This is a genomic window from Chryseobacterium sp. BGA-UO-ETr-SB22 (assembly GCF_059567885.1).
In genome coordinates this window covers 576,717-634,387 of the sequence record NZ_JCAQOV010000004.1, presented here as the reverse complement: position 1 = coordinate 634,387, position 57,671 = coordinate 576,717, and the positions used below count along the sequence as shown (strand labels likewise).

52 protein-coding genes (2 of these 52 cut by a window edge) are annotated in these 57,671 nt (G+C 35.2%); 15 read left to right on the top strand and 37 right to left on the bottom strand.

Going from position 1 to position 57,671, the window contains the following annotated elements; translation table 11 throughout:
- From AC57AW_RS06675 to AC57AW_RS06605, 15 genes are all read right to left on the bottom strand, one after another.
- On the bottom strand, positions 1 to 1,557 hold the 5' portion of the coding sequence (locus tag AC57AW_RS06675; RefSeq protein ID WP_496351277.1) for a carboxypeptidase-like regulatory domain-containing protein. 1,146 nt of this gene lie to the left of the window's left edge; only the first 1,557 of its 2,703 coding nucleotides appear in the window; the start codon lies at positions 1,555 to 1,557; its stop codon lies beyond the left edge, outside the window.
- A 454-nt stretch (positions 1,558 to 2,011) separates the two neighbouring features.
- Positions 2,012 to 2,800 (bottom strand): T9SS type A sorting domain-containing protein, encoded by a 789-nt coding sequence (locus tag AC57AW_RS06670; protein ID WP_496351276.1) that lies wholly within the window; start codon positions 2,798 to 2,800, stop codon positions 2,012 to 2,014.
- 99 nt (positions 2,801 to 2,899) lie between these two features.
- A complete protein-coding gene (locus AC57AW_RS06665; protein ID WP_496351275.1) occupies positions 2,900 to 4,624 on the bottom strand; it encodes a M14 family metallopeptidase in 1,725 nt (574 codons plus the stop codon).
- A 152-nt stretch (positions 4,625 to 4,776) separates the two neighbouring features.
- Positions 4,777 to 5,505 (bottom strand): metallophosphoesterase family protein, encoded by a 729-nt coding sequence (locus AC57AW_RS06660; protein WP_496351274.1) that lies wholly within the window; start codon positions 5,503 to 5,505, stop codon positions 4,777 to 4,779.
- A 1-nt stretch (position 5,506) separates the two neighbouring features.
- On the bottom strand, positions 5,507 to 6,049 hold the full coding sequence (locus AC57AW_RS06655; protein ID WP_496351273.1) for an RNA 2'-phosphotransferase: 543 nt from the start codon (positions 6,047 to 6,049) through the stop codon (positions 5,507 to 5,509).
- Positions 6,050 to 6,059: 10 nt separating this feature from the next.
- The gene (locus AC57AW_RS06650; protein ID WP_496351272.1) at positions 6,060 to 7,001 is read right to left on the bottom strand and encodes an ADP-ribosylglycohydrolase family protein; all 942 of its coding nucleotides are present in this window, start codon (positions 6,999 to 7,001) and stop codon (positions 6,060 to 6,062) included.
- On the bottom strand, positions 7,001 to 7,687 hold the full coding sequence (locus tag AC57AW_RS06645; RefSeq protein WP_496351271.1) for an SIR2 family NAD-dependent protein deacylase: 687 nt from the start codon (positions 7,685 to 7,687) through the stop codon (positions 7,001 to 7,003). The genes AC57AW_RS06650 and AC57AW_RS06645 overlap by 1 nt, the downstream gene beginning before the upstream one ends.
- A 7-nt stretch (positions 7,688 to 7,694) precedes the next feature.
- Positions 7,695 to 9,557, bottom strand: a complete 1,863-nt coding sequence (locus tag AC57AW_RS06640; protein WP_496351270.1) for a tetratricopeptide repeat protein — start codon at positions 9,555 to 9,557, stop codon at positions 7,695 to 7,697.
- An 11-nt stretch (positions 9,558 to 9,568) separates the two neighbouring features.
- Positions 9,569 to 10,039 carry a macro domain-containing protein gene (locus tag AC57AW_RS06635; RefSeq protein ID WP_496351269.1) on the bottom strand — a complete coding sequence of 157 codons (471 nt, stop codon included), beginning with the start codon at positions 10,037 to 10,039 and terminating at the stop codon, positions 9,569 to 9,571.
- Positions 10,040 to 10,112: 73 nt separating this feature from the next.
- Positions 10,113 to 11,183 carry an adenylosuccinate synthetase gene (locus AC57AW_RS06630; protein ID WP_496351268.1) on the bottom strand — a complete coding sequence of 357 codons (1,071 nt, stop codon included), beginning with the start codon at positions 11,181 to 11,183 and terminating at the stop codon, positions 10,113 to 10,115.
- 73 nt (positions 11,184 to 11,256) lie between these two features.
- The gene (locus AC57AW_RS06625; protein ID WP_496351267.1) at positions 11,257 to 12,111 is read right to left on the bottom strand and encodes a hypothetical protein; all 855 of its coding nucleotides are present in this window, start codon (positions 12,109 to 12,111) and stop codon (positions 11,257 to 11,259) included.
- A 2-nt stretch (positions 12,112 to 12,113) separates the two neighbouring features.
- The gene (locus tag AC57AW_RS06620) at positions 12,114 to 12,449 is read right to left on the bottom strand and encodes a hypothetical protein (RefSeq protein ID WP_496351266.1); all 336 of its coding nucleotides are present in this window, start codon (positions 12,447 to 12,449) and stop codon (positions 12,114 to 12,116) included.
- Positions 12,450 to 12,526: 77 nt separating this feature from the next.
- A complete protein-coding gene (locus AC57AW_RS06615) occupies positions 12,527 to 13,075 on the bottom strand; it encodes a 2OG-Fe(II) oxygenase (protein ID WP_496351265.1) in 549 nt (182 codons plus the stop codon).
- A gap of 29 nt (positions 13,076 to 13,104) precedes the next feature.
- Positions 13,105 to 13,647 carry a riboflavin biosynthesis intermediates N-glycosidase gene (gene ybiA, locus AC57AW_RS06610; protein ID WP_496351264.1) on the bottom strand — a complete coding sequence of 181 codons (543 nt, stop codon included), beginning with the start codon at positions 13,645 to 13,647 and terminating at the stop codon, positions 13,105 to 13,107.
- Between the two features lie 321 nt (positions 13,648 to 13,968).
- Entirely contained in the window at positions 13,969 to 14,664 is a 696-nt protein-coding gene (locus AC57AW_RS06605; RefSeq protein ID WP_496351263.1) for an NUDIX hydrolase, read from the bottom strand.
- Positions 14,665 to 14,787: 123 nt separating this feature from the next.
- On the opposite strand from AC57AW_RS06605, the gene AC57AW_RS06600 reads away from it, so the two are divergent.
- Positions 14,788 to 15,432 (top strand): DUF1579 domain-containing protein, encoded by a 645-nt coding sequence (locus tag AC57AW_RS06600; protein ID WP_496351262.1) that lies wholly within the window; start codon positions 14,788 to 14,790, stop codon positions 15,430 to 15,432.
- A 50-nt stretch (positions 15,433 to 15,482) separates the two neighbouring features.
- Here the strand turns inward: AC57AW_RS06600 and lepA are convergent, their stop codons facing one another.
- From lepA to AC57AW_RS06575, 5 genes are all read right to left on the bottom strand, one after another.
- Positions 15,483 to 17,279, bottom strand: coding sequence for a translation elongation factor 4 (gene lepA / locus AC57AW_RS06595; RefSeq protein ID WP_318847680.1), 1,797 nt, complete (start codon positions 17,277 to 17,279; stop codon positions 15,483 to 15,485).
- A 130-nt stretch (positions 17,280 to 17,409) separates the two neighbouring features.
- Positions 17,410 to 18,447 carry a hypothetical protein gene (locus AC57AW_RS06590; protein WP_496351261.1) on the bottom strand — a complete coding sequence of 346 codons (1,038 nt, stop codon included), beginning with the start codon at positions 18,445 to 18,447 and terminating at the stop codon, positions 17,410 to 17,412.
- Between the two features lie 94 nt (positions 18,448 to 18,541).
- Positions 18,542 to 19,051: a hypothetical protein gene (locus AC57AW_RS06585; protein ID WP_496351260.1), complete on the bottom strand. Its 510-nt coding sequence runs from the start codon at positions 19,049 to 19,051 to the stop codon at positions 18,542 to 18,544.
- 6 nt (positions 19,052 to 19,057) lie between these two features.
- On the bottom strand, positions 19,058 to 19,600 hold the full coding sequence (locus AC57AW_RS06580; RefSeq protein WP_496351259.1) for a hypothetical protein: 543 nt from the start codon (positions 19,598 to 19,600) through the stop codon (positions 19,058 to 19,060).
- A gap of 18 nt (positions 19,601 to 19,618) precedes the next feature.
- Positions 19,619 to 20,170, bottom strand: a complete 552-nt coding sequence (locus AC57AW_RS06575) for an RNA polymerase sigma factor (protein WP_318847676.1) — start codon at positions 20,168 to 20,170, stop codon at positions 19,619 to 19,621.
- A gap of 180 nt (positions 20,171 to 20,350) precedes the next feature.
- Between AC57AW_RS06575 and AC57AW_RS06570 the strand changes: the two genes are divergently transcribed.
- From AC57AW_RS06570 to porW, 4 genes are all read left to right on the top strand, one after another.
- Positions 20,351 to 21,100, top strand: a complete 750-nt coding sequence (locus AC57AW_RS06570) for a Rossmann-like and DUF2520 domain-containing protein (protein ID WP_496351347.1) — start codon at positions 20,351 to 20,353, stop codon at positions 21,098 to 21,100.
- Entirely contained in the window at positions 21,090 to 21,608 is a 519-nt protein-coding gene (locus tag AC57AW_RS06565) for a KdsC family phosphatase (RefSeq protein ID WP_318847674.1), read from the top strand. Before AC57AW_RS06570 ends, AC57AW_RS06565 begins: the two co-directional genes overlap by 11 nt.
- Positions 21,609 to 21,616: 8 nt before the next feature.
- On the top strand, positions 21,617 to 22,180 hold the full coding sequence (locus tag AC57AW_RS06560) for a Maf family nucleotide pyrophosphatase (protein ID WP_318847673.1): 564 nt from the start codon (positions 21,617 to 21,619) through the stop codon (positions 22,178 to 22,180).
- Between the two features lie 147 nt (positions 22,181 to 22,327).
- Positions 22,328 to 24,913, top strand: coding sequence for a type IX secretion system periplasmic lipoprotein PorW/SprE (gene porW, locus AC57AW_RS06555; protein ID WP_496351258.1), 2,586 nt, complete (start codon positions 22,328 to 22,330; stop codon positions 24,911 to 24,913).
- A 63-nt stretch (positions 24,914 to 24,976) separates the two neighbouring features.
- Here the strand turns inward: porW and tsaB are convergent, their stop codons facing one another.
- The 7 genes from tsaB to rpiB form a co-directional block, all read right to left on the bottom strand.
- Complete coding sequence (tsaB, locus tag AC57AW_RS06550; RefSeq protein WP_496351257.1) at positions 24,977 to 25,651, bottom strand: tRNA (adenosine(37)-N6)-threonylcarbamoyltransferase complex dimerization subunit type 1 TsaB; 675 nt, start codon at positions 25,649 to 25,651, stop codon at positions 24,977 to 24,979.
- A gap of 80 nt (positions 25,652 to 25,731) precedes the next feature.
- Complete coding sequence (locus tag AC57AW_RS06545) at positions 25,732 to 26,481, bottom strand: SDR family NAD(P)-dependent oxidoreductase (RefSeq protein ID WP_496351256.1); 750 nt, start codon at positions 26,479 to 26,481, stop codon at positions 25,732 to 25,734.
- An 81-nt stretch (positions 26,482 to 26,562) separates the two neighbouring features.
- Entirely contained in the window at positions 26,563 to 26,934 is a 372-nt protein-coding gene (locus AC57AW_RS06540) for a YraN family protein (protein WP_496351255.1), read from the bottom strand.
- A 43-nt stretch (positions 26,935 to 26,977) separates the two neighbouring features.
- Positions 26,978 to 27,907 (bottom strand): S66 peptidase family protein, encoded by a 930-nt coding sequence (locus AC57AW_RS06535; RefSeq protein ID WP_496351254.1) that lies wholly within the window; start codon positions 27,905 to 27,907, stop codon positions 26,978 to 26,980.
- Complete coding sequence (locus AC57AW_RS06530; protein ID WP_318847667.1) at positions 27,904 to 28,590, bottom strand: LysE family translocator; 687 nt, start codon at positions 28,588 to 28,590, stop codon at positions 27,904 to 27,906. The genes AC57AW_RS06535 and AC57AW_RS06530 overlap by 4 nt, the downstream gene beginning before the upstream one ends.
- 246 nt (positions 28,591 to 28,836) lie before the next feature.
- Positions 28,837 to 30,990 (bottom strand): ribonuclease R, encoded by a 2,154-nt coding sequence (rnr, locus tag AC57AW_RS06525; RefSeq protein WP_496351253.1) that lies wholly within the window; start codon positions 30,988 to 30,990, stop codon positions 28,837 to 28,839.
- A 341-nt stretch (positions 30,991 to 31,331) separates the two neighbouring features.
- Entirely contained in the window at positions 31,332 to 31,766 is a 435-nt protein-coding gene (gene rpiB, locus AC57AW_RS06520; protein WP_496351252.1) for a ribose 5-phosphate isomerase B, read from the bottom strand.
- 641 nt (positions 31,767 to 32,407) lie between these two features.
- Here rpiB and AC57AW_RS06515 point away from each other — a divergent pair.
- Positions 32,408 to 33,598 (top strand): phosphoglycerate kinase, encoded by a 1,191-nt coding sequence (locus AC57AW_RS06515; RefSeq protein ID WP_496351251.1) that lies wholly within the window; start codon positions 32,408 to 32,410, stop codon positions 33,596 to 33,598.
- 1,507 nt (positions 33,599 to 35,105) lie between these two features.
- On the opposite strand, the gene AC57AW_RS06510 is transcribed toward AC57AW_RS06515, so the two are convergent.
- The 6 genes from AC57AW_RS06510 to AC57AW_RS06485 all read right to left on the bottom strand — a co-directional run bounded on the left by AC57AW_RS06510 (position 35,106) and on the right by AC57AW_RS06485 (position 43,846).
- Positions 35,106 to 35,927 (bottom strand): class I SAM-dependent methyltransferase, encoded by an 822-nt coding sequence (locus tag AC57AW_RS06510; RefSeq protein ID WP_496351250.1) that lies wholly within the window; start codon positions 35,925 to 35,927, stop codon positions 35,106 to 35,108.
- Between the two features lie 118 nt (positions 35,928 to 36,045).
- Positions 36,046 to 37,908, bottom strand: a complete 1,863-nt coding sequence (gene mnmG / locus AC57AW_RS06505) for a tRNA uridine-5-carboxymethylaminomethyl(34) synthesis enzyme MnmG (RefSeq protein WP_496351249.1) — start codon at positions 37,906 to 37,908, stop codon at positions 36,046 to 36,048.
- 147 nt (positions 37,909 to 38,055) lie between these two features.
- Complete coding sequence (gene ybeY / locus AC57AW_RS06500) at positions 38,056 to 38,475, bottom strand: rRNA maturation RNase YbeY (protein WP_318847660.1); 420 nt, start codon at positions 38,473 to 38,475, stop codon at positions 38,056 to 38,058.
- A 4-nt stretch (positions 38,476 to 38,479) separates the two neighbouring features.
- Entirely contained in the window at positions 38,480 to 40,639 is a 2,160-nt protein-coding gene (locus AC57AW_RS06495; protein ID WP_496351248.1) for a patatin-like phospholipase family protein, read from the bottom strand.
- 2 nt (positions 40,640 to 40,641) lie between these two features.
- Positions 40,642 to 43,089 carry a bifunctional UDP-N-acetylmuramoyl-tripeptide:D-alanyl-D-alanine ligase/alanine racemase gene (locus tag AC57AW_RS06490; RefSeq protein WP_496351247.1) on the bottom strand — a complete coding sequence of 816 codons (2,448 nt, stop codon included), beginning with the start codon at positions 43,087 to 43,089 and terminating at the stop codon, positions 40,642 to 40,644.
- 169 nt (positions 43,090 to 43,258) lie between these two features.
- Positions 43,259 to 43,846, bottom strand: coding sequence for a thymidine kinase (locus AC57AW_RS06485; protein WP_318847657.1), 588 nt, complete (start codon positions 43,844 to 43,846; stop codon positions 43,259 to 43,261).
- Between the two features lie 61 nt (positions 43,847 to 43,907).
- On the opposite strand from AC57AW_RS06485, the gene AC57AW_RS06480 reads away from it, so the two are divergent.
- The 5 genes from AC57AW_RS06480 (at position 43,908) to AC57AW_RS06460 (ending at position 49,809) form a co-directional block, all read left to right on the top strand.
- Positions 43,908 to 45,395: a DUF8457 domain-containing protein gene (locus tag AC57AW_RS06480; RefSeq protein ID WP_496351246.1), complete on the top strand. Its 1,488-nt coding sequence runs from the start codon at positions 43,908 to 43,910 to the stop codon at positions 45,393 to 45,395.
- A 2-nt stretch (positions 45,396 to 45,397) separates the two neighbouring features.
- On the top strand, positions 45,398 to 46,072 hold the full coding sequence (gene rsmI / locus AC57AW_RS06475; protein ID WP_318847655.1) for a 16S rRNA (cytidine(1402)-2'-O)-methyltransferase: 675 nt from the start codon (positions 45,398 to 45,400) through the stop codon (positions 46,070 to 46,072).
- Between the two features lie 6 nt (positions 46,073 to 46,078).
- Positions 46,079 to 47,590 carry a WG repeat-containing protein gene (locus AC57AW_RS06470; protein WP_496351245.1) on the top strand — a complete coding sequence of 504 codons (1,512 nt, stop codon included), beginning with the start codon at positions 46,079 to 46,081 and terminating at the stop codon, positions 47,588 to 47,590.
- A gap of 152 nt (positions 47,591 to 47,742) precedes the next feature.
- On the top strand, positions 47,743 to 48,486 hold the full coding sequence (gene fabG, locus AC57AW_RS06465; RefSeq protein ID WP_318847653.1) for a 3-oxoacyl-[acyl-carrier-protein] reductase: 744 nt from the start codon (positions 47,743 to 47,745) through the stop codon (positions 48,484 to 48,486).
- 3 nt (positions 48,487 to 48,489) lie between these two features.
- Entirely contained in the window at positions 48,490 to 49,809 is a 1,320-nt protein-coding gene (locus AC57AW_RS06460; RefSeq protein ID WP_496351244.1) for a DUF6056 family protein, read from the top strand.
- Between the two features lie 43 nt (positions 49,810 to 49,852).
- Here AC57AW_RS06460 and AC57AW_RS06455 read toward each other — a convergent pair whose 3' ends face one another.
- The 3 genes from AC57AW_RS06455 to AC57AW_RS06445 form a co-directional block, all read right to left on the bottom strand.
- Positions 49,853 to 50,893 carry a GMP reductase gene (locus AC57AW_RS06455; protein ID WP_318847804.1) on the bottom strand — a complete coding sequence of 347 codons (1,041 nt, stop codon included), beginning with the start codon at positions 50,891 to 50,893 and terminating at the stop codon, positions 49,853 to 49,855.
- A gap of 204 nt (positions 50,894 to 51,097) precedes the next feature.
- Positions 51,098 to 51,886, bottom strand: a complete 789-nt coding sequence (gene surE, locus AC57AW_RS06450) for a 5'/3'-nucleotidase SurE (RefSeq protein WP_047422047.1) — start codon at positions 51,884 to 51,886, stop codon at positions 51,098 to 51,100.
- 382 nt (positions 51,887 to 52,268) lie between these two features.
- Positions 52,269 to 52,439 carry a lmo0937 family membrane protein gene (locus tag AC57AW_RS06445; protein ID WP_184558962.1) on the bottom strand — a complete coding sequence of 57 codons (171 nt, stop codon included), beginning with the start codon at positions 52,437 to 52,439 and terminating at the stop codon, positions 52,269 to 52,271.
- Positions 52,440 to 52,784: 345 nt separating this feature from the next.
- On the opposite strand from AC57AW_RS06445, the gene AC57AW_RS06440 reads away from it, so the two are divergent.
- On the top strand, positions 52,785 to 54,914 hold the full coding sequence (locus AC57AW_RS06440; protein ID WP_496351243.1) for a carboxy terminal-processing peptidase: 2,130 nt from the start codon (positions 52,785 to 52,787) through the stop codon (positions 54,912 to 54,914).
- 52 nt (positions 54,915 to 54,966) lie between these two features.
- Here the strand turns inward: AC57AW_RS06440 and AC57AW_RS06435 are convergent, their stop codons facing one another.
- Complete coding sequence (locus tag AC57AW_RS06435) at positions 54,967 to 55,470, bottom strand: superoxide dismutase family protein (protein WP_318847649.1); 504 nt, start codon at positions 55,468 to 55,470, stop codon at positions 54,967 to 54,969.
- A gap of 233 nt (positions 55,471 to 55,703) precedes the next feature.
- On the opposite strand from AC57AW_RS06435, the gene AC57AW_RS06430 reads away from it, so the two are divergent.
- The 3 genes from AC57AW_RS06430 to AC57AW_RS06420 all read left to right on the top strand — a co-directional run.
- Complete coding sequence (locus AC57AW_RS06430) at positions 55,704 to 56,351, top strand: 4'-phosphopantetheinyl transferase family protein (RefSeq protein WP_496351242.1); 648 nt, start codon at positions 55,704 to 55,706, stop codon at positions 56,349 to 56,351.
- Positions 56,352 to 56,438: 87 nt separating this feature from the next.
- On the top strand, positions 56,439 to 57,341 hold the full coding sequence (locus AC57AW_RS06425; RefSeq protein ID WP_496351241.1) for an AraC family transcriptional regulator: 903 nt from the start codon (positions 56,439 to 56,441) through the stop codon (positions 57,339 to 57,341).
- A 93-nt stretch (positions 57,342 to 57,434) separates the two neighbouring features.
- Positions 57,435 to 57,671, top strand: partial view of a TonB-dependent receptor gene (locus AC57AW_RS06420; protein ID WP_496351240.1) — the 5' end (the start) only. It continues 2,010 nt past the right edge of the window; the window shows 237 of its 2,247 coding nt (coding positions 1-237); it begins with the start codon at positions 57,435 to 57,437; its stop codon lies beyond the right edge, outside the window.

Genomic DNA, 57,671 nt, shown 5'->3' with positions numbered 1-57,671 from the left:
TTTGAAATTAAATCCAACTTCAGGAGTAAACGTCCATCCTTTGGTAGAAAAACCAATATTAACAGAATGATTAGCCTCAAAAGTCTTAAGTCTTAAACTTTGTGTAGCAAATTCTGTATTAGGCACTGGTTTAAATCCAGGGATATCCAAATAAGATGATGGAGAAACTTCCAAAGTCTGTCTATCTGTTTGGTAACTTACATAGGATAAAAGATTTACCATTTTTTCCTTCCAAGGAATAATAGTACTCAATGAGTTCTGGAATGATGTTGTAGGAGATTCAACTCCTTCATTGGCGTTTCTCTGTATACCGGTTTTTGCATCTGTTCTGTCAACAATTCCCCTGTCTGCATTCCAATATTGAGAGAAGCTTGTGGTGTTTTTAAAGAATCCTTTTTTGGCATTCTTTGTAAATATTAATTCTCCTTTTGCTTTATCTGTATAAAAATTATTCAGGATTTTTATAATATTAGAAGCTCCTCCAAAATAATCTGTCTGGCTATACGACTCTCTTTCTACGGCATTATTGGTGTAGTTTGCATTCGCTTTAAGCTCCCATTCCTTTTTCTTATCAATGTTGGTAAGATAGTTGGCAGATAAATAATGAACATTATTCATCAGATATCTTTTCACCGGAAGATTAGGGGTATCTGCATTCTCTACATTTAGCCAATCATTTTGAGAGGCATTGATTCTTTTTCCTTCAAATCTATTTCCAAATGCCAGAATATTTCCTTCATTTTCCACCTGCTCGCCCATGTTATTGGTTTTGTAATTGACTACCCACTGGCTTTTTTGTCCAAAGAACATAGGCGTCAGTTTTACATTCCAAAGCCACGGATCTCCGAATCCTGTTCCTACTTCTCCTCTACCTGTCATTGTTACGGAGTTTTTAAGCTTAATATTGATAGCGGCCTGATCTGAAGGGACTTTATCCTGCAGGATTTTTACCGGCTGGTGGTTTTCCAGTACTTCTACTTTCTGTACGGCGTCTTTCGGAAGGGAATTGTTGATGGTTCCATAACCTCCTTCCATCAAATCTTTCCCGTTGACATAGAATTTATTAATAGCATTTCCCTGATATAGAATCGTTCCGTCCTTGTTCACTTCAATTCCAGGAATTTTTTTCATAACATCAGCAAGGGTTCTGTCGTTTTTGTTATTGAAAGCTTTAAGATCGTAAGAGATGGTATCTCCTCTGGCGGTAATCATTTTTGTTTTCAGCTGAACTTCTTTAATTTCTGTAGCTTCAGACTGCATTTTGAAATTCAAATTCTGGTCACTGTTGCTGATCTGCTTGGTGAGAGGCTTCTGATTGAACGCTTTCACTTTAAGGTCCACATTGGATTCAGCGGAAGTGAATGTTACTTTATATTCTCCTTTAGAATTGGTAATTCCGTAAGCTAAAATAGCATCTTTACCAGGTTCTTCCACGGTAACACTGGCACTCGGTATTGCTACTCCGTCATCATCAGTAATCTTTCCTGAAACAGTCTTTTGTGCAAAAGTAAGCACAGTAAAGAACAGCATCAGAAATAAAGAAATATTTTTTTTCATACCTATTATTTGCTCAATTAGTTAATCATTGTCGTTTTTTGTTACACTTTTTATAAAGATGTCTTTTATATCTAAAAGTTAAATCTATATCACTACAAACATAGTTATAATTTTCTTTTTTACAAGTCTTAAAAAACTAATTGTAATTTCTTTTAAATTATTAACTATAATTAACAAAAAATCTTGCTTTTGTGGCTTTAAAGGAAGCTTTATAGATAAATCTTACCAAATTCTGTTTTCATTTATGTCATAATTTGTATTTAAGATTTACAATTTTATGATTTGTTAAAAAGTTAACCGATGAAATACCGGGATGGAAGTTTCTCTATTTCTTTAGGAGCTTGGGACAAATCATGGGTTGGAAAATAGCAGAAATCACTTTAAAAAAAGGTTTACTAAAAAAATAAAAAGACGTTTCAAATGAAACGTCTTTTTTTATTCTATTATAAAAATGCTACTTCTTAATAATTTTGTAGCCTTTTTCTGTCTCTTTATCTTTGATCTTCAGTATGTAGTTTCCTGCAGCCAGTTCACTTACATTTACAGTTCCATTTTCTGAACTCATCATTTCTTTTTTCACCAGTTTTCCATTAAAATCATAGATATTGATTTCAGATATCTTCGTTTTATTTTTGATGTATAAGATATCTTTTACCGGATTTGGATAGATGGATGCACGGCTGTTATCCGCTTTTGCATCAGAAACCGATAAGCTGTTTGCTGAAATCTGGAAATCATCTATCCCAATAAACCAGATATCTTCTGTAGTGGAATAGAAGGCAATATAGATCGTTTGACCTACATAAGGAGTCAGATCATATGTATACTGATTCCATGAAGTAGGAGGTTTTAACGCAGCAGCGAGCGTATTCGTAAGCCCTGCGACAGTGGGAGTTGTTGTTGATACTTTTATATCCACCGTTTCAGCAAGCCCGGCCCCTCTGTTTCTTGCCCAGAAAGTAAGTTTATCTGACACCCCTGCAGTCACCACTATTGCAGGACTAATGACATAATCATCATGGGCAGTACTGCCATATTCCAATCCTAGAAAATGCGTTCCTGAATGAGGAGCATTGAATGAAGAATCATAGGAATCCCAGGTTTCCCAGGTTCCGGGATCTCCTCCATTAATGACTGTCCAATCGGCAGGCATTGTTGCCGAATCAAAGCTTTGAGAATATTGTGCCAGCAGACCTATTGGTACAAAGCACAGTAATGTTACGAATTGATAAATTTGTTTCATAGTGTTTGTTTTGTATACTAATTTAATAAAAAAATAAACACATTGATTAACAAATCACTATAAAAACCAAAAAACAATCTGGATTTTTATGAAAGTATCCTATAATACCCTATAAACAGGATATTGTCTGAAAGTCTTTTCTTCAAAATAAGGGGAATGTCTGTACACCCAATCCAATTGTGCATCTCCGTCTTCAGACAGTTTTTTATCGGATGCTTTCGCTTTTTCAAAGGCTTCTTTCAGTTTTTTATCTTTTTTCAGCAGTTCAGCAGCCGTATCTTCAAAAATATAGGCCGAATAGTATTCTTTCTGGGCTAAAATTCCATCGAAGAAATTCCAGTTAAAAAAAGAGTCTAACGCCTCAGGTTCAAGAGTTTCTATGATATATTTTACACCAGGCTGATGGGTAGAAACCAGATAATCTCCGGCTGAAAACATTATATTTTTTTTTGAAGTATCAACTGTCGTTTCAAAATGCAGATAATGACCTTCATAAGGGTTTTTAACGGTTTTAAAATCTTTAATTTTATAGGATTCAACCGCCAAAGTACTGTCCTTCTGAATGGGTTTCATCTGGATATTATTCCTTTTGAATTCTTCGATTACCCTGTACTGTGAATGGGGAATTACATAATATTCAGGAATAGTAATATATCCTGTGGGTATTGCTGTAGTAAAGAGTTTTATATTTTTTGTGAAAGGTTTGTTCCTGTCATAATACAATCTGGGTTTTCCGGAAACTTCACTGGGTTTATATTTTCCCTCATAACCTTTAAAATCCATTGTAGAGAACTTGGTGGAGTCTATTTTCCAACGAATACCGTATTGTTTTCCTGCCTGATATTGTTTTAAATTTTCAATGCGAAGCTGTTTTATAGTACGATAATCTTTGTCTAAATTCTGCAGATTGACCAGCATATATTTGTAAGTAGCATCTACTCTTTTGTCATAAGGCTTCAGCATATGGGTTTCTGGAACGGTTCCTAAAGAATTGAAAAGGGAAGTATATCCTGTGGAATATCTCGGAGAGTCTTCAAATGAAGCAAAACCTACTTCTGGAACATCTCCGTGGATGTTTACGTAAGGTGTACTTTCATAACCCAGCTTCTTCATATCTTCAAGATTCTTAGCCTGATAATCATTATAGAAATAGGTTCCCAAAGCATTTCCAAGGCGTTCTTTAAAGGTAGAAATATAGGTGAATGTATATTGATAATCAGCACCGTTACTGACATGGTTATCAATGAAAACGTCCGGCTTTAACCATTGGTAGATCTCCTGGAAACTTCTGGCATTTTTAGAATCTGCTTTTATAAAATCTCTGTTCAGATCGTAATTCCTAGCATTTCCTCTGAAACCATATTGTTCAGGTCCGTTTTGATTGGCTCTGGAGTAAGAACCTCTATTTAGCATTCCACTCACATTATATGCGGAAATAGCAGCAATGATAAAATTCTGTGGAGTTTTAATCTTTTTGGTGGCAAGATCTCTCATCAGCATCATGGTTGCGTCTATTCCGTCCGGTTCTCCCGGGTGAATGCCATTGTTGACGAAGAGAATGGCTTTATCTTTTCTTACTATTTCAAGGTCTTTTTCAGGAAATGGGTTATAAACGACTACATACATAGGTTTTCCATTATCATCTTCTCCTTTTTTAAGGTATTGAATCGTATTGAAGTTTTTAGCCAGATCCTGATAATAGCCGTTCATTTCATCATAGGTAACGGTTTGGTTGCCATTTCCTTTTTCAAAAGGGGTCTGAAATGATTTTTGAGCAAAAAATAAGGTAGAACTCAGGGTGAATAAAAGATATTTCAGTTTCATTGAAGTCATATTTTCAGACTTTAAAATTAATCATCTTTTATGAAAGGGAGAATAAAGGAAGTGGCGAAATTATTTTTAAAATAGAAACCTCACAGGTTTTGAACATCTGTGAGGTTTATTTACTGATCCAAAATTTATTTGAATATACTTCATCAGTTTCTTCCTTTTTCATTTGGGTATAAAGATGGAAGCGGGTCGCTTTGCCAAAATTCTTTGGAATCGATATCCATGATGGACAAAGATCCGGTATAGGCAGCTCCGGTATCCATATTCCAGATATTAGCTTTGTTGGCCGGCGTAGTAATTCCAATATCAAGTGTGGGAGTATGTCCGATAAATATTTCTTTATACAAAAGCAGTCTTTTGGGATACAATGCTGAATTCTTTTCCAGCTTTTTATCCATTGCTACAGCAGTTTCCCAAAGAGTTCTGTCCCAACGGTAATTGCTGGAATAGACTTCTCTTTCAGGGCCGTGCATGGAAGCATAGCCCGCATGAATAAACAGGCGGTTCTGATCATCAATGTGATAATTTTTCATCCTTTGAAAGAATTCCAGGTGAGTATCCAGATCTTCTGGGAGATAGTCTGCATAACTTTCTACAGTACTTTTTCCGCCATTGAAAAGCCATACATCAGGATTTTGCCCGAACGCCAGCCAATCTTCACACCATGCATCATGATTTCCTTTAATGAAAATACATTCCTGGCGTTCAGAAATTTCCATTAAAAACTTAATGATTTGGGAAGATTCGCTCCAGCCGTCTACATAATCCCCGAGGAAAATCAGCTGATCATTTTGCGTGACTTCAGCTCGTTCAAGAACTTGCTGCAAAGCTTTAAATCCTCCGTGAATGTCTCCTATTACTAATGTTCTTTTCATTTTACTTAGAAATGTATTTTGCATCTACAAAATCTGTCAGCCATACCCCGTTTGCAGATTGATAGAAAGAGAGTCCATCCTGATGCATTGTTCCGGTTCTGATGGTAAGAATCACAGGTTTGCCGTGCCTCATCCCGACCTTTGTAGCAGTCTCTTTATCAGCGCTTAAGTGCACATGCTGACGGGTTCTTTTTTCAATTCCTTTTTCTAAAATTGAAGAAATATTAGCTTCTGCTGTACCGTGATAAAGAAATTCAGGTGGCTGCTTTGTTTCCAAAGCCAGATCAACATCAATAGAATGTCCCTGACTTGCCCTGATCATGGTTTTATCTTCGTTAAAGGCAAAACGTTTTTTATTATTGGTTTCTACTACCTCATCCAATTCTTCGGGAGTAAAATATATTCTCTTTTTGGCTGATTTTCCTCTCAGTTCTTCTATATCTGCCCATCCGTTTTCATCCAGCGAAAGTCCGATGCTTTCTGGCTGATGTCGTAAAATCAGGCTTAAAAATTTACTTATTTTTTTCTTTTCTATTTCGTTCATGGTTTGTGTTTTAATTCATTAATTTTTGGTGTAATTTCTCGCACAATTCTTCAATATCATCCTTTCTCACCAGCTCAGAAATCCATTCTTCAGGAATATTTTCATATCCATAATAAATTCCTGCAATTCCTCCGGTAATAGCTCCTGTTGTATCTGTATCTTCTCCGAGGTTAACCGCTTTTAAAACGGCTTCTGCATAACTTTCTGAGTTTAAAAAACACCATAAAGAGGCTTCCAGACTGTGAAGGACATAACCTCCACTTTTGATTTCATCTTCGGGATATCCGGAAATATCATTTTTTAAAATTTTATGAAAAAGTTCAATTTCATTTGGGTTAAACCATTGTTTTTCTGCATATTTCAATGCAACTTCCTGTGTATGCATATAAGCCTCTTTTTTGTTCTTTCCTTTCAACAATTGAATGGCAAAAAGTACATAGATGAAACATGCAAAAACAGACCGGAAATGACCATGTGTTATTGCTGAGACTTCTTTTACTGTAAGATAAAGCTTTTGAATGTCATTTTCATTTTCAAGATAAAAAGCAAGAGGAAGAATCCTCATCAGAGAACCATTTCCGTTGTCTTCTTCAAAAATATTTCCTGAAAACTTGGCACTCTCCCCTTTAATTAATCTCGCCAAGGCATGTCTTGTCGTACCTCCTATATCGAAAAGTCTTCCGTGAGCAGTCCAGTGACCATATTTATTCCATTTTACAAAGCTTTGTCCAATCTTTTCAAGATCGTAACCTTTTGCAAGTTCTTCGGCAAGACAAAGGGTTAGAGAACTGTCATCACTCCAGGTTCCTTTGGGTTGATTCCATGACATGTATTCCAGCATTTTTGTTACTGGATTTTTTTTAAGGTCTTCTCTTTTTTTAAATTCCACTGGAACACCAAGAGCATCACCTATGCAAACGCCCATTATTCCGGCTTTTACTTTATTTTCCATCAGGCAAGATTTACCAGTTTATCAAACAACAGTTTCATTCCCTGAGTTGCTGTTTCTTTCATGACAACCGCTCTCTGGCCGTATCCAAATCCTGTTTCATTAGGGTTGATAACAATTAAAAGGCAGTCGTCTTTGATATCATGAATCAGACCAGCAGCCGGATATACCTGCAAAGAAGTTCCGATGACCAGTAAAATATCCGATTTTTTGACAATTTCCTGTGCCGTCTGATACAAAGGTACATCTTCTCCAAACCAAACGATAAATGGCCTTAATTGCGCTCCATCTTCTGCTTTATCTCCGATATTGATGTCCTCTTTTTGATCATAAATCAGGGCTTTATTGTTGCATGAGCATGATTTGAATAATTCTCCATGAATATGAAGGATATTGTTAGATCCAGCTCTTTCGTGAAGGTCATCAATATTCTGGGTAATAATCTGAACATCGAAATGTTTTTCCAGCTCTGCCAATAAATGATGAGCTTCGTTGGGCTGTACTTCATGAAGTTGGCGCCTTCTCTGGTTGTAAAATTCCAGAACTAAGGCTCTATCTTTTCTCCACCCTTCCGGACTTGCCACGTCCGTTACATTATGATTTTCCCAAAGACCATCTCCGTCTCTGAAAGTTTTTATTCCGCTTTCGGCACTGATTCCTGCGCCGCTTAATATGGTTAGTTTTTTCATTGGTTTATTATTTATATGGCAGGTGAGAAATATGAATCTCGGGTTCATATCCATCATTTTCCATTGAATAATGAAATACAGAAGCCCATTCATCCGATTTCTCAACTTTTGGTCCTAATGTAATTTTTGTTATACATCCTTTCAAAGAAGCTAATTCAATATAAACTTTTGGTTGACCTATACTATCAATTTTTTTTTCAAAGCCTACTCCATTTACTACTAATCGAATTTCTTTCTCATAGGAATACTCCGAATTTTTAACTAAAAAGCTAATCTCGTTTAATAGTTCTTCAATTTCATTTATATCTTTAAAATCACCACCTTTATGATATTTAGCAATAACTAATTTCAATTTTTCCATGTAAGCATTTAAATCTTTTTCTTTTTTATCATCACTTTTCGTATCTGGAATAATAAATTTTCCTGTCTCATCAATATAGCAAACTCTATAAAATTTAAAGTCTTGATTATCTGTCAATGATAATTCATCAATACCCAAAATTTTATAAATGCTATCTGTATAATTATTAATACTAATTGTGATTGCACATCCTTTTGCTTCTTCTTGTTGTTCCTTCCCATACATCCTCCACATAGCTAGATCATTATGCTTTGTTTCAGAAACAAAACTACCAATAAATGGTTTTTGTGTAAAAATTTCATCAATTGTATCACTATTTTTAATAAAATTACTCTTAAACAAAAGATATTTAAATAATACTGTTCCTTCTGAAGTATCATTTAAAAATGCCCCTTCAGATAATCTTAGTCTGCTATTTTCTATTACTAATAATTTTGAAACTGATAAGCTAGTAAAATGAGTCACGCAACCTTCAGTATAACTCAATAATTCCTTAACCTTTGTAATAATTTCTCTAATCTCTTCATAATGTTTATTTCCTGAAATTCTATCAATTTCTTCTATCCTCGATAAAGCTCTTTTATAATAAAAATCATTTTTTTCATTTGCAGAATTAATATATCTTTTATAATCTAATAAAGCTGTCTTGTAATTTTCTGACAAAAAATAAGCTTCTGCTCTATTATAATATACTCCATCCCATCTATTATTTAACTTAATATATTTATTATAGTTTATTATTGCTTGTTTGTAATTGCCCAAATTTTTATATACATTTCCTAACCCGTTATATGGTGTAGGATTATCCGGATTTAATTTGATTGCTTTTTCATAATTTTCAATTGCTTTTTCATAATCATTAAGATTGCTATAAACATTCCCTAAGCCGTTATAACTATAGCTTTCTTCTGGATCTAATTGAATTGATTTATTATAGTTTTCAATTGCTTTTTCATAATCTTTAATATTTCCAAAAGTATTTCCTAATCCATTATATGGTGTTGAATTATATGGGTCTATTTGAATAGCTTTATTATAGTTTTCAATTGCTTTTTCATAATCATTAAGATTATTATAAACATTTCCCAATCCATTGAAACTATAAATATTATCTGGCTTTAACTGAACTGCCCTACTATAGTTTTCAATTGCTTTTTTATAATTTTTAGTTGCGACATATATATTTCCTAGTCCATTATAAGCATTATAATAATTAGGGTCTAATTCTATTACAATTTTGTATGCTTCAATTGCTTTTTCATTTTCTTCATTATCTAACAATAAATTTCCTAAGTAGTAGTTTGCTTTTATATTCTTTGGGTCTAAATCAATAACTTTTTGAACATATACCAAACATTCTTTATTTTTATTTAGGTTTCCTAATGCTCTTGCTTTTTCAAGATAGAGATTGATATCTCCTTCAATAAGTTCATCTTTTAAAAGCTTAATAACATCAGAATGTTTTTTTTCTTCGTTTAATCTCTCGGCTGTTTCTAGTAAATTAATCATATTATTATATTTTATTCAAAATCATACACATACACCTCTACATTCTTTGCAAGCAGTGTTCTTTCAATAATAGGTTCTATTTCTTCCCATTTTCCTCCTGCCAGTCCACATCCGATTCTCGGCATGTGAACGTTTGCATTGAGAGGCAAAGCTTCCTCAGCAAGCTTCAATAGACATTCTTCCACAGATTCATATCGGATAGGCGGAATATTTGACTTAGTAATGATTTTATGCTGAGCAATCATATTACAAATCCAGATCTCTTCTTCTGCCTGAACAATCTGAATTTCACCCAGATTAAAATTTTCATTGCTTTTAAACCATTCACGGTACTGTTGTTCCGGTTTCTTCCATCTTTTTGAAATAGCCGTTACAAATCCTTTTCCCCAACCTCCTATATCATTGCAGATATGAGCAATTATTTTATTTCCTTCAGCATGAGGACAAGTAGCATCTCCCTTTATATATTGTATTGTTTTCATGGTTATTTACTTTCATTCATTATCAATATTCTGCTTCTGATCTGTATAAAATTAATACTTGTATCTTCAGGATTTAAAAAATCTGCTTAAAATCTTTTGAATATGGAGAATAAGATCCATAGACCGCATCAAATTCTACATCGAGATTTTCTACCTTAAATTTCTCATCAATCTGATCCAGACAGGTAATCACAAGATTCTTTTTAACTGGGAATACATATGCTGCATCCAGTTTTAAGGCGTAATTCAGCAAGTTGTAATCTATTTCTCCAAATCTTAATTCCTTCTGATATTCATTAAATGTACAGGTTTCCTCTTCATTATTTTTCAGGTTCATTTCTTTTTCATTGCTCATCCAGCCGTTTCCATGGCGGGTTGAATAGCTTCTGGTGACATAGTACATCTCAATGTCTTCAACTTTTAAAAGCTTACAGATTTCGCAGGCATTTTTTGAAGTGGTATGAGCATAGGTCACATTGGGAAAAACGCCATGATCCATATCGAGTAAAATACCCTGGCTTCCTTCAAAAATAAGATGATTGAATGAATTCAGCCAGGTATAATCATTTATTTTCCAATCAATGCTGTCAATAGCTTCTAAAAAAGGTTGTAAAAGTTCATCAACATCTTTTTCATCTGCAAAACCATAGTAATAGGCGATTCCTCTTAACTTTTCCACCAGCATTTCTCGAGGTGCAATCAGATCTATGGCAAATAGTTTATAAGGACTTTCGTGTCTTTTCATGGTGGCTCCTATTCCTTTTCCACAGGTTCCGTGTTCCAGATTTCTTGCATTGGTTCTGTTCTGCCATACATCGAAAGGAGTGGTAACCTTTGCCAGTGGATGAATATGCAGCTCGATATTTCCATTCTTTGTTTTCAATTCTTCTCTCTCATTGAGTAGAAAAACCGGATGAACAGTGCAATGCTCTGTAAAATACGAAGGCAATCCGCGAAGAGATCCGCTGGCAAAGCTTGAATGTATATGCTTTCTATCATCAATCATCACTGTATGAGCGGCCTGCTGCCCTCCTGAAAACCGGATTACCACCGCCTCCGGATTTTGAGAAGCCAGAAAATCTGTAGTGATCCCTTTTCCTTCATCCCCAAAGCCAAGTCCTATTACTATTTGTGCCTTTTTCATGTCCTTTTATTTTTTTTAAGCTTTTGCCAACATCATTTGTGTTTTAATTTTCCTGATAGCAATTGCTCTGTTTTTAAAGCATTTTAAACTGATCTAACTCTTCTGTTCCTGTTGTTCCAAAGGTTTGGTTTTTAAACTTATCGCAGATGATTCCTTTAATAACATTCGGGATTTCTCTGTGATCTTCTATGGAGATACAATTTTGTCCTAATAATTCTCTCCATCCACTGTCTGCTCTCAGTGCCTGATCTGAATGTAAAACATTGATGTGGTATACTTCATACTTCTTTTTTACTTCTTCAAGCAATTCAAGATGAGTGTAGGTTTGCTGTCCTTTTCCCATAATTTCTTTGATGGCAGAAGCAGGAAGTATTTTCAAACAGGGTTCATCTCCCACGGTAAATAGTAATCCTTTTTGTTTTCTTTTTTCAAAGGCGTCTGTTCTGGTATGGAACGCTGCGAAATACCATGCTAACAGATAGCTTTCTCCAGCATTTCCTCCTCCTCCGGATTCAATATAAGTGCGGGTAAGCCACATATCCAGCTCTGCATCACCTGATTCAAACTGACTAACCTGAAGTGGATAACCGTCACATTCATGATCTCCTATTCCCAAGAATAACAAAGCCGGATCCGGAACACCTCCCTGGATAATTCCTCCCATCAGTTTAGGCAATCCGTCTCTGATCAGTTCATGAGGAATATGTCCCATACTCCCTGTGACATCCAATCCCAAAATAATAGGAACTGAGTTGGGGTGAACTTCTGAGTCTCTGGATTCTCTGAAAGAAATTCCGTGAGGATTCATTGATTCATGAGCCATTCTTTTGGCATTCTGGGTGAAAATTTCCCCTGCAGATTTTGTTTTGTACCCTGCTTTGCTTGCTCTGTCATAACGAGCGTCTAAATCGTATCTTGTACTTCCCATGATTAAAGTGTTTTTCCAAATAAATATTCAAATCTCTTTTGGGTTACTTCAAGCTGAATATTCAGGTTTCTGATTGTTAATGATAATTCCATGTCTTTCTGAACGAATGATTCGGGATTAAAATCCGCAAATGTCAGACTGTTCCTCTCTAAAGGACTGATGTCAATAAGCCCTTCCTGTTCCCGCTCGAGTCTTTTAATTTTTAATTCGATATCTTCAACTCTGCGTCTGTAAATCAATTCGGAATCTCCCCCGATGATCTTTGCACGGTCTTCTCTGATCTGATCATTATTTCTCTGTAATGATTTGATAAACCTTGGTTTTAATTCATCTTCCATGATCAAATATTTTTATTTGTGTTAATATTACGCTAATTAAACAAGACATGACAATGCCTTTCTTTTTTAAGAATAACTTATTCCTTAGAATACATAATATCAGTTCTTAAAACATACTTCAGTCCACTCATCAAAGTCTTTCCTTCATGTCTCAGAGGGTGATGAAAAATAAGGGCTGTTCCTTTCTTTGGTTCCACTTTAAACAGGTTTTCAAATTCTGTTTCACCTCCTTCAAAATCATCATTCAGGTAAATCATAAACGTGAAAAGACTTTTCTCTTTTTCATTTCTGACGTAACTTCCGTCTCTGTGCATTTTAAATTGCTGTCCAGGAGAATATTTATAAATCCTAAGCATTTCGTTGAAGTTAAGAAGCTGATATCCATCGTATTCCTGAGGTAAAAATTTGGATGCTTTTTTAAAAAGATCTTCAGCTATTGTTTCATCAAAGATCATCAGTCGGTCATTATTTCTGACTCCTTTATTCATCTGCTGTCTTCCAAAAACATTGATCTTTGCTTCTTCAAAAACTTTTTCCTGTGATAGGCTGATATAATGATCACATTCTGTTTCAGTCAGAAAATCTTCAATCAGAAATATCTGTGGGTGTAATTCTGTTTTTTCCATGATTTCTATTTTGTGTTGATGTTGTATTTTTACTTTCTTAATTGATCTCTTACTTCCATCAAAGCAAATCCTAAGAGATTTTCTCCGTTCCAGAGTAAAGGATTTTCCGCTCTGCTATCCGTTTCCAGCATTCCGATACCCCAGATTTTATCGTAAGGACTTGTTTCTACCAGAATTTTATCTCCAGTTGACAAAAGAAAGTCTTTAAATTTCTGATTTTGAGAGAATTTTAAAAGATTTCCTTGGGTTACAATTTCATACTTATGTTCATCCCAAAGTTTCGGATCAAAGTTTTTTACTTTTCTTCCCAAGGCTTTTGCCTGATTGGGAGTTGCTGCTTTTAAGATTTCCTCTTCTGTTTCGGGATCATTAAATAATCTTGCTTTTCCGGCCATCATATAGTGTTCTGCCGTTTTATATATGATCCCGTTTTCTTCAAATTTTCCAGGAAACCATTGGCTGAAGCATGATTTGGTTACAATATCCTTTGCCGTGTGCCCCCAGAAAAAGAGAAACTTTATCCTCTCTTTCTTCTGAAAACGTTCTTTAATATTTTGTATGGTGTATTTCATGATTGCGTTATTTCTACACAAATTTAAAATATTATCAGTCTTTGCACCAAATTTATTTGCGTTAATTTTACACTAATAAAGTTAATTAATTGATTTACAGTAATAAAACTTTAATTTTATAAAACACGAATAACCCAAATTCATATGACAAATGACACAAATCTTTAATAAACTTTGGCTAAAGCCATTGGAATATGATGATAAAAAAACGGGCTAAAGCCCATTCCTATTGAATATTGTCAATTGATATTTTATACTTTTACTCCGAAAACGTTTATAATATTTGTGCAAAGCATTTGTGAGCTTTGTGTTTAGATATAACTATTTAATTTCAAAATAAAAGCCCTGCTCTTCAAGCTCATTGTATTTTTCCTTATTGAAAGTAAAAAGCTTTCCTGGTCTGCCGCTACCTTCTTTTTTAACGTTGTTGGTCTCGTTAAGCAATCCGTAGCTCATGATTTTCTTGCGGAAGTTTCTTCTGTCAATTTCCTGTCCTACAATTGTTTTATAAAGATTTTCAAGGTCTGAAAAAGGGAATTCTTCATTGAGAAGATTGAAGCCGATCGGCTGATATTGTATTTTTGTACGAAGCCTTTTTAATGCAGTTTCAATAATTGTTTTATGATCAAATGCTACTAAAGGAAGTTTATTGACACTAAACCATTGTGCATCTTCAGCATCAGAATCTGCAAACAGTTCATGATAAGATGGGTTGACAAGGCCAAGATAAGCTACAGAAACCACTCTATTCCTCGGATCACGACCCAGATTACCAAATGTGTAGAGTTGTTCTAAAAAATCGGGTTTTATGCCTGCTTCTTCATAGAGTTCTCTTTTTACGGCATCATCTACACTTTCATCATCAAGAACAAGCCCTCCCGGAAGCGCCCAGCCTCCTTTAAAAGGTTCAATATTTCTTTTAATCAGAAGAATCTGAAGGTCTTTTTTGTCAAAATATCCGAAAATAACTGCATCTACAGCCACTTTGATATCCTGTAATTTTTTTGGAGACTCCATAAATTAATTTGCGTTACGAATACACAAAGTTACGATTTATGCTCAAATTAAAAAATAATTTCGGTTATAATAAAAGTTCCTATCTTTAAGTTATCATTCTAACCATCTTAAAATTAAATTATTATGAAAAATGCATTAACAATTCTTTCTGTTGCTTTTTTATTAACAGCTTGTGAGAAAGGAAAAACAACTACTGCCAATGTTTCCGGTAAAACCGACTCTACGGCAACAAATTCCGAATGGAAACCTGTAGATTCCGCAACAGCTATGAAAAACTGGACGGAATATGCCACTCCCGGGGAAATGCACAAAATGCTGGCTAAATCCGATGGAACATGGACCGGAGAAACTACCATGTGGATGGAAAACGGAGCAAAGCCTATGATGAGTAAATCCGAAGCAACCAATAAAATGATGTACGGCGGACGCTATCAAATCACAAACCACAAAGGCGACTTTATGGGAATGCCTTTTGAGGGAATGAGCATTGTAGGATATGACAATTCCAAAAAGAAATTTGTCAGTACATGGATAGACAATATGGGAACAGGAATCATGCATAGTGAAGGAGACTGGAATCCTTCCACAAAATCGGTCGAGTTTAAAGGAAAAATGACAGATGCTTCAAGACCCGGAAAAGAGTGTGATTTCAGAGAAGTTTTCACGTTTGTGGATGACAATACTCAAAAACTGGAAATGTACGGCCCAGATTCTAAAACAGGGAAAGAGTACAAAACCATGGAAATAAAATATTCACGTAAGAAATAAATCCATAAAAAAACCGCTTCGTGTGAAGCGGTTTTTGTTTTTATAATGAACTAATCATTCAGTTTTAATACAGCCATGAACGCGGATTGCGGTACTTCTACTCTACCAATCTGCTTCATTTTCTTTTTACCTTCTTTCTGCTTTTCCAATAGCTTACGCTTTCTGGAAATATCCCCACCATAACATTTTGCGGTAACGTCTTTTCTTAGGGCTTTAATGGTTTCTCTTGCGATTACTTTCGTCCCTAATGCAGCCTGAACAGCAATATCAAACTGTTGTCTAGGAATCAGCTCACGAAGTTTCTCACACATTCTTTTACCGATGTAATAAGCATTAGAATCGTGAATCAATGAAGATAAGGCATCTACCATATCACCATTGATCAGGATATCCATTTTTACAAGCTTGGAAGCTCTGAATCCGATTGGGTGGTAATCGAATGATGCATATCCTTTAGAGATTGATTTTAATCTGTCATAGAAGTCGAATACAACCTCAGCAAGAGGCATATTGAAAATTAACTCAACTCTTTCTGACGTCAGATAACTTTGGTTAACCATTTCTCCTCTTTTTTCGATACATAAAGTCATTACAGCTCCTACGAAATCGGATTTCGTAATGATAGAAGCCTTAATAAAAGGTTCTTCTACTCTATCCATCGTGGAAGGATCCATCATTTCAGACGGGTTGTTGATCAAGATCGGAACTTCAGGTTCTTTTTTAGTATATCCAAAATAAGAAACGTTGGGTACTGTTGTGATCACGTTCATATTGAACTCTCTGTCAAGACGTTCCTGAACAATTTCCATGTGAAGCATTCCTAAGAATCCACAACGGAAACCAAAACCAAGTGCTGCAGAACTTTCAGGCTCGAAAACCAGGGAAGCATCATTCAGTCTTAATTTTTCAAGAGAGAATCTTAATTCTTCAAAATCCTCAGAATCAATAGGGTAAATACCGGCAAATACCATTGGTTTTACTTCCTCAAATCCATCAATCGGTCCATCAGCTGGTTTTTCAAAAGAAGTAATAGTATCACCTACTTTTACTTCACGGGCATCTTTAATCCCGGAAACCAGATATCCTACATCACCACACTGAATGGTTTTCTTTGGAACCTGCTTCAGTTTTAGAGTACCTACTTCATCAGCACCATATTCTTTCCCTGTAGCAAAGAATTTGATCTTTTCATTTTTAGAAATACTTCCGTTTACAATTTTAAAATAAGCTTCAATTCCTCTGAACGGGTTGTATACAGAGTCGAATATCAAAGCCTGAAGCGGACCATCAGGATTTCCTACCGGTGCAGGAATTCTATCTACGATCTGCTCCAAAAGATGGTGAACACCTTCTCCTGTTTTTCCTGAAACTCTTAAAACATCTTCATATTCACATCCGATAAGATTCATAATCTCATCTGTTACTTCTTCAGGATTGGCAGACGGAAGGTCAATTTTATTTAGAATCGGAATGATCGTCAAATCATTTTCCAATGCCAGATACAGGTTACTGATGGTTTGTGCCTGAATACTTTGTGCAGCATCAACGATAAGAAGTGCTCCTTCACAGGCAGCAATAGAACGGGATACTTCATAAGAAAAGTCAACGTGTCCCGGTGTATCAATAAGGTTTAAAATATATTTTTCTCCTTTATACTCATAATCCATCTGGATAGCGTGCGACTTGATCGTAATCCCACGTTCTTTCTCCAAATCCATATCATCAAGCGTCTGAGACTGTAATTCTCTTTGGGTAACCGTATTCGTGTACTCCAATAGACGGTCTGCCAAGGTACTTTTACCGTGGTCGATATGAGCGATTATGCAAAAATTTCGTATGTTTTTCATTTAAGAATCTTGTAATTTGCAAAGATAAAAAAAAGCGAGAGATTATTGTCTTTCATTATCTTATTGTATGAATTTATTTAAATTTCCAATAGAAACCCTTGTTTTCTAATCAATCCATCCGGAAACATTTTTATTTTTCAAAAATATATCCTCCGGTTAAAGAATCCAGATAAACATTAGATTCCATCGTAGATCTGAAACCAACACCTTGAACAGCTCCTGCATTGGTACTGGATGAGGAATCTATGGCAGCACCAATTAATGCCCCTACCAAACCTCCTGCTAAGGCTCCTACAAATAATCCTCCAGTTTGATTGGCTGCAAAAAGATTGGTTCTTGAAGAATAAATGAAAAAACCTCTGGAATCTTTTTTTATTTCATCCATTCCTACTGGTGTTGTTTTATAAGCTTTTCCGTTTTCTACATAGCAATACATTTTAAAAAGAGAAGTTTCCTGACCATTATAATTTAACTGAACCACATTTCCTTTTTTATTTCTTTTGACGGAGTATTCAGGATCCGGCTCCTGATTATGAAACGCTTGAAAGCTGGTATAGACTCCCTCATTAAGAGCATCATTATTAAAAGCTTTGTATCCTTTGTTTAAAAATTCTTCATATCTGATGATTTCATTTTCAGGAATAAAATACCCTTGGGTAATATTGGGATAATAAGAAGCTTTGATAAATTGATTGAATATTTCAGAAATAGTATCTGCCAAGTCTTTCGACGAATGTGCAATTATTTTCGGATTAGAAACAATTACATTATTATATCTTCCAATGAAATAATATTTATCATTTCTTTTAATAAAACTTGAAAGTTTAATTCTGGCTTTTGCATAAGGAAATGTACGGTTACTATCCTGTTCTTCATAAACCTTCAGGTCTTCCAGCATCAGGACAATATCATTATTTCCAAACACTTTATTATCTTCTCTGAATCTGTTTTCAATAAATCCTTTAAGGTCGTCATTTGCAAATTTCAGTTGAACAATATCTTTTTTGTCCTGAATACTTCCTATATTTCTATCTGACCTAATATCAATAAAGGTAAGTGATTTTGTAAGCCCTTTTCTATCTTTAAGATTATCATTAAGCTCAATAAATTCTGTCTTTTGAGCTGGCCATAAAGATGAAAGCAAAAAGAAGAAAAATAATTTTTTCATTGTTAGTTTTCGGCAAAAATAGGAATTTAGAGCAAAATCAAACGGCTCTCACAGAAAATCTGTAAGAGCCGTCCAACATTAAAAAAATAAACTATTATGGGTTCTGCTTAGGTCCCGAAGCATTATTGTTTCCGTGAGGTTTTCTTTCATCCATTTTATCTTTCATCATTTTCTCGGATTGAAATAACTTCAGAACTTTTTGGCAGGGAATTATCTGCTGCATTTTATCAGCATATTTTTTTCTGTTATCCAGCAGCTTCTGCCCTACTTCAAAGCTTTGCTGCAATTTAGCTTTTGCTTCTTCATCGGTTAGGGTTTCCGGGTCAAAGCCTGGATCAAACTGACTTTTTATTTGCTTCTGGCTATCCAGATATTCATTATACAATTGTGTAAATTCGGCTTTATCACCCGGATCGACATTCAGATTATCCATAATCATATTGTTCCTGAATTTCTTCAGGAGATCTTTTCTCTCTTCCGGAGAAAGATTATTGATGACTTCTTTCCTTTGTTTAGGATCCATCTTTTTCCAATCATAATCTGTCCTCTGGGCATTTAAGCCAAAGCCATAAATAATCAAAAACGTCAATAATATCTTTTTCATTTTCTTTTAATTATAAATATCCAAATAAACGTCCTGAGTCGAATTACTTGCTAACTCTGCAATTTCAGAATTAGAAAACGAGTCCAGATATTCATTCATTCGTGTTTCTTCTTTTTTCTTCACGGTTTTCACCGGTTTTGGTGTCTCTATTGTTTTTTCAGCTTCGTTTACACTTTTATAAGCGTAAGCATCTTTATTTTTTTGATTTTCAACTGTTTGATCATTATTTTCAACAGTAGTTAAATCAGATTTTAAAGTTTCATAAGCGAGCTCGCCTTCTGTTTTTTGTTCTCCGGTATTGGCAGCATAGGTTGTTTCAGAATTCAATCCTTTCTGAGTAGCCTCATTATCTGAATTGAAGACATAAGTTGCTCCAAAGATCAAAGCCAGTGATGCCGCTGCAGCATACATCCAGTTCAGCTTAAAGACAGGTGCTTTTTTACTTGTCTTTATATCACTCATAACGTTCTCCTGAATATTTTCAAACATATTATCAGGAACTGTGTAAATGTTCTTACGCTCTAATTTTTCTATGTCGAACTCTTTCATCTTTGTTGGGATCAAAAATTATCTTTCGTAATTTTCTTTAATATAATCTTCTATTTTCTGTTTGGCATAATGATAATTCGTTTTCAAAGTCCCTACTGACATATCTACAATTTTTGATATTTCTTCGTAGGGCAAATCATCATAATACCGCATCATAAATACCAGTTTCTGCTTCTCGGGCAGGCTTTGTATAGCATTCTGCAGAAAAATCTGTATTTCTTCGGCATCTCCTTCCGTATTGTCAGCTACCAGATTCTGCATATGATACTCAGGATCTTCATCAGTCTTCTGCATTTTCTTCATTTTGTTCACCTGCTGTAATGCTTCATTGGTAGCAATTCTGTACAACCAGGTATACAACTGGCTATCATTTTTGAACTGATGAAAATTTTGATAAGCTTTAATAAAAGTTTCCTGCAAAGTATCCTGTGCAAGATCTCCGTCCACAATAATTCTTCTTATGTGCCAGTACAATCTGCTTTGATAGGCATCCATCAAGGCACGGACACCTTTATCCTGGGTCCGTGGATTCTGCATCAACGAAATAATTTCCGCGTCCTTAATCTTCATAAGATGCCTTACACTGTTTTGGATTACAAAAATAACTGAAAGTTAAATTAAATCTTCAATTTTCAATTAAATATTTAAAATAATATGAGACACTTACGCAATAAACGTGCCTATATTGAAGTACAGGATTTCCGAAGTCTTCTTCTTTTCCGGCTCAGCTTAAAATCTTATATTTGTTATATGCAAATTGTAATCATCGGTTCCGGAAATGTTGCCTATCATATGGCAAAAGCTTTCACTTTGAAAAGCATTCCCCTGGCCCAGATTTTTGGAAGGAACAAAAAAGAATTAAGTAAAATTTCAGAAGAATTAAATATTCCTTATTCCACAGATCAACTGGAGGAGGCAGATCTTTATATCATCTGTGTGAGTGATCATTCCGTAGAAGAAGTTTCAAAGATTATTACTGAAAAAGATTGTTTGGTTGCCCATACATCCGGATCACTTCCAAAAGAAGCTCTGTCTGGTGAGTACAGGAAGGCCAGCTTCTACCCTTTACAGACTTTTTCAAAATCGAAAGAACTGGAATATGAAAAAATTCCGTTTTTTGTAGAAGCAGAAAACGAAGAAGATCAGAAAATACTGCTTGACCTTGCTTCACAAGTTTCTGAGAAAGTAATGGAAAGCAGCCACGAAAAAAGAAAATACATTCATTTGACAGCTGTTTTCGCCTGTAATTTTGTGAATCATCTTTTTTCAAGGGCTAAAGAAATTTCGGATTCTCAGGAAATTCCGTTTGATTATTTCTTACCACTGATTGATGAAACGGTTCAGAAAATTTATGAAATTGAACCTAAAGAAGCACAGACTGGTCCTGCTGTGAGAAATGATGTAAGAATTTTACAGCTGCATGAACAGTTATTAAAAGGCGAAAGTCTTGAAATTTATAAAACAATGAATCATTCTATTCAGAAAATGTATGAGTTATAAAGAGAAATTAAAAGATATTAAAGCATTTGTATTTGATGTTGACGGAGTTTTTACAGACGGAAGTGTTTATCTGCTTCCCGGAGGAAATATGTGCAGAGTAATGAATGTCCTGGATGGCTATGCAGTAGTGAAAGCATTAAAAAATAATTATTTGATTGGAGTGATTACTGGTGGAAATGATGACATGGTAAAACATAGAATCAATTATCTTGGTATCCAGGATTACTATCCTAAATCTCATAATAAAATTGAAGATTTTGAAGATTTCAAGAAAAAACACAATCTTAAAAATGAAGAAATCCTGACGATGGGTGACGACCTTCCTGATATTCATATCATGGAAAGTTCTGCTATTGCAGCCTGTCCTGAAAATGCAGTTCCTGAGGTAAAGGGAATCTCCGATTATATTTCTCCAAAAAAAGGAGGAACCGGAGCTGTACGCGATGTGATTGAACAGGTAATGAAGGTTCAGGGAAACTGGCATGATGATAACACCCAATCTGTATAATTACCGGTATGAAATTACTTTTAGCATCCCAATCACCAAGAAGAAAAGAACTTCTTTCAAGCCTTGGTTTTGAATTTGAAGTGGTAAAAATAGACTGTGAAGAAATTCTTCCGGAACATATAAAAATAGAAGAAGCTGCGGCCTACCTGTCTGATTTAAAAGCAGATGCTTTCAGAAGTCTGGAGACGGATGAAGTTCTGCTGACCGCGGATACGGTAGTAGCTATTGATAATCAAATCCTTGGAAAGCCTAAAGATGAAGCTGATGCCTACAAGATGCTTCAAAGCCTTTCGGGAAGAACCCATCAGGTTTATACAGGGATTACCATCAAAACTGCAGATAAGTCGATTACAGAAACCGATGTAGCTGATGTTACGCTTGATGAGCTCTCCGATGAAGAAATAAACTATTACATTCAAAACTATAAGCCTTTCGATAAAGCGGGCAGCTATGGTATTCAGGAATGGCTGGGAATGGCGAAGATCACAAGTCTTACAGGAAGCTTTTATACCATTATGGGACTTCCTACCCATCTTGTCTACAAAATATTGAAAGAAACCTCCCTGATTTAAAATTAGTAAGGCACTAAATATTGATTAAAGAAGAAATAAAATGTTTCCGCAAGAAATATAAATATTATTCATTATAAAATTTTATTATTTTTACAAAATCAGCAAACCGCTGATAATAAAAAGCAGACTAGCGAGTTATATTGAATAATGAAAAAGAATATATTGTTCCTTTTAGTGATATGTCTCGTTGCTTCCTGTGCTACCAAAACAAAAAAGCCGGAGCAGCGATCAAAACTATTGAAAGGATTTTCCACATATTACAACACTCTTTTTAATGCGAAAGATGCATTGAACAGTGAGTTTACAACCAGAGATAAAGGACATAAAGACAATTTTTATGCACCTTATATTCCCATTCTTACCTATGAAGAACAGCCTTTGGGAAGTGATCTTGGACAGTCAGAAGCGTTTGCCGAAAACTCCATGAAAATGGCTGAAGTAGCCAACAGACCTTCAGGAAGAGGAAATTCTGGAGTACCCAATATACCTGGAGGTCCTCAGGGAAATGCTCCTGCAAGACCTGACGGCGAACAGAGTAAAGGAGCTACTACCCTCGAAATTGCAGAAGCAAAAGCTTTAAAAGCTATTAATAAATATTCTGTGACCAGGAACGGTGAAGAAAAAAACAAGCAGATTTTTGATGCCTATATGATCCTTGTTCAATCGAGAATTTATAGAGGCAAATCTCTGGAAGCACTGGATGCTCTTAATTATGTGTTCACCCACATGAAAGACGATAAAAGGATCGCCCTGGCAAGAATTTATCAAGGGCTTGCATACAATCAAATCAAAGATTATCACAGAGCTCATGAAACTTTTGCTAAACTGAAAGGGGAAGATATCAATAAGAGCTATAAAAAACTGCTGAGCATCTATTACTCTGAATCTCTGCTGGATGCGGGTAAAAAGGAAGAGGCAGCCAAAGAACTTGATGATGCTTTTGAACTGAACGGCAACAGAAAACTAAAGAGTAGAATTGCTTATCTGAGAGGCCAGGTTTTAGAAAATCTGAATCAGAATGACAAAGCAAGAGAAAGTTATACTGCAGCGTATAAATATGCCAATGATTTTGAATTTGAAGTAAAATCCCAGATTGCCATTGCTAAAACTTTTAATGGTAAAGGTGATTATGCAGGAGCCAAAAACTATCTGGAAGGAATCAGTAAGAAAGGAACTTACGGTTCCAGAAAAAATGAATTTTATTATGCCTTAGGTTTAATGGCCAATAAAGCAGGTAAAAAAGATGAAGCCCAGCAATTCTTCAGAAAGTCCCTGTTTGAAAAGGTTTCTGACCCACAGATCCGTGGATTGGCTTATTATGAAATAGGGAAAAATTATCTTGACAAAAATGATTACATCGGTGCGGGAAGCTATTATGATTCTGCCCTTGCAGTAATGACGTATGAGCCATCAAAAATCCTGTTAAAAGATCAGTCGGCCTACATCAAAAAGATTTCAAAGAATTATTATCTGATCAAAAAGAATGACAGTATTCTTTCTCTGGCAAAGATGGATGAAGGTCAGAAAACAGATTATTTCACGAAATATATAGCAAAATTAAAGATTAAGGAAGAGAAAGAAGAACAGGAACGAAAACGCGCAGAAAGAAGCAAAGGATTTGATACCGGAGATTACAACGCTAACTCTATTTTTGCCAATAGTTCCAATGCTTTTGAGGATTTCGGAGTGACGACCAAAGGGTTTTACTTCGGCAATACCGGAACTGTAAGTAAAGGAACATCCACGTTTAAACAAGTCTGGGGAGATCGTGCTCTTGCCGATAACTGGCGTTTTTCCAAGAAAATGGCTTCTATTGAAGATATGAAGAATGAAGCGTTGGGAGTTACTTCGGCCCCTAACCCAAGACGTTTTGAACCTTCTTACTATATTGAGCAGATCCCGACAGATCAGGGTAAATTATCTCAATTGAAAAAGGACAGAGATACTGCTTCATTAGGTCTGGGAATCATGTATCAGAACTATTTTACCAACACTCCCCTGGCGACAAAAACGCTGTATGATCTTGTAGATGTAAAACCGGAAGAAAAAGTAATGCTGCAGGCTCTGTATGAAATTTTTGCCATGAATTATGAGAAGAATCCTCAGATATCCGAAAAGGCAAAACAAATTCTATTGACGGATTATCCTTATACATCTTATGCTGAATTTGCCAGAAATCCTAAAAACAAATCGTTCGTAAAATCAACGGAAGAAGTTGAAAATGAATATAAAAAAGCATATGCTTTATTTGAATCTGAAAAGTTTGCAGAAAGTAAGGAAGTGATAGATCAGACTCTTCAAAAATTCCCTAAGGATGCACTGGTTCCTAAATTGTACCTGCTCAATGCATTTAATGCAGGAAAAGCAAACGGAAAGGAAGTAATGATTCTGCAGCTTGAACAGATTGCCCTGAATTATTCTAAAACTCCGGAAGGCATAAGGGCCAAAGAAATGCTGGTTTATCTGAAAAGTGATCTCAGCTTCCAGGCAACGGATAATAAAGGAAATGCTGTTCCACAACAACCAGGAGGAGCACCCGTGCAGCCTAATGCCCAAAACACTAACGCTCCGCAAATGAACAACGGAAAAGTACAAAAGCTGGAAAATATCAGTACACAAACCCTGAATATGGACCCTACTCCACAACAGGGAAATCCTGCTCAGCAACAGCAAAAAAATAAGAAATCAGCAGAAACCAAACCTGCATCAAAGGCACCGCCAAGACCTCAATAAAATAAAAAAGCGAAGATGTACTCTTCGCTTTTTTTATGCAGTTATTTATTTTTGATTAAAATCTTACGAGTTCTTTTTCTTTACTCCATGGAAATCTTTGAGATAGAAAGGTTCAAAATACGCTATATCTTCAAACTCTTTATTCTCTATTTTTTCCAATGTTTTTGTGATAAGATATTGTGCAGAAGGATAAACAGTCTCGTTAAAAACGGCATCAGGAAGATTCAGGATTTCTTTTGCCTTCTTGGCTCCATCTCCTACAAACAATACTTTTTTATCTCTGAATTCTTCAAAAGAAGTTTCGTCTAAAATCTTAGCTTCGGTCTCAGATAATTCTTTTCCCGTACTTCCGTCGTAAACGGCCGTATACACCTCCATTCTCCTCGCATCAATCAAAGGTACTATAAAGTCATAGTTATCGCCTAAAAAAGGCTCTATCATACTTTCGAGGGAATTTATAGCAATCAGAGGAACTTTAAGTCCATAGCAGAATCCTTTTGCAGAAGCTGCACCAATCCTTAGACCGGTATAAGATCCGGGACCTTTCCCCAAAGAAACGGCTTCGATATCTTTAAGAGCAATCCCCGCTCCTTCCAGTGCCCATTCCACATAGGTATGAAGGCTTTCAGACTGTTTATAGTTTTCGGAAACCTCTTCACACACGCACAGTAGTTTTTCATTGTCTGATACCGCTACCGAACAGTTTTTGGATGATGTTTCCAGATATAGAATTTTCATTTTCTTGTTTTAAGCTAAGCAGCAAAATTGCGAAAGCAACATCGCTTTTAATGTTCTGCAAATTTACTCCATTATTTTGACTATTTTCTATAAATAGTTCTTGGTTCTGCCTGAGCAGTCGGGTAGATTGTCATATCAGAAATGCTAACGTGTTTCGGGGCATTCACACAGTAAGCAATGGCATCCGCAATATCTTCTGCCTTCAGAGCTTCGTAGCCAGCATATACCGTTGAAGCTTTCTCGCTGTCCCCTTTGAATCTTACTAAAGAAAAATCGGTTTCTACAGCGCCCGGCTGAATGTTGGTTACTTTGATTCCAAATTCGGTAAGTTCCAGTCTCATTCCTTCAGAAATAACGTCTACTGCTTTCTTCGTTGCACAGTACACTACTCCATTTGCATAGGTCTGCCTTGCTGCCACAGAACTAATGTTCACTATATGACCTAAATTTTTAGTTTTCATAATCGGAATGATCATTTTAGAAACATAGAGTAATCCCTTTACATTCCCGTCAATCATAGAATCCCAGTCATCTGTCTTACCAGCCGAAAGAGGATCCAGCCCGTGGGCATTTCCTGCATTATTGATCAGAACATCAATCTCTTTCCAGTTTTCAGGAAGTGAATTTATCGCTGCTTCCACCTCTTCAAGATTCCTTACATCAAACAATAAACTAAATATTTCGGTATATTGAGAAAGCTCTGTTTTTACATCTTCCAATACGTCACTTCTTCTTCCGCAGATAATGACTCTGTTTCCTTGTTTCGCAAGAAGCTCTGCAGTGGCTTTACCTATGCCGGAAGTAGCTCCGGTGATTAATACTGTCTTCATAAAATTGTTTATTAACTGTATGAATGGAATACTTTACCAAGAGTATGATATTGCTATCTTCATACATTGTTATATTGATTACTAATTTGCGTCCAATGCCTGAAAAGCATCGGTTATGTGGTCAATCGTTAAGTTTCTGTTTTCATCAGGAAGAACGGAGATAATATCAAATCTGACTTCGTTCTCTTTATTAAATTCTTCAAGATAATGGTTGGCAGCAGAAACAATGGATTTTATTTTTGTTTTGGTGACTGCTTCCTGTGGAAGAATGAAAAAATCTGTAGATCTGGCTTTCACTTCCACAACGATAATCAGATTATCTTTTTCAGCAATAATATCAATTTCCGCTTTCTGAAACCGGAAGTTTCTCGCAAGGATTCTGCAGCCATTTTTTTGAAGATAATCAGCTGCAATATCTTCTGCTATTTTTCCAAAATCATTATGATCAGCCATATATTGTATTTAAGAGTTTGGAGATAGGAGAGTGGTAGTCTTTTTAAAACTCAATCTTTACTTTAGCACCAATCTTTATTTTAACATTTCCCCCAATTAAAAGCGGTCGGTTATCTTTAATATGTCCATTCGGGAAACCGAATACTACAGGGAATTTATATTTCGAGATTCTCTCTGAGATCAGCTTATAGGCAAATTCATCAAAGCTTTCTTCGTAGCTCTTATTTTCCTTTTCGTCTCCCATATTGGTCATACCTCCTATAATAAGTCCTTTGATCTTATTGAAAACACCTGCCAGCTCCAGACTCATGATCATACGGTCCAGTGCATAGAAGTTTTCTCCGATGTCTTCAATAAACAAAATTTTGTCTTTAAAATCAAAAGAATATTTAGTTCCTAAAAGGGCATAAACAAGGGCTAAATTCCCTCCGATCAATTCTCCTTCAATATTCCCTTCTTTATTGAATTGATTTGATTCAAGGCTGTATTTTGGAGTTTTCCCTTTTAAGATATCAAAGATTAAGTCATAGCTTTCATCAGTAACGCCAAAACTGGATGTCTTGATGGTCTGTCCATGAATGGAAACGAACCCTTTTTTCAACAGATAACTTTGTATCACGGTGTTATCAGAATACCCGATATACCATTTAGGATTTTCAGTAAAACCTTTCATTTTCAGGTGCTGAATCAAATGCTGACATCCATAGCCTCCTCTGGAAGCCCATACCGCTCTGATCTCTGTATCATTAAAAGCCCAATTGATATCTTTTATTCTTTCCTGTTCTGTTCCGGCATAATTATATCCGTTTGAAAATTTCGTGTAAAGATGCTCCCCGAGAACGGGTTCAAAACCTCTACTTTTAATCATTTCTATTCCCTTTTCCATTTGAGAGGCGTCTACCGCTCCTGCAGGGGAAATAACAGCTATTTTGTCTCCTTTTTTAAGAGACTTTGGAAAGATCATTTTTTTCATTTTGTTTTTTGATATTTTACTTCTTTCTTTTCTGCTTCTTCCAGCTGTTTTTCAAACTGATTGAACTTTTTGAAACTCTGCAGGAAGATAAAGAAACTGAAGACAATAAGAATACAGCCAACAACTCTTCTGATTTGATTGGCCAGTTTTTGTGTTAATTTATCGTGAAATTGCTTAGCAAGAAATATCTTGGCAAGATCTATTGAAAGGTAAGTGCCCAGTACTATGCCTATGTATAAAATAAAACTGCTGGTGTCCGGATATTGATTCCTTACAGAAATTACCGTTACCAGCCAGAAAAGGATGACTCCAACATTGAGGAGATTAAAGAAAAAACCATTGAAAAATGTTTTGAAATAATTTTGACCAATGATCCTTTCTTCACCAGGCATATGCATTTTGGTTTTGGTAACCAGCATCACAATTCCATAGACAAAAATAAGAATAGAGGTGATCCTGTAAAACCCGGGATGTTTGTCTATTAAACTTACAATATCTGTACTAGCATAATAGGCCGCTACAATACATAATAAATCTGCAGTAATCACTCCAAGATCCAGTGATAAGGCATGTTTTGGCCCTCTGGAAAAGCTGGTTTCAATTAAAAGGAAGAAGATGGGTCCTATAAAAACCAGGCTCAGCATAAATCCTAATATGACGGCAGATAGTACAAGTTCTAGCATTAAGTGGTATTTAAAAATGAATAAAATTCATTTCGTTTTATACAAAGTTAGACTTTATGATTTAATTATTCAATAAAGTTGCGATATATCAAGTGGATTTTAAGGAGAGTTTAATGTAAAATTTTTAAGGAAATAGGAGAGGAGGTATATTCTAAATGTTTTGTTTAAAAAAACAAAAAGCTGAAATGTTCGTGAACATTTCAGCTTTTCTATAATTTTGTCTATAATCTTATTAAAGACCATTTCTTACTTCACAATCTGGAAATCAAGCTGCTTCTGAATCAGATTCGCTTTTACCACTTTAATCTGAACTTCATCTCCCAGCTGGTATCTGTTTCCATGTCTTATTCCATACACTGCATGTGTTTTCGCTTCGTACGTGTATGAGTCATCTACAAGGTCTCTCAGTTTGATCAACCCTTCAGCACCGTTTTCCGGAATTTCAACCCAGAAACCAAATTCTGCCACTCCGGAAATTACACCTCTGAAAGTTTCTCCCAAGTGTTTTTCCATGAATTTCACCTGCATAAACTTGATAGAATCTCTTTCTGCATCTGCTGCCAATCTTTCCATTGAACTGCAATGTTTTGCTTTTTCTTCAAGCTCCGGCCTGTTTGGAGATTTCCCTCCATCCAGATAATGCTGAAGAAGACGATGTGCAAGCAAATCCGGATAACGACGGATAGGAGAGGTAAAGTGGCTGTAATACTCGAATCCTAGACCGTAGTGGCCAATAGGTTCTGTAGAATATACCGCTTTGCTCATACTTCTCATCGCCAGGGTTTCAATCATATTTTCTTCTCCTTTTCCTTTCACATCATGAAGAAGCTTATTCAAAGATTCTGCAACCTTTTTGGTATTGGCAAGATCCATTTTATATCCGAAAGTAGAAACAAAGTCTCTTAAAGATTCCAGTTTTGCCGGATCCGGATCATCGTGAACCCTGTAAATAAATGTATTATTGGTGATCTCCTTCTTTTTACCCAGAGATACAAATTCAGACACTTTTTTATTGGCCAAAAGCATAAATTCTTCGATCAGGTGATTGGAATCTTTACTTATTTTAAAGTAAACTCCAATAGGTTCATTATTTTCGTCAAGATTGAATCTTACTTCACTTCTGTCAAAAGTAATTGCGCCTCTTCTGATACGTTCGTCACGCATAATCTTAGCCAGCTTGTCAAGAGTATTGATCTCTTCTGCCAGATCTCCCTGTCCGGTTTCAATACGTTCCTGAGCTTCTTCATAGCTAAATCTTCTGTCTGAATGGATAACTGTTCTTCCAAACCACTGTTTCTGAATTTCAGCCTGATCATTCAGCTCAAAAACTGCTGAAAAAGTATATTTATCTTCGTTAGGACGAAGAGAACAAACATCATTACTCAAAACTTCAGGCAGCATCGGGACAACTCTGTCAACAAGATATACCGAAGTTGCTCTTTTATATGCTTCATCATCAAGAATAGTTCCCGGAACTACATAATGAGATACATCTGCAATGTGAACCCCGATTTCCCAGTTTCCATTTTCCAGTTTTCTTATCGATAGAGCATCATCAAAGTCTTTCGCATCCTTAGGGTCAATGGTAAATGTGCAGATATCACGCATATCCCAACGCTTTGCAGCTTCTTCATCAGTAATACTTCTGTCAATTTTATCTGCATCTGCTTCCACTTCCGGTGGAAACTCGTAAGGTAAACCATATTCTGCAAGAATAGAATGGATCTCCGTTTCGTGTTCTCCGGGAGCTCCTAATACTTTTATAATTTCTCCTTCAGGATTTTTATCCCCCGGTCTCCATTCTGTCATTTTTACAATTACTTTATCTCCATCTTCAGCATTGCTGAATTTTCCCTTCGGAATAAAGATATCGGTATTGATTGATTTTTTATCACAAACAACAAACCCAAAATCTTTATGAGCAACCTTCTGAAATGTTCCTACAAACTCAGTTCTGTTTCTCTCCAAAACCTCCAGAACAGAGCCTTCCAGTTTCTTTCCTTTATAATGATAAGTTATAATAAGAACCTTATCTCCCTGCAGGGCATCCTTCACATTTTTGGAGTGAACGAAGACATCATCTTCCAATCCCTCTACCTTTACATAGGCATTTCCACTTTGGTTGAAGTCAATAATTCCGGTAAGCGTTCCTGCAATTTTCAGGTTCACTATATATTTTCCTTTTTCTACTTCTTTGATCTTTTCAGATCCCTGAAGTTTATGCAGTGCCTGGATAACAAGTTCTCTTTGTCTTGGATTTTTGTAATCTATTCCTTCAGCGATCTGCTTATAATTATAAATTTTGGATGAATTCGCATTCATAAAACGGAGGATCAATCTTCCGATCTCCATCATTTTTAAATCATTTTTATGACTTATATATTTTCTTTTTTTTGGCATTTTAATTTTCTTTTAAATGTTTTGGTCTTAGCTTAAATAAAACCTTTTTCTAAATCTTCCTCATTCATTCCTTATATAAGGGTATTCAATTTCATCATTAGATTCTTTCCGTACATCATCAGAAATTATCTTTCAGTTTACTTAGAACGGGAGCTTTAGTTTTGTATAAATTTAATACAATTCTTGAGAAGAAAAGAGAAAACCTTCTATTAAATATATTTCAAATATAAGAAAGGCTTTGGAGAATAATAGAGTGTAATTTCTATTGGACACTGCAAATGTACGAATAAAAAATAAATAAGGCTTGTAATACGATTTACAAGCCTTAGTATTTAGTATATTTAGCAAACTGCAATTTTATCAACTCTGTTCTGGTGTCTTCCACCTTCGAAGTCTGTTGAAAGAAATCTGTCTACAATTTCAATCGCCAGTTCCTTTGATATAAATCTTGCAGGTATTGAAATCATGTTGGCATCATTATGTTGTCTTGCCAGTGTTGCAATCTCCGGCATCCAGCAAAGAGCGCATCTTATTTTCTGATGTTTGTTCGCAGTGATCTGAACCCCGTTTCCGCTTCCGCAGATCAAAATTCCAAGTTCATTTTCCCCGTTTTCCACAGAGGTTGCAGCAGGGTGTACAAAGTCCGGATAATCCACACTGTTTGTGGAAAACGTTCCAAAATCCTGAACTTCAAATTGTTCTGAAAGATAGTTCTTAACAATCTCCTTATATTCATAGCCTGCATGGTCCGCTGCGATAGCAATTTTTCTTTTCATAATACTCTTATTAAGCTTTATTAGATTCTATTTCCTTACAAAGGTAAGAATAATAACAATTCGTGTTAGTAAACCCTGAGTTAATTGTTAAGAGGTATGTTAATAACTGTGGAAAACTTTTCTCAACTTTCTATTTTTAAAGACCAATTTATTTCGTAATGGAAATTCTTTCCGCAAATTTTTACCACAACTTTCCAGATCTTTTCTCAAGCTATCCCCAGATTTCTCCATAATAAAATAACTAATAATTGATTCTTTCCAGAGTTACCAACATTTGTTAATAAGTATGTGAAATAGCGGGTTTACAAGGATTTATATTGTGAGTTAAATATGAATTGAATAAAAGTTGAATGTTACCAACTTTCAGCCTAAAACTTATCCCCGAAACTAACAACACTCAACAACAACTACATTATTCTTTTTTTTAAAGAGATAAAATTGTTGATTAATGGGTGATTGGGTTCGGGGAAAGTTTTTGAAAACTTTTATTTTAATCAATCTGTTGAAAAAGTTTAAAACCTTACATTTGTGAAACGAAAATTCAATGAGATTTATGAAATTGGCTTTGCAGGATTTACGGAAATCAATCTGGGATCTGGCCGCAAGGATTTCATTTGGCTCTGAAAAAAATAAATCTACTTATGAAAACAATCAATGATTTCAATTTTAAAGATAAGAAGGCTCTGGTAAGAGTGGACTTCAATGTTCCTCAGGACGATCAGCTGAAGGTGACAGACAATACGAGAATTGTTGCTGTAAAACCAACAGTGGAGAAGATCCTTAATGATGGTGGTTCTGTCATCTTAATAACACATCTTGGAAGACCTAAGGGAGAGGTTAAAGATGAATTTTCTCTTAAACATATTCTTGGCGAAGTTTCTTCTGTTTTGGGACAGGAAGTAAAGTTTGTTGATGAATGTATTGGAGAAAAAGCGGAGCAGGCTGCTGCTGAACTGAAGCCGGGTGAGATCTTATTATTGGAGAATGTACGTTTTCATAATGAAGAAGAAAAGGGAGATGCAGGTTTTGCTGAAAAACTTTCTAAGTTGGGAGATGCTTATGTAAATGATGCATTCGGAACTGCACATAGAGCTCATGCTTCTACAGCTGTGATTGCTCAATACTTTCAGTCAACTAAATATTTCGGTTTACTAATGGCTAATGAGCTTAAGGCAATCGATAAAGTATTGAAGAGTGGTGAGAGACCTGTTACGGCTATCCTAGGAGGATCTAAGGTTTCAACTAAAATTACCATTATAGAAAATATTCTTCCTGCTGTAGATAATCTGATCATTGGTGGAGGAATGGCATTTACTTTTATAAAAGCTCTTGGAGGGAAAATTGGTAATTCTTTGGTAGAAGAAGACAAGCTTCCACTAGCTTTAGAGATTTTAGGAAAGGCTAAAGAACATAAAGTAAAAGTATATCTTCCGTCTGATGCTATCATCGCTGAAAGTTTTAGTAATGATGTGGAAAGAAAAGAAGCTGACATCTATGCAATCCCTGAAGGTTGGATGGGGCTTGACGCTGGTCACAAATCCAGAGATCAGTTCAATGATGTATTGTTAAATTCTAGAACGATTCTTTGGAATGGGCCGATTGGAGTTTTTGAAATGTCTCATTTTGCTGGTGGAACGGTTGCCTTGGGTGAGAGTATTGCTGAAGCAACAAGATTAGGAGCCTTCTCTTTAGTGGGAGGTGGAGACAGTGTTGCTTTCGTTAAGCAATTCGGATATGCTGATCAGGTAAGTTATGTTTCTACAGGTGGTGGAGCAATGCTTGAAAGTCTTGAAGGTCTTGAGTTACCTGGTGTAGCTGCAATCAATAATTAAAAAAAATAAATAGATATTTTGAAGTCTGCTAATTTAATTAGCAGACTTTTTTAGTATTGAGATTATGGGAAAACCCTTTATTGATCGATGTTTTCAGTTGATTTAAGTTATAACTTATAGTTATATTGTTTCGGGTTAAATTCTATTCCAGATACTTAGATTTTGTAGAACAATTATTTTCCTAAAATTATTATTACATTAATAAATTTGAATATCCGAATTCCTGTGTTTTATACTTGCATTTTATAATAAAAGCTAGCTCTTTTAAGCATAAGATAGGAGGCAAGTCAATTTTTTTTTAATGAATTAGTACATATATTTTGTCACTATAAGACTTGAAATTTCATATAATTTAATTAATGTCTATTCAGGTTTATAAAGCTGTATTTTCATGTTTTTTTTATATTTTAATATTTGAATAAGGATGTATTTTAAAGATGATGATCTATATACTCACGATTCTAAAACTTTCATGATTGTTCAGATTGAATTTTTGTATTCAATTTCTAAATTCTTCATTTTTTACCAATCTGGAGAATTTTGTTGTAAAATTTAATGTTTCTTTCAACGTTTTTAATTAATTATTAATTCACATAATTGTGATAGTGTTGTATTTATCTGTTTGTCAGTTAATAAACCTATTTGTAATATTTTATTTACTTAATTTTATTGCTTTTAAAGCTGACAAGAATTTAAAAATTATTCGTTTTAGGGCAGTAATGGGATTATTTGAAGAAAATTTCCGCCAATTATTTCAATGTAGTCTCAGCAGATTTACCATTTTGATAAAATAAATTATAAAAAACATTTTTTAAAATTTTATGTGATTTATGGTCATTGTTTTTTATAATAGAATTTTCTGGCAAATTATTTTATGCTCCCTTGATTTTTTTAAATATGAGATGATCTGAAGATTTTTCAGAAATATTTATCTAGGTCTAATATGGAGTAATTATTTTTTACAGAAATAGTTTTAAGCAGAGTAGGGGAGTTTGAATTTGAAAATTTTTCTTTTTATAGATTTTGATTTCAACTATCACTTTTGAATTTGAAAAATTATTAATCTAAATTTTTATTTTAGTTTGAAAAATTGCAAAATCGACCTTTGGAAATAGCTTTAAAATTGCGAAATTATATTTTTCCGAGTATTTACATCTTATATTGATTTTACAGTAAATTAGTTGTGTTTTTGAAAGAATTTGCTTTTAAAAACTAAAATTTTCCTTCAAGATGATGAAATTGAATGTAAAATTTGACTCATTAATTGTTTAGAAGCAAAAATGAGCGTATGAATGAAAAAAAAGAAAGTTTGTGAAATTTATTTATTTTTCTGAAAATGGATCAGTGGCAATTTATAAATTTTATACCTCGGTTGAGTAATTTTTTTATAAAACTAAAAATCAATTTTTAATCTTAATAAAAAACTCAGGAAAATATCCTGAGTTTTTAGTTTTAAATGGAGAAAACCTGAAAATTGACCTTCATAAATGGCTCAAAAATCGATTTTCTATCTTTTTTCGATAATGTATATCAAACTTGAAAATTCGTTTGAAAAAAGCGCCTTTACATTAGAAATCGTTCCGTGAATGACTGCTTTTACCCAAAATAAGGGTGATTTTTTGTATTTTTCGCTTAACATCGAAATGTAATAGGAGTCTAATACCAATGGTTTGATTTTTCTCATCTTCCAGTCTGATTTTTTTGAAATCAGATTTTCCATTCCATTTTTTGAAAAATGATAGATATGTCTTGGTACATCATAAGCCGCCCAATATTCTTTATAATGTTTTGCATCATAAGAAGTAGGGTTGGGGACTGCGATTATAAGAATTCCTTTTTCTTTTAATTTTTCGTGAAAAGCATCAAGCATTTCATCCTGATTCTCGATATGTTCAAACACATGCCAGAGTGTAATAGCATCTAAACTGTTTTCTTCAATTGTATTGATATTATCCAATACAGAAGCTTTCGTTATTTTTCCCTGGGCTGCTTTTCTTGCATCGGCATCAGGTTCAAAACCGACAGTATCAAAATCATTTTCTATATATCTTACAAATTCTCCGGCACCACATCCGTAATCAAGAACTTTTGATCCTTTTTTAATTCTGTCTACCAGTATATTTTTTTTGTACTGCAGATTGAAAGACTGAAGGAATTTATAAAGTTTTTCTTTCAGACTTCCGGAATCCTGGTGATGAGAAATATAATCTTCACTTTCATAATATCTGGAAATATTGGATGGGATAGGGGTGGTCTTGAAGACACCTTTTGTTTCTGTCTCTTTAATTTCAAATATTTCCTGTGAAAGAAAATGATCTTTTATTTTCATTGAAATCGTTATCTTTTATATTGTAAAAAAATTAAGATATTCAGAGCTTGCTATATGCTCATAAATACCTTAATTTTTGTTTTATATTTTTTAATGTTTCACGTGAAACATTTCTTTTTTAACGTCCTAAATACACTAGTAAAACGTTTATATCGGCTGGAGAAACCCCGCTTATTCTTCCTGCCTGAGCAATTGTCTTCGGACGTACCTTAGACATCTTCTGTTTTGCTTCTGCAGAAAGGCTTGAAAGGTTTGTATAATCAAAGTCTTCAGGAATTTTAATGTTTTCGAGACGGTTCAGCTTTGCTACATTCTCTTTTTCTTTCTCAATATATCCTTTATACTTAATATTGATTTCTGCCTGTTCTCTTACTTCATCATTATATTGGCTGGAAACTTCTTTAATGAAATCAATCTCATCAAGTTTTCCCAGTGTCATATGAGGTCTGGTAAGAATTTGTGCGGCTCTGTACGCCTGATCTACCGGATTGCTCTCTATAGATTCAAGAACCGGATTGATAATACCTGGTTTTAAAGAAGTTTCGCGAAGAAACTCTTCAAGTGCCTGGCTTTCAGATACTTTAATTTTTACTTTTCTTAATCTTTCTTCTTTTGCTAATCCTAATTGGTAAGCCTTCTCAGTTAATCTGATATCTGCGTTATCTTGTCTCAAGAGAAGTCTGTATTCAGCTCGTGAAGTAAACATTCTGTAAGGTTCTTCAGTTCCTTTAGTGATAAGATCGTCAATTAATACCCCAATATAAGCTTCATCTCTGTTTAAGATGAAATCTCCTTTTTCATGAACTTTATTATGAGCGTTGATACCTGCGATTAAACCTTGACCTGCTGCTTCTTCATATCCTGTTGTTCCATTGATCTGTCCTGCGAAATATAAATTATCAATTAATTTTGTTTCAAGGGTATGTTTCAATTGGGTAGGAGGGAAGTAATCGTATTCAATAGCATAACCTGGACGGAATACTTTTACGTTTTCAAATCCGGGAATCTGTTTCATTGCTTTGATCTGTACATCTTCCGGAAGTGAAGAACTGAATCCGTTTACATAGATCTCTACAGTTTTCCATCCTTCCGGTTCTACGAAAAGCTGGTGTCTGTTTCTTTCTGCAAAACGGTTGATCTTATCTTCAATACTTGGGCAATATCTTGGACCTAAACTTTGAATCGTACCATTGAACATTGGGCTTCTGTCAAAACCTTCTCTTAAAATATCGTGTACTGTTTCGTTAGTATATACGATATGACAGCTTAATTGTTTTGTTAATTTCGGAGTATCAAGATAGCTGAACTTTTGGGGATTTTCATCTCCTTTCTGTTCTTCCATTTTTGAATAATCCAAACTTCTTCCATCTACTCTTGGTGGAGTACCGGTTTTCATTCTTCCTGCTTCGAATCCTAAAGTGACCAATTGTTCTGTAATCCCAAACGCTCTTGGTTCACCCATTCTTCCTCCGCCTAATTGTTTATCTCCAACATGAATTAAACCATTAAGAAAAGTTCCGTTAGTAAGAACTACAGATTTTGCTTTGATCTCAATTCCTAAAGAAGTAACTACTCCGGTTACTTTATTATTTTCAATAATCAGTTGTTTCACCATATCCTGAAAGAAATCAAGATTGGGAGTATTCTCTAATGCTAAGCGCCATTCTTCGGCAAAAAGCATTCTATCATTTTGGGTTCTCGGAGACCACATCGCAGGACCTTTTGAAAGATTTAGCATCTTGAATTGGATTGCAGATTTGTCTGCCACAATTCCGGAATATCCTCCCATTGCATCAATCTCTCTTACGATCTGTCCTTTTGCGATTCCGCCCATTGCCGGGTTGCAACTCATCTGTCCGATGGTCTGCATATTCATTGTAACAAGTAGGGTTTTTGAACCTAGGTTGGCTGCGGCTGCAGCGGCTTCACAACCTGCGTGTCCGGCACCTACTACTATTACATCATATATTTCTGAAATCATTTTTATCTCGCTTGTTTTAAGCTTTAAACCTTTTCTTTATAACCAATGTTTCACGTGAAACATTTTTGAAGAATGCACTCTAGATAAAGTTATATTATTACTAGAATTGAGTACTTTAGGTAGGGGACTTTAAGTGATTGTTCAATTTCAAATCTTTAAATTCCTGTATTTGGCTAAGTACAAATCTTCCATTCTCCGCATCTCTTTTTCTTCCTCTTCCGTCTTGTCTTTATAGCCTGCAAGGTGCAAAATACCATGGGCTAAAACCCTTCTTAATTCTTCTTCATAATCTCGGGAAAGGGTAGAGGCGTTATCAGAAATGCGCTGCAAAGATACGAAAATCTCAGCGCTTATTGTCTTGCCTTTTACATAATCAAAAGTGATGATATCCGTATAATAATCATGCTGTAAATAATCCTGATTGATCTTAAGAAGATATTCATCATCACAGAAAATGTAATTGATTTCTCCTAGTTTTTTTCCTTCTGAAAGAATAAGATCTTCCAGCCATTTTTTGTAATCTGTACTTACCGACTCTGGTAAGTTTTCGTAAAAGAACTGTATCATTTTTTTAAAACCAGTGTCCTAAAATAACACTGAATATACCTTTTTGGTTATTTTTAAGTGAGTGGCTGAAGTTGACTTTTATCTGCCCGAAAGGAGATTTGTAACCCGCCGTAATTCCCAGTGAACTATAATTTACTTTAACTGCATCTTCAAACTTGATATCGTTTGATAAGTTAGCAAAGCTGAAGTTTCCACTGATAAAATAGTTTTTGTTAAATTTAAATTGGATATCGTTAGATGCTAATATCACATTATTTGTATAAAGCTGGGCGAAATAAAATCCTCCAAAGCTTTTAAAATTCATAAGATTCTGTTCAAAAATTCCACCTAATCTATATTGATAATAGGCAGGAAGATTTTCGCCAATAGTAACACCTCCAAACACGTTAAGACGGTAAGTGAATTGCTTGCCAAGAGGAATATTGATTTTAAGATCTGCTTTTATCTGAATTATTCTTTTGTCAACTTCAGACTTTAAAAGATCTACAACCTTTCCTTCTGCTGCAAAATAAATTCCTTTGGTAGGAAATTCCTTATCATCCTGCGTATCGGTTTTTATAAAGATATAAGGATTCAGGAAACGGCTGTAGCGTCTGTTGTCTCCATTGCTATTTTCCGCTTTAAAGTAATCATGGCTGATACCACCTCCAATAGCGAATTTATCTTTCCATATAGACTGTATATAGGCTTCATTTCTCAACCATTCCCATCGGTCTACAACATAATTATCTACATTCTTTATATCGAAGCTCATTCCTGATGAATAAAGACCAAAGCCTGGAATATATCCGTTATCAATAAAATAGTTCAGATAATATCTCACGCGGTCTCCCACGACAACATCCAGGGAAAGATTTGAATTTTTAAATAAAAGTCTCTTTGCGGAATAATTTAAAAGAAGTCCGGTTTTGAAAACTTCATCATAATGCAATCCGAATTTTAAAAAATGGCGGGTGTCATCCTCAGTCACATAAAGCTTCAAATAATTGGCATCATTTTCCTGAACGATATCATAATTGATAAAGCGATAGTTATTCGTCGCGACCAATTTATCTACCATTTTATTGATGCTTCCATAAGTCTGTAAAGAGGGTAGGCGAAGTCCCATTTTCCCCAGTGTGTAGTTTTTACCGTATATTTTACTTCCTTCGATAGAAATGCTGTCTATCTTATATACGTTAGAATATATAGGGTTTATACGTTGTCTGAGGCGGTCAAAAGGACGTTTCGGTAGTTGGTCCAGTACTTGGGAATATTTAAGCCCCTCTACATATCCGCTGTCCAGAATTTTCTTTTTATCATCGTAGCTTGTAGCGGACATCCCTTTCAGGTTAGGTTTAATATTGATGTCCGTATATTTATACTGTTTTCTTGTATCTTTCTTTATTCCGAAATCAATCACCTGGTTCAGTATGGAGATAATATTGTTTAAATCCTCTCTTTTTGAAAGGTCCTGATTAAGGTCCACACCAATGACAATATCGATTCCTTTGTCCTTTAAAGGTTTTGAAGGGTAGTTCACCGTCATGGCTCCGTCAATATAAATGCTGTCACCAATTTTAATAGGATCCATTAAAGAAGGGAATGCAGAACTTGCCATAATGGATTGTACGAGATCTCCTTTTTCAAATATCTGCATATTGCCGCTTTCAAGATTGGTTGCAACACACATGAATGGAATAGGCATTTTGGAAAAGTCTTCAATATTGGAAACGTTTTTAAAAAGTTCTTTCAGAAGATAAACATTTCTCTGGCCGGTACTGATGGAGGAGGGAAGTGTAATTTTTCCGTTTTTCAGGGGAATGGATAAAAGATATTTGTCTACGGATTTGTTGAAAAAAGTGGTTTCCTGTCTCGACTTCGGATCCATAATTAAAGAATAGAAATCCGTATCCATGACAATTTTTTCTATTTCTTTTCCGGAGTATCCTGCGGCATACAAACCACCTACGATGGCTCCCATACTTGTTCCAGAGACATAGTCCACCTTCACCCCCAATGAATCTAGTACTTTAAGAACTCCTACATGTGAAAAACCCTTGGCTCCGCCACCAGCTAGTGACAGTCCAATCTTTGGGTTTTTAGGAATTTTCAAATCTTTTTTTACCTGAGAATGGATCAATAACAGTTGGAATATGGAAAGCAGAATCAGGAGTTTTCTCATAGTTAATCTTTTATATAAATCCGTTTCACCCGAGGCGAAATGGAGGTTAATACTTCATAGGTTATCGTTTTGCAGTAGCCTGCGAATTCTTTTAAACTTGGTTTGGCATTGAAAACAGTTACGGTATCGCCTTCTTTTACATTCGGAATATTATCTACATTAATCATCATCATATCCATACAGATATTTCCGACAATTGGTGCCAGTGTTTTGCTGACGCCTACATTTCCTATCTGATTTCCTATCAGCCTTGGAATACCATCAGCATATCCAACAGGTATAGTCGCAATTCTGGTAAGATGGTCAGCCTTATATTTTCTGCTGTAACCTACAGATTCACCGTTTTCAACCATTGATATCTGTGAAATTACGGTTTTAAAACTTACAACAGACTGTAGCTGCTTCTGAATTTCATTATCAGGAGACTCTCCCAACATTCCAATACCAATTCTTACCATATCAAACTGGTGATTGGTATAGCTTGTTATTCCGGATGAATTCAGAATATGACGAAGAGGAGTGTATTCTAGTTTTTCTATCAGGTAAATGGAATTCTTTTCGAAAACTTCCAGCTGCTTCAAAGTAAATTCTTTTTCTTCAGGCATATCAGATGATGATAAATGACTGAACATACTCTGAACTTTCAGATTTTTCTGGCTTAAAGTTTCGCTTAACTGATCCAGTTCAAAATCTTTAAAACCAAGACGGTGCATTCCTGTCTCCAGTTTAATATGGATTGGATACTTTTTATCATAACCTGATTTCTGAACGGCTTCATAAAATAATTCCAACACTCTGAAACTATAAATTTCAGGTTCCAGGTTATATTCTATAATAGTCTGATAGCTGTGCTGCTCAGGATTCATGACAATAATGGGTGTCGTAATTCCCTTTTTTCGAAGTTCTACACCCTCATCAACGTAAGCTACACCAAGGTAATCTATATGATGATGCTGGAGAAATTCTGACACTTCATAGCTTCCTAACCCGTAAGCATTAGCCTTTACCATCGCCATCATTCTGGTTCCAGGTTTCAGAAGCGATTTATGATAATTGATATTATGGAGAATCGCATTAAGATTTACTTCCAGTACCGTATCATGCTTTCTGAGCTCAAGGATATCTTTAAGCCTTTCGATCTCAAATTTTCTGGCTCCTTTTAACAGGATGATCTGATTTTCTATTTCAGTAAGATGCTTGCTTTCAATTAACTCTTTAGTGTCAATGAAAGTATATGTTTTAGTTTTAAATAATTCACTAAAGTTTGATATTTCGTCGCCAATTAAGAATACAGAATCAAAATGCTGTTCATTGACCAGCTCAGAAACTTCTTCGTATAATTCTTTAGCGTTGCTGTTCACCCCTACGATGTCAGTTAAGACCAGCGATTTTTTAGATTTGTTATATTCATTCAAAAACTGGAGAGCAGTCTTCAAAGAATCGAGGTCAAGATTAAAAGAATCATTAATGACAATATTGCCTTTAATTCCTTCAATCGCTTCAAGCCTCATTTCAACGGCTTTTAAAAGGTTGATTTTTTCAACGATCTTTTTATTTTCGATACCAAGTTCCTTGAGTACTGTGATAAGCGCCATAGCATTGGTTAATGTCGCTTCGTCTCTCTGATGGGCCGGAAAACTGATTTCTTCCCCAAAATAATCAACAATAATGTTGTCATCTTTAGAAATATTGCTTTTGATGGAAACCTGGTTCTCTTTTTTTAAACCGTAAGAAATTAATTTTTTATCAGAATATAATTTTTTGATTTTTTGTTCAACCAAAGAATTGTCACCATTATAAATGATCACCTCAGAATTTTTGAAAAGACTGATCTTTTCATCAATGAGTTGTTCTTCGGAAGAAAAGTTGGCAGCATGAGCTGTCCCGATGTGAGTAAGCAATCCGATCTGTGGATGAAACATATTTTCAAGTTTCTCCATCTCATAGGGTTTTGAGATTCCCACTTCAAAGATTCCCAGCTGATGAGAGCTGTTGATCTGAAGAAGGGATAGCGGAAGACCAATCTGAGAATTAAAACTTTTAGGACTTTTTACAGTAGGGAATTCATTCCACAGACATTGATACAGCCATTCTTTTAAAATAGTTTTACCATTACTTCCCGTGATTCCGATAGATTGTAGGTGAGAATTTTCAAAATGATACTTTGCTAATTTTTGAAGAAACTCTACAGAATTTTCAACGATAATCCAGGTTATATTTTCAAACTCCGGAAAATGATGTTCAGAAATAATGACATTAATACCTCTGTCTATTGCAGACTCAATGAATTTTTCACCGGAATTCTTTTGGGTATTGATCGCGATAAAGGCTGTATTTTTGGTAGAATAAATAATTCTGCTGTCATACGCTATATTTTTGATCATTAAACTCCCGTCTCCAATGATCTGTGCATTGGTGATCTCTGCAATGTGTTGTACTGTATAGTTCATTGGTGCCCTTTCTGCTTTATTTTTTGAGCGAAACTACAGAAGTAAAACTGCAAAAAATGTGAGACCGGTTATTTAAACTGATTCTTTTTTCCAGATTTTACCCTATTGCTTTTCGCTTTTTATTTTTTACTGAGTGAATCTATTTTTATGGCTGGGTATAGTTAATCCCTTATTTTCTTTTTAAAAGTACTTCGTCAATAAATACACGGCGGCTTACTGCCTCATAGTTTTCAGTTTCCCCCAATTCTACAAGACTATCTCCCTGTGAAGTTCTCATAGAATAATTGGCAAGATTCCCTGTTCTCTTACAAATAGCATGCACTTTTGTGACATACTCAGCAGTGGCCATCAAATTGGGCATTGGCCCGAACGGACGTCCCAAAAAGTCCATATCCAGTCCAGCAATGACCACTCTGATACCACTATTGGCAAGCTGGTTGGCAACATCAACGATGCTTTCGTCAAAAAACTGAGCTTCATCAATGGCTACTACATCACAATTGGAAGCCAACAGAAGAATTTCATTAGGATTTTCTACTGCTGTACTGCGGATTTTATTCTGATTATGAGATACTACATCCTCTTCAGAATACCGTACATCCAGTTTAGGTTTAAAAATTTCCACATTCTGTCCTGCCATTTCTGCTCTTCGCAATCTGCGGATCAGTTCCTCGGTTTTACCCGAAAACATAGAGCCACAAATCACTTCCATCCAACCACTTTGTTTGGAATGATTAATTGTATTTTCTAAAAACATTTGTTAAATTAGCCGTATATTTTTAACATCAAAAGTAAGCAATTTTAATAAGAATCTTATTATGCAGAATATCCAAGATTTAAAGGAAAAGATTTTTTTTGAATCCATGAATATCATTGATAATCTGGACAAAATAAACAACGTAGACGAATTACTTTCCAAGCAAGATCTTGTAGATGAGCTTGCTAACAGGATTTCTTTTTTGAAACTGCTGGAAAAGAATATTGAATATTTCGTTGCAGATCATCAGGCGCAGAATCCGGCTCATCAGCCTATCTCTTTTGCATCCGGAGACACGGAATATTACGATAAAGGGAATGAGGTGACAGAAGAGGAAGCTATTTTTAATAATGAACTGAACGAAATTGATGAGAATGAAATTTTCTCAACCGGATCTGAAGAAGAGGAAGCTGTTTTCAATAACCAGCTGAATGAAATTGTTGAAAATGAATTCCATGAAAATATTGTAAACTTTGTAGAAGAAGGTTACGAAGAAAAGACACCGGAAAATATTCAGGAACAGGATTCTGATCATGAAACCCTGGAAGAAGAAGCGGTTTTCAATAATCAGCTGAACGAAATTGATGAAAATGAAATTTCTGATGAGCAGAGAGCTGTTTTGAGCTTTGTAGATGAAGAAAAAATTCTTGCTGATTCTACACCGGAGTCTGATGAAGATCTTAATGAAGACCTGTTTCAGAATGAAGTGACGGAGGAAGAAGCCATTTTCAATAATCAGCTGAGTGAAATAGATGATCAGGAAGAGGAATACGCTGAGCCGGAATCAAAAAAAGAAACTGATTTTGCAGAAGTAAATGATGCTAAGGTTCCTGTGACAGAAATTATTCCAAGTATTTTTGATACAGAAACCCTGGAAGATGAAATACTGATCGAAGAAAACGAAGAACAGTTTGTGGCTTCAAATGTTTCTATTGAACAGGGAGAAATGGCCACAGAAACCTCCAATGTGGAAAATATTCTGAGTGAGATAAAAAATGATCATTCAGTAGAAGAGATAAAAGAGGAAAGTATCCTTGCTGAAGTCTATGACAGAAGAAAAATCGTTGAAATCGATAAACCTGCTGCCGAAGAAACAGAAAAACATCCTTCTGATGAAAGTTTTGAAAATTTAGAGGAATATCATCAGGAGAAAAAAATAAAATTATCCAATATCAAAGGATTGAAGGCTGTTCAGTCACTTTTTGATGACGATCCTTTGGAAAGAGAATTTCCTAACGAAAAGGAATCTGCAGAAGAGAAAGTAGATGCCGGAAGTATTCTGAAGTCTAATATTCCTACCCATTTTATGGAAGCAGACAAACAGAAACCGGAATTTAAGCTGGATCTGAATGACAGAATTGCTTTTTCAAAAATGCTCTTTGAAGGAAGTCAGACAGATCTGAATGATACGGTATTTCAGCTGAACCAGTTCAAAACGCTGGAAGAAGCCAAAGAATATCTTAGTGATCTGTATTACGACAGAAAGTGGAGTAAAGTGGATGAATATGCTCAGAGACTTTGGATATTGGTAGAAAATAAATTCTTATAATTTTGAGCGGAATCTTATATTTTGTTCCCACACCAGTTGGGAATCTGGAAGATATGACTTTCAGGGCAGTAAACGTCCTGAAAGAAGTTGATTATATTTTATGTGAAGACACCAGGACTTCCGGAATACTTTTAAAGCATTTTGAAATTTCAAAACCTTTAAAATCTTACCATTTACACAATGAGCACCAGGCAACGGAAAAGGTAATTGCTGACCTTAAAAGTGGTCAGAACATTGCTATTATTACCGATGCAGGAACTCCCGGAATTTCGGATCCCGGATATTTGCTGGCAAAAGCAGGAGCAGACAATAATATTGATATGATCTGCCTTCCCGGAGCCACTGCCCTTATTCCTGCACTTGTAGTTTCAGGACTTCCTAATAATGAATTTTTATTCGCTGGGTTTTTACCACAGAAAAAAGGAAGACAGACAAAGCTCAAGCAGCTTGCTGAAGAAAAAAAGACTATCGTTCTTTACGAAAGTCCCCATAAAATCAATACAACCCTGGAGCAGATCAAAGAATTCTTCGGAGAAGAGACCAAAGTAAGCTTAAGCCGTGAGATTTCTAAAAAATTCGAAGAAACTAAACGTGGAACAATCAATGAATTAATTGAATTTTCCAAAAGTAAAACGTTAAAAGGAGAGATCGTTCTTATTGTCAATAATTCTATTTAATTTTTCTTGAAAAAATTAGTCTTTGTATTGTGTTCTGTAGTCTGTACAGCACAGACCAACCAATATATGAAAGTGATCCTGTCTAAAAAGACAGGAAAGGAGGTGAGTTCCTATTCGGAAGGATACGGAACAGTGTATGATTCCGGTTCTAAGAAACAGGGAATCGTAGATTCTTTAGGAGCTATTACCTTTGAATCTCCTTACAGAGGAAGTATTTTGCATATTTTTAAAAACAGATTTATTCTTTATTCTGAAGAAGGTAACCATAGGAAATCAGCTATTATTGACGAAAAAGGAAAGGAGGTAATTGCTTTGGATGATCAGGAATTCAACACACCCTGGTGGAGTAAAGACCGCATTATTTCTTCAAAACAGGATAAAGAAGCCGTCTATGACTATAATGGAAAGGAAATTATTCCTTATGCTGAAAAGATCCATTTTTCAGGCAAGAACAGGTTCTTTGTTTTAAAAGATAAAAAATGGTTTCTGCATGACTTTGACGGAAAGCAGCTCAGCAGCCGGGAATTTAAAGAAGATTATAACTTTGAAGACGATAAAGCACTGATCATTAATGAAGACAATGAAAGTGAAATCATTGGAAATAACGGTCAGACCCTGCATAAATTTTCGAAACAGGTGGTAGACATCAATGCTTATCCTTATTTGATTACTAAAAATAAAAGTACAGGAAAGTATGGCTTAATAGATGCGGAAGAAAATACGATTGCTGAGGAAATCTTTAATGATATTACACCGGAATACTTTGGCAGAAAGGAATATATCTACCTTATAAAAAAGGGGAAAGCAACGGTCTTCAGTAAAAAAGATAAGAAGCTGTATTCCCAGACTTTTAAATACCTCAATCCTTTATTGAATAATTTCTTCAGTGTTTATAATGATAAAGTGAAAAAATCAGGGATTGTTGATCTTGAGGGAAATATCATTCTTCCTCAGGAATATGATTTTATCAAAGCTTTCACCATTTCCGGGAAAGATTTTATCTACCTTAAAAAAGGAAATGAAGAACAATTTCTGGATAAAGATCTTAAGAATATTGTAGGGGAAGGTGTACAGATTTTAGGTTTTTATCCGGACAATCTTATTATTGAAAAACAGGATCATTATTATAGATTTTCTGTGAAGGATAGCTCAATAGCAGAATTGAAAAATATCAGTCAGATAAAAAACGAAGACGTTGAATATTTTAATCTGCTTAATCAGTATTCAAAACCTTTAGTATGTAAAAATACAGGCAACTTATATGGCATTCTGGATGGAAAAGGAACAGAAATTGTTCCCTTTATTTACGAAGATATCATAACATTCGGGAATGCTGAGAACGAAATTGTGGTAAAAAAAGAAGGAAAATTCGGGGTTTCAAACTTTCAGAATGAACCTTTAAAGGAGATCATTTATGATAAGTATTTCTGGCAGAAAGAAGTACTGAAGCTGGATAGAAGCAAAAAAACAGACTTTATTTATTTCACAAGATTTAAAAATAATCCCGTTCAGCTTTAATAAAAATCCAGTATTTTAACAATTTAAATGGGTTGAATAACATTTTATAATATCTTTGCAAACCGTTTAATTCCGGATAGGAATTGTAGAAACTATAAGAGTCAGCTGTCAGAAGCTGAATGAGTTATAAAAGAAAATAATTGTCAATAGATATGAAAATATTAGAAGGAAAAGTAGCACTAATTACCGGAGCTACAAGAGGAATCGGTAAAGGTATCGCTGAAATGTTTGCTCAGCAAGGGGCAAAAGTAGCATTTACCTACGCTGGCTCTGTAGACAAAGCAAAAGAATTAGAAGCAGCTTTAAGTTCTGTAACCCAAATTAAGGGATATCAGTCTGACGCATCAGATTATGATGCTGCTCAGAAATTGGTGGAAGATGTAATGGCAGAGTTCGGGCAGATTGATATTTTAATAAACAATGCAGGAATTACAAAAGATAACCTGTTATTGAGAATGTCCAAAGAAGATTGGGATAAAGTAATCAAAGTAAACTTAGATTCAGTTTTTAACCTTACGAAAGCGGTAATCAAGCCGATGATGAAGGCAAGATCCGGATCTATCATCAATATGACTTCTGTAGTAGGAGTGAAAGGAAATGCCGGACAAGCCAACTATGCAGCTTCTAAAGCAGGTGTCATAGGATTTACAAAATCTGTGGCACTGGAATTAGGATCAAGAAATATCAGATGTAATGCTATTGCTCCAGGATTCATTGAAACGGAAATGACTGCTGTTCTGGATGAAAAAACAGTTCAGGGATGGAGAGAAGAAATTCCAATGAAAAGAGGAGGACAGCCTTCAGATATTGCGAATGCATGTGTATTCTTTGGCAGCGATATGTCAGCATACATTACCGGACAAACGTTAAACGTTGACGGTGGAATGTTAACTTAGAAAATGAAAAAAGTACAGAATATAGTATTATTCTTGTCGATTTTAATAGGCGTCGGTCTGGCATACATTAGTTTTTTTAATGTATATCAGACCGATGATTATTTCTGGTCCTACACAACCAGAAAAGTAGGGCTGATACAAAGTTTTATAAACACCTATACAACATGGGGCGGAAGATATTTCGGATATTCTATTAATATGTTTAATCCTGTCTTTTACGACAACCATACTATTCTTCCGAAGATATACCCTGTCTTTTTAATGCTCTCCTTTATTGGAGTTTCAGCATTAAATTTTAAAGAATATTTCAACTATTCCCTGAAAGCGTCTATCAAAAAAGGATTTCTTCTGTTTTTCTTTTACACAGTGCTTCTTGTGAGTTTACCAGAACACTACTTTTGGATTACGGGCTCCAATATCTATTTCGTTCCTGTTATTTTATCAGGTATTTTACTCTATTTTTTCAAAAAAAAGAAGGAAACGGGACAGAAAATATGGCTTTCCCTTTCAGCATTGCTTATTGTAATTCTGATGGGGTCTAATGAAATTCTGGCATTGATTCTTGAAGGGCTCCTGTTAGTATCTTATTATCAGAAGCGTAATCAGGAAAACTTGTTTTTGGTCCTGTTAGGAACCGTTTTTTTGTTTGTATGCTTTCTCGCACCAGGAAATTTCAACAGAATGGGAGAGGTAGAAAGAGGAATGGTAAAATGGCTGAAAAGAATTGCTCTTTTTGGTGCTGATACGGCTTATGTTGGATTAAAAGTTATTGTAGTACTTCCATTATTTATTAAGGTTTTTGAAGAAGAGCTCAAAAAAATCAAGGCTCAGATCACATTGAAAAAAGCCGTTTTATTCTGGTCTGTTTCATTGATTCCTTTGTTATTTACGAGCTATATTCTCACCTCTATTGCAAGACAGTTTGAAAGTATACTCTTTTATTTCCTGCTTACTTTTTCACTGTTATTCTATTTTAAATTTGAAAAAATTAAAAAATTCTGGTGGGTCTCTCTCATCATTGTTTTTCTCCCTGAACTTAAAATTTTCCCGGAAAAATATTCTTATTTTAATATTGATTTTAATGGTGAAAATATTGTGATGGAACTTCTGACTACAGATTTGAAAGAATACGAAAGAAAAATGAATGAAAGGGTAGATGTCATCAGGAATTCATCTAAAGATTCTGTTGTCGTGGATAAGATAAAAGAGGTTCCGAGAATTTTATATATAGATGAAATGGCTTCTGTAAAAGAACAGGAAACTTATGTAAATGATCAGCTTCAAAAATATTTTAATAAAAAATATATCAGAACAAAAGAATAAATAAAGGCTTTAGATAATAACTCTAAAGCCTTTTATTTTGTTTCTAGTCTTTGAAAACCTGATTTTCCTGTTCCTGAACCCTGATAAAAGTGGTTCTCTTGGAAAGTTCTTTAAGCTTTGAAGCTCCTACATAAGTGCAAGTAGACCTTACACCTCCCAAAATATCTTTTACAGTGTCTGCCACAGGTCCTTTGTACAATGCTTTCACTGTTTTTCCTTCAGAAGCACGATATTCTGCCACCCCTCCGGAATGCTTATCCATTGCTGTTTTGGAACTCATTCCGTAGAAAAGACGGTATTTTTTACCATTTTCTTCAATCATTTCACCGCCACTTTCATCATGACCGGCAAACATTCCGCCCAGCATTACGAAATCTGCACCTCCTCCGAAAGCTTTCGCCACATCACCGGGAACCTTACATCCGCCATCAGCGATGATGTGTCCGCCTAAACCGTGAGCAGCGTCAGCACATTCAATAATAGCAGAAAGCTGAGGATAGCCTACTCCTGTTTTTACTCTGGTCGTACAAACAGATCCGGGGCCAATACCTACCTTTATGATATCGGCACCTACCAGAAGAAGCTCTTCTACCATTTCTCCGGTAACAACATTTCCAGCGATAATGATTTTATCAGGAAAATTAGCCCTTGCTTTCTTCACAAATCCAACGAAATGCTCAGAATAACCATTGGCTACATCAATGCAGAGAAACTCAATTTTTGGATGCTTTTCAAGGATATGTTTTATTTTTTCTTCATCAGCTTTTCCTGTTCCTGTGCTTAAAGCAATATATTGATGAATACTTTCAGGCTGGCTCTGTAGAAACTGATCCCATTGTTCTACAGTATAATGTTTGTGAATAGCCGTAATAATTTTTTCTTTTGCCAGCTCTACAGCCATTTCAAAAGTTCCTACAGTATCCATATTGGCAGCAATTACAGGAACTCCTGTCCATTTTTTCTTAGTATGTTTAAAGGTAAATTCTCTTTGTAAATCAACTTCTGACCGGGATTTTAAAGTAGAACGCTTAGGGCGGAACATTACATCCTTGAACCCCAGTTTTATGTCATATTCTATACGCATTTTGTAATTATTTGTCAGAATAAAGGTAGTAAATAATCTGAAACGGAAGGGCTTCAAAGTAATGGTTTTACCACTGCTGGCACAAAAAACCCGGCATGAAATAAGGTTTTCATGCCGGGTTTTAATTATTTATACAACTTCAGCGTTTGATAATTGTTGAAGTGAAGCTTTTTGTAATATTCAATAAGTGAATGATTAACAGGTTTATTTTACCTCTTTTACATTTTCAAAGGTCATCACCTCTTCCAATGTTTTCATGTATTCATATGCGGTAAGGTCAAACTTTACTGGAACAATGGAAATATATCCGTTTGCTAAAGCTGTTTCATCAGCATCTTCAGAATCATCCATATTGTTGAAATAACCGGTCAGCCAGTAATATTTTTTACCATGCGGATTTATCCTTTCATCAAAGCTTTCTTCCCATTTTGCATGAGCCTGTTTACATACTTTTACTCCTTTTATTTCCTCAGCCGGAAGTTTAGGAATATTTACATTCAGTACAATTCCTTTTGGCATTGGGTTTTCCAGAGTTCTTCTTACGATATTCTGAATAAATTCTTTCGCCTGGGTAAAATCAGCTTCCCAGCTGAAATCCAGCAATGAGAATCCAATGGCAGGAATTCCTTCTACCCCTGCTTCTACTGCAGCAGACATCGTTCCCGAATAGATCACATTAATAGAAGAGTTTGCTCCATGATTGATCCCTGAAACTACAATATCAGGTCTTCTTTTCAGAATTTTATCAAGAGCCATTTTTACACAGTCTACAGGAGTTCCGCTGCATGAAAAATCAGTCTGCGGGCCATCCAGAGTAACTTCTTCGTAGCTTAGGGTAGAATTAATGGTAATAGCGTGGCCTTTTCCACTTTGAGGAGAGTTGGGGGCTACAACAACTACTTCTCCGATTTCATTCATAAAACTGATAAGATTTCTGATACCAGGAGCTGTAATTCCATCATCATTAGTAACCAGAATAAGTGGTCTTTCCATAAATTATCTTTAATATTTTTTATTCAAATAGGGTGAATTTGTTCATTTCAGAATTGAACAAATAGATTTTCAACACATCAAATGTAGGTAAAAATAAGACGTGATAAAACAGCAGTTTTATTATTAATTGTTGCGAATTCAGAATAAAGATTGCTCTTTTTGAATGATAAAATGAGGCTGTGAGCAGGGAAAAAGAAATATTTGAGGTTTAGAAAAAAAATTAGAAATGAAGTAAAATTAATACATTGATTTAATTCCAGATTCACTAATGACCTCAGTACTTCACAGATGCTTTTTCAAACAGAATCTGATACCGTTCAGCTGAAAAGCACCTGCTAAGCCTGATGGTTGTTTAATTTAAGTGGTTGTACAAAATAATAAACTAATCAAGAGGTTTTCTGCCTGTAATGATGTTATAAAGAATAACAACAATGGCAATGACCAGTAGAATGTGAATCAAATAACCCGTGCTGATGCCCGGAACTATTCCTAACATTCCTAAAAGCCAAACAACGATGCAGATGACTGCAATTAACCATAATAAACTTCTCATGACTTTACATTTTAAAGTTATCTGATTAAATATCAGCATATTTTGTGCCTTTATGCCTTAAAAATCACTTTTGTGGTATCTGTTTTTTATTTTCAATGAAAAAAATACATGTTAGGGCACTTCACTGAAAACAGAGATATTATTATTTCGTTTTCGGGTTAAACAGCCTGATAATAGGAAATGGCTAACACTGTTAATATTTTTTTAGCTCTATTTAATAAAAATGGTTAAAACTATCTGATAATTGCAAATAAGGTATTAAATTTGATCATTTGTAACAGTACCAAACTTACTGCTACTAATTATTATACTTATTTTAAAAAAATTAATAAATAAAGACAGTTTATGTGGAAAAATTTCAAACTGAATAAATTTTTACTCCTTATTCCATTAACCAGTCTAATGTTTTGTTTCAACTCGCCAAAGAATGACGATGAAAAGATGCAGACGATTATGGTGAGCGTAAAAAATACACTTTCTTATCTGCATTATAGCCCCAAGACTATCAATGATGCCTATTCGAAGGACGTTTATAAGCATTATTTCGAATTGGTAGATCCTGCAAAAAGATATTTCCTGCAATCTGATATGGATGAATTCAACAAGCATGAAACAAAGCTTGATGATTATATCGGCCAGGGAGATCTTACATTCTATAAGCTTACGATTGACAGGCTATATCAAAGAGTGGATGAGATTGATAAAATCACACAGGATATCTTCAGCAAGCCAATCAATCTTCAGGAAGATGAAAACCTTACTTTAGAACCAAAACTTAAAAAAGTACCTGCAAACAAACAGGAACAGTATAATGAGTGGAAAAAGTTCATCAAATATAATATCCTTCAGGAAGTTGAATCGATGAACAGTAAAGAAGAAGCTCAAAAAGAAAAGAAAGACTCTGTTCAGAAGTATAAACTGAAAGATACCATCAAATTTAAGCCGCTTACTCAGGATGAAAAGATCAAAAAAGCGACTGATGAAGTAAAAGATCTTGTGAAAGATACCTTTACCAGATTCAAAAAGAGAAAGAAAATGGATTGGTTTACCGTGTATATGAATGCCTATACAGAAGTATTCGATCCGCATACCAACTATTATTCTCCAAAAGATAAAGAAGATTTTGATACTCAGTTTACCGGAAAAGTAATCGGTATCGGAGCATTAATTCAGGAGAAAAAAGGAAACCTTTACTTAGGAGCTCTTACCATTGGTGCACCGGCATGGAAGTCAAAACAGCTTTCTGAGGGTGATAAAATCCTGAAAGTAAAGTCTAAACCGAAAGACGATGCTGTAAATGTCGTGGGAATGCTTTCTGATGAAGCCGTACGACTGATCAGAGGTGAAAAAGGAACTCCGGTAACATTGACGGTTCAGAAAAAAGACGGTACCATCAAGGATGTAACAATGATTCGTGAAGAAGTAGCTATTGAAGATACTTTCGCAAGAAGTATTGTAGTAAACACTCCGAATGGTAAGAAATATGGTTTCATCAACCTTCCAAGCTTTAACGCTGATTTTGAAAACGCAAAAGGAAGAAATGCTTCTGATGACATCAAAAATGAAATCATTAAGCTTAAAGAACAAAATATCCAGGGAATCATTCTTGACCTTAGAAATAATGGAGGAGGTTCTTTAACTGAAGTAGGAGATATTATGGGGCTTTTCATGGAAGCCGGACCTTACGTTCAGGTGAAAGACGGAAACGGGAAGATACAGACTCTTAAGAATAAAAATGAGACTCCAATCTGGACAGGCCCATTGGTGATCATGCAAAACGAACTTTCTGCTTCAGCTTCAGAAATCCTTGCAGGAGTAATGCAGGATAACGGAAGAGCAATGATTATCGGATCTCCGCAGTCTTTTGGAAAAGGAACCGTTCAGACTTTTGTTGATCTGAACAGATTCCTGAACACAGAAGATGATTTCGGATCTTTAAAGCTGACTATCCAGAAGTTCTACAGAATTACCGGAGAATCTACACAGAGAAAAGGGATTGTTTCTGATATTCAGATGAAAGACTTCTTTACTTATGCTGAAGTAGGAGAGCGATATGATGATTATGCATTGGCATGGGATAAAATTCCGCCTACAAAATTCCAGAAACTGAACTATTTCAACATTCAGGCGCTTGAAAAAGCGAGCGCAGACAGAATGGCTAAAAACAGCAATTATCAGTTGTTATTAGAGTCTGCTCAGTGGAGAGAAAAACTGGATAAAGAAGAAAATATAACTTTGAATATCACTAAGTTTAATGAGCTGATGAAGAACAGAAAGTCTCAGATTGAAAAGTTCAAAGCTTTGACAAAATTTGAGAACGGGCTTCAGTTTATGATGTACCCAAGTGAGATTGAAAGAGAGAAAAAAGATGAAGCTTTCAAGAAAAAATCTGAAATGTGGATCAAGAATCTTAAGAAAGATCTTTACCTGCAGGAAGCAATGAATATTGTATCAGATATGGGAGCCAAATCCTAAACATAAAAAAACCGCTAATGAAAATTAGCGGTTTTTTTATTGAGTAACGGAATTACTTAATTTCTACACATCCCACTCTTCCTCCGGCATTTCCGGTAGGCTGAGTATGGAAATCATCTGCTGCAGCGTGTACAATAAGACCTTTTCCGATGATGTTTTTAGACTCATCTGTGCAGCCCAGACACCATTTGTCTGTCTTGAAAGTCAATGTTGCAGTTCCGCTCTGATCAGCTACCAGGTTTCCTATATCTCCCATATGGAAATGTTCAGCACCCCATTTACCATGATCATTCTTTGAAGGATTCCAGTGGCCTCCGGTAGAAGTTCCGTCTGCTGCAGAGCAGTCTCCTTTTTCATGAATGTGTACTGCATGAATTCCAGGGGTAAGGTTGGTGACATTCAGCTTCATGGTCACCGCATCTCCATTTTGGGTAAACTTCGCTGTTCCGCCTGTCTGTGTTCCGCTTTTGGCATTTACAGAATACATTTTTGTTGTTCCGCATGAAGCTGCTAAAAATGCAAATCCTGCCAATAATGCTAGTGTTTGTACTTTCATTTTTTAAATGATTTATAGTGATTTTATCCCTAAAATTATAAAAGATTTTCCAAAGCGCTTTATGATTCCAGTCTTTTTTTCAAAAGATACTACGTAGTACAGCCGAAATCAGGCAGGTTTCAGCCTCAGATTCTGCAACTTTGACCAGAAGGTGGATTGCTTTAAAAAGGAACAAAAAAAAGCTTATTTTTAACGTGAAAGTAATGATCCCATATCAAAAGAAGAAATAGAAAATGATTATTCTGTATACATTCATCAGCGAAGAAAGACATCAGTCGCTTCTAGACCGTTATCTGCCTGTTTTTTCTGACGATAATAAAAAAAATATTCTGAAATACAGAAGATGGCAGGATGCACAGCTTTCTTTATTGGGAAAGGTTCTTTTACAATATGGATTAAAAAAGTATCACAACATCTTTGATGTAGAAATCGGGATTCTTCCCAACAAAAAACCGTATTTGAAAGGATATGACCTTCATTTTAATATCTCGCATTCTAAAGATCTGGTTGCCTGTGCCATTGCAGAATATCCTTTGGGAATTGATGTCGAATACAATGATCCGAAGGTCAGTTATCATGATTTTACATTTCAGATGACTTCTAATGAGATTCAGGAAATTCAGGATGCTGAGGATAAAATGAAAGGATTCTTCACTTATTGGACGAGAAAAGAAGCTGTTATAAAAGCGCATGGAGCCGGGATGATGCTTCCACTTGAATCTTTTGAAGTGATCAATGACGAATGTACGATTGAAGATGAAAAGTTCTTTATAAAAGAGATTTTTATTCATGAAGATTACCATAGCTATATCTCCTCTTCAGATCCTGAGATTAAAAATATAACTCCTCTTTTTAAACATTTTGAAGAAGATATTTTATAGTAAAATGAAACGGTTTATTGATAATAGCAATAAAAGACAACTGAATTCCGCTCCGGAAAAATATCTTTGTAAACTAACAACTTTGAATTGGAAGAGTATAAAAAACGAATTGTAAAAACAATTCAATATATTGATAATCATATTGATTCGGATTTGTCTCTGGAGAATGTTTCAGAGGTAAGTGCCTATTCGCCCTTTCATTTCCACAGAATATTTAAGCTCGTTACCGGAGAGACTCTTCAAAGCTATATTATCAGGAAGAAAATAGAAAAAAGTGCCCTTCATCTGGCCATGCATAAAAATATGGAAATCAAAGATATCTACTGGAATCTTGGATTTTCGAACCATTCATCTTTCTGCAAAACATTCAAAAAATATTACGGTCTGCCTCCTACAGAATTTCGTAGATCAGCTCCCGAAAAATTTCACAAGATTTTACAAACACATCGCAAGAACGGACAAATTGATACGGTTTTCAGCCAATACATTTGCAATATCGAAAACCTATTAAATTGGACTAACATGAATTTAAAAATCGAAGTAAAAGAAATGCCGGAAATGAATCTGGCGTCCGTGATGAGCCTCGGAATTGCTAACGTAGAATCTTCTTTCAACGTATTGATAGACTGGGCGATTAAGAAGAATCTTTTTCCAAGGGAGAATGTGAAAATGATCGCTGTTTATCATGACAGCTGTAAGATTACCCCTCTTGATAAAGTCAGAATCCATGCCTGCATGCTTTTGGATGAAAAACTGAAGCAGCAGGAGGGTGAAGTGTTTGCTGAAACCTTAGATGCCGGAAAATACATTGTGGGAAGTGGTGAAGTTACGTTGGATGACTTCGAGCAATGCTGGGTTTCTTTGTTTCTATGGATGAATGAAAACAATTATACAACCAGAAGAACCTTTCCTTACGAAATCTATCACTCTAACTTTAAAGAACATCCGGAAGGAAAAATGATCGTTGATTTTTGTATCCCTATTCACTAATTTCCCATTCGGTAGCAAAAGAATGCCTTTCGGTAACAAATTTTTTACAGAAAGGCATTTTTCATGCTATTTTTGAGCCAGAAAACAATAAAAATGAAAACTCAAGGACAAAACATACTGTTTCTTATTTTCCTGATTGCTTCCATAATGGGGTATTCACAGGTGAAGATCTCAGGAAAAGTTTCCTTTAAAAACAAAGGAGTAAGTGAAGTAAACGTCACTCTGAAAGACACCTATGATGGCACAACGACAGATGCCCAGGGTAATTTTTCTTTTGAAACTTCGGAAAAAGGAAATCATACAATCACATTTACCCATCCGAAATATGAG

Bases quoted from the DNA above. Each gene is read 5' to 3' on its own strand.
- AC57AW_RS06670 (WP_496351276.1), bottom strand. From the start codon at position 2,800: ATGAAACAAATTTATCAATTCGTAACATTACTGTGCTTTGTACCAATA.
- AC57AW_RS06665 (WP_496351275.1), bottom strand. From the start codon at position 4,624: ATGAAACTGAAATATCTTTTATTCACCCTGAGTTCTACCTTATTTTTT.
- AC57AW_RS06660 (WP_496351274.1), bottom strand. From the start codon at position 5,505: ATGAAAAGAACATTAGTAATAGGAGACATTCACGGAGGATTTAAAGCT.
- AC57AW_RS06655 (WP_496351273.1), bottom strand. From the start codon at position 6,049: ATGAACGAAATAGAAAAGAAAAAAATAAGTAAATTTTTAAGCCTGATT.
- AC57AW_RS06650 (WP_496351272.1), bottom strand. From the start codon at position 7,001: ATGGAAAATAAAGTAAAAGCCGGAATAATGGGCGTTTGCATAGGTGAT.
- AC57AW_RS06645 (WP_496351271.1), bottom strand. From the start codon at position 7,687: ATGAAAAAACTAACCATATTAAGCGGCGCAGGAATCAGTGCCGAAAGC.
- AC57AW_RS06640 (WP_496351270.1), bottom strand. From the start codon at position 9,557: ATGATTAATTTACTAGAAACAGCCGAGAGATTAAACGAAGAAAAAAAA.
- AC57AW_RS06635 (WP_496351269.1), bottom strand. From the start codon at position 10,039: ATGAAAACAATACAATATATAAAGGGAGATGCTACTTGTCCTCATGCT.
- AC57AW_RS06630 (WP_496351268.1), bottom strand. From the start codon at position 11,183: ATGAAAAAGGCACAAATAGTAATAGGACTTGGCTTTGGGGATGAAGGA.
- AC57AW_RS06625 (WP_496351267.1), bottom strand. From the start codon at position 12,111: ATGGGAAGTACAAGATACGATTTAGACGCTCGTTATGACAGAGCAAGC.
- AC57AW_RS06620 (WP_496351266.1), bottom strand. From the start codon at position 12,449: ATGGAAGATGAATTAAAACCAAGGTTTATCAAATCATTACAGAGAAAT.
- AC57AW_RS06615 (WP_496351265.1), bottom strand. From the start codon at position 13,075: ATGGAAAAAACAGAATTACACCCACAGATATTTCTGATTGAAGATTTT.
- ybiA (WP_496351264.1), bottom strand. From the start codon at position 13,647: ATGAAATACACCATACAAAATATTAAAGAACGTTTTCAGAAGAAAGAG.
- AC57AW_RS06605 (WP_496351263.1), bottom strand. From the start codon at position 14,664: ATGGAGTCTCCAAAAAAATTACAGGATATCAAAGTGGCTGTAGATGCA.
- AC57AW_RS06600 (WP_496351262.1), top strand. From the start codon at position 14,788: ATGAAAAATGCATTAACAATTCTTTCTGTTGCTTTTTTATTAACAGCT.
- lepA (WP_318847680.1), bottom strand. From the start codon at position 17,279: ATGAAAAACATACGAAATTTTTGCATAATCGCTCATATCGACCACGGT.
- AC57AW_RS06590 (WP_496351261.1), bottom strand. From the start codon at position 18,447: ATGAAAAAATTATTTTTCTTCTTTTTGCTTTCATCTTTATGGCCAGCT.
- AC57AW_RS06585 (WP_496351260.1), bottom strand. From the start codon at position 19,051: ATGAAAAAGATATTATTGACGTTTTTGATTATTTATGGCTTTGGCTTA.
- AC57AW_RS06580 (WP_496351259.1), bottom strand. From the start codon at position 19,600: ATGAAAGAGTTCGACATAGAAAAATTAGAGCGTAAGAACATTTACACA.
- AC57AW_RS06575 (WP_318847676.1), bottom strand. From the start codon at position 20,170: ATGAAGATTAAGGACGCGGAAATTATTTCGTTGATGCAGAATCCACGG.
- AC57AW_RS06570 (WP_496351347.1), top strand. From the start codon at position 20,351: ATGCAAATTGTAATCATCGGTTCCGGAAATGTTGCCTATCATATGGCA.
- AC57AW_RS06565 (WP_318847674.1), top strand. From the start codon at position 21,090: ATGAGTTATAAAGAGAAATTAAAAGATATTAAAGCATTTGTATTTGAT.
- AC57AW_RS06560 (WP_318847673.1), top strand. From the start codon at position 21,617: ATGAAATTACTTTTAGCATCCCAATCACCAAGAAGAAAAGAACTTCTT.
- porW (WP_496351258.1), top strand. From the start codon at position 22,328: ATGAAAAAGAATATATTGTTCCTTTTAGTGATATGTCTCGTTGCTTCC.
- tsaB (WP_496351257.1), bottom strand. From the start codon at position 25,651: ATGAAAATTCTATATCTGGAAACATCATCCAAAAACTGTTCGGTAGCG.
- AC57AW_RS06545 (WP_496351256.1), bottom strand. From the start codon at position 26,481: ATGAAGACAGTATTAATCACCGGAGCTACTTCCGGCATAGGTAAAGCC.
- AC57AW_RS06540 (WP_496351255.1), bottom strand. From the start codon at position 26,934: ATGGCTGATCATAATGATTTTGGAAAAATAGCAGAAGATATTGCAGCT.
- AC57AW_RS06535 (WP_496351254.1), bottom strand. From the start codon at position 27,907: ATGAAAAAAATGATCTTTCCAAAGTCTCTTAAAAAAGGAGACAAAATA.
- AC57AW_RS06530 (WP_318847667.1), bottom strand. From the start codon at position 28,590: ATGCTAGAACTTGTACTATCTGCCGTCATATTAGGATTTATGCTGAGC.
- rnr (WP_496351253.1), bottom strand. From the start codon at position 30,990: ATGCCAAAAAAAAGAAAATATATAAGTCATAAAAATGATTTAAAAATG.
- rpiB (WP_496351252.1), bottom strand. From the start codon at position 31,766: ATGAAAAGAAAAATTGCTATCGCAGCGGACCATGCAGGCTATGAATAT.
- AC57AW_RS06515 (WP_496351251.1), top strand. From the start codon at position 32,408: ATGAAAACAATCAATGATTTCAATTTTAAAGATAAGAAGGCTCTGGTA.
- AC57AW_RS06510 (WP_496351250.1), bottom strand. From the start codon at position 35,927: ATGAAAATAAAAGATCATTTTCTTTCACAGGAAATATTTGAAATTAAA.
- mnmG (WP_496351249.1), bottom strand. From the start codon at position 37,908: ATGATTTCAGAAATATATGATGTAATAGTAGTAGGTGCCGGACACGCA.
- ybeY (WP_318847660.1), bottom strand. From the start codon at position 38,475: ATGATACAGTTCTTTTACGAAAACTTACCAGAGTCGGTAAGTACAGAT.
- AC57AW_RS06495 (WP_496351248.1), bottom strand. From the start codon at position 40,639: ATGAGAAAACTCCTGATTCTGCTTTCCATATTCCAACTGTTATTGATC.
- AC57AW_RS06490 (WP_496351247.1), bottom strand. From the start codon at position 43,089: ATGAACTATACAGTACAACACATTGCAGAGATCACCAATGCACAGATC.
- AC57AW_RS06485 (WP_318847657.1), bottom strand. From the start codon at position 43,846: ATGTTTTTAGAAAATACAATTAATCATTCCAAACAAAGTGGTTGGATG.
- AC57AW_RS06480 (WP_496351246.1), top strand. From the start codon at position 43,908: ATGCAGAATATCCAAGATTTAAAGGAAAAGATTTTTTTTGAATCCATG.
- fabG (WP_318847653.1), top strand. From the start codon at position 47,743: ATGAAAATATTAGAAGGAAAAGTAGCACTAATTACCGGAGCTACAAGA.
- AC57AW_RS06460 (WP_496351244.1), top strand. From the start codon at position 48,490: ATGAAAAAAGTACAGAATATAGTATTATTCTTGTCGATTTTAATAGGC.
- AC57AW_RS06455 (WP_318847804.1), bottom strand. From the start codon at position 50,893: ATGCGTATAGAATATGACATAAAACTGGGGTTCAAGGATGTAATGTTC.
- surE (WP_047422047.1), bottom strand. From the start codon at position 51,886: ATGGAAAGACCACTTATTCTGGTTACTAATGATGATGGAATTACAGCT.
- AC57AW_RS06445 (WP_184558962.1), bottom strand. From the start codon at position 52,439: ATGAGAAGTTTATTATGGTTAATTGCAGTCATCTGCATCGTTGTTTGG.
- AC57AW_RS06440 (WP_496351243.1), top strand. From the start codon at position 52,785: ATGTGGAAAAATTTCAAACTGAATAAATTTTTACTCCTTATTCCATTA.
- AC57AW_RS06435 (WP_318847649.1), bottom strand. From the start codon at position 55,470: ATGAAAGTACAAACACTAGCATTATTGGCAGGATTTGCATTTTTAGCA.
- AC57AW_RS06430 (WP_496351242.1), top strand. From the start codon at position 55,704: ATGATTATTCTGTATACATTCATCAGCGAAGAAAGACATCAGTCGCTT.